53 protein-coding genes, 3 tRNA genes and 1 other RNA gene are annotated in these 51,682 nt (G+C 37.9%); 16 read left to right on the top strand and 41 right to left on the bottom strand.

The features are described from left to right. From fusA to N9Y32_05935, 4 genes are all read right to left on the bottom strand, one after another. Window positions 1-2,080 (bottom strand): elongation factor G (fusA, locus tag N9Y32_05950; protein ID MDB2590552.1); only part of this gene is annotated, 2,080 nt, incomplete at its 3' end. Window positions 2,081-2,110: 30 nt separating this feature from the next. After that, window positions 2,111-2,578: a 30S ribosomal protein S7 gene (gene rpsG / locus N9Y32_05945; protein ID MDB2590551.1), complete on the bottom strand. Its 468-nt coding sequence runs from the start codon at window positions 2,576-2,578 to the stop codon at window positions 2,111-2,113. Between the two features lie 28 nt (window positions 2,579-2,606). Beyond that, window positions 2,607-2,981, bottom strand: coding sequence for a 30S ribosomal protein S12 (rpsL, locus tag N9Y32_05940; protein MDB2590550.1), 375 nt, complete (start codon window positions 2,979-2,981; stop codon window positions 2,607-2,609). Window positions 2,982-3,096: 115 nt separating this feature from the next. Then, window positions 3,097-3,573, bottom strand: a complete 477-nt coding sequence (locus tag N9Y32_05935) for a low molecular weight phosphotyrosine protein phosphatase (GenBank protein ID MDB2590549.1) — start codon at window positions 3,571-3,573, stop codon at window positions 3,097-3,099. A gap of 147 nt (window positions 3,574-3,720) precedes the next feature. Between N9Y32_05935 and N9Y32_05930 the strand changes: the two genes are divergently transcribed. After that, window positions 3,721-4,668 carry a lysophospholipid acyltransferase family protein gene (locus tag N9Y32_05930; GenBank protein ID MDB2590548.1) on the top strand — a complete coding sequence of 316 codons (948 nt, stop codon included), beginning with the start codon at window positions 3,721-3,723 and terminating at the stop codon, window positions 4,666-4,668. 38 nt (window positions 4,669-4,706) lie between these two features. Here the strand turns inward: N9Y32_05930 and N9Y32_05925 are convergent, their stop codons facing one another. Beyond that, the gene (locus N9Y32_05925; protein ID MDB2590547.1) at window positions 4,707-5,117 is read right to left on the bottom strand and encodes a PaaI family thioesterase; all 411 of its coding nucleotides are present in this window, start codon (window positions 5,115-5,117) and stop codon (window positions 4,707-4,709) included. 180 nt (window positions 5,118-5,297) lie between these two features. Here N9Y32_05925 and N9Y32_05920 point away from each other — a divergent pair, with 180 nt between their 5' ends. After that, window positions 5,298-6,263 (top strand): KpsF/GutQ family sugar-phosphate isomerase, encoded by a 966-nt coding sequence (locus tag N9Y32_05920; GenBank protein MDB2590546.1) that lies wholly within the window; start codon window positions 5,298-5,300, stop codon window positions 6,261-6,263. A 127-nt stretch (window positions 6,264-6,390) separates the two neighbouring features. Here the strand turns inward: N9Y32_05920 and N9Y32_05915 are convergent, their stop codons facing one another. Further along, window positions 6,391-7,509: a HupE/UreJ family protein gene (locus tag N9Y32_05915; protein ID MDB2590545.1), complete on the bottom strand. Its 1,119-nt coding sequence runs from the start codon at window positions 7,507-7,509 to the stop codon at window positions 6,391-6,393. A gap of 62 nt (window positions 7,510-7,571) precedes the next feature. Beyond that, window positions 7,572-9,464, bottom strand: a complete 1,893-nt coding sequence (locus N9Y32_05910; GenBank protein ID MDB2590544.1) for a 5'-nucleotidase C-terminal domain-containing protein — start codon at window positions 9,462-9,464, stop codon at window positions 7,572-7,574. 223 nt (window positions 9,465-9,687) lie between these two features. Between N9Y32_05910 and N9Y32_05905 the strand changes: the two genes are divergently transcribed. From N9Y32_05905 to N9Y32_05880, 6 genes are all read left to right on the top strand, one after another. Continuing rightward, entirely contained in the window at window positions 9,688-11,070 is a 1,383-nt protein-coding gene (locus tag N9Y32_05905; protein ID MDB2590543.1) for a UDP-N-acetylmuramoyl-L-alanyl-D-glutamate--2,6-diaminopimelate ligase, read from the top strand. Then, window positions 11,063-12,352: a UDP-N-acetylmuramoyl-tripeptide--D-alanyl-D-alanine ligase gene (locus tag N9Y32_05900; protein MDB2590542.1), complete on the top strand. Its 1,290-nt coding sequence runs from the start codon at window positions 11,063-11,065 to the stop codon at window positions 12,350-12,352. The genes N9Y32_05905 and N9Y32_05900 overlap by 8 nt, the downstream gene beginning before the upstream one ends. A gap of 53 nt (window positions 12,353-12,405) precedes the next feature. After that, window positions 12,406-12,482 (top strand) — tRNA-Arg (locus tag N9Y32_05895). Between the two features lie 52 nt (window positions 12,483-12,534). Next, on the top strand, window positions 12,535-13,119 hold the full coding sequence (pgsA, locus tag N9Y32_05890; GenBank protein MDB2590541.1) for a CDP-diacylglycerol--glycerol-3-phosphate 3-phosphatidyltransferase: 585 nt from the start codon (window positions 12,535-12,537) through the stop codon (window positions 13,117-13,119). A 54-nt stretch (window positions 13,120-13,173) separates the two neighbouring features. Then, a tRNA-Gly gene (locus tag N9Y32_05885) sits at window positions 13,174-13,249 on the top strand. A 62-nt stretch (window positions 13,250-13,311) separates the two neighbouring features. Further along, window positions 13,312-13,385, top strand: a tRNA-Cys gene (locus N9Y32_05880). Between the two features lie 54 nt (window positions 13,386-13,439). Here N9Y32_05880 and N9Y32_05875 read toward each other — a convergent pair. From N9Y32_05875 to efp, 8 genes are all read right to left on the bottom strand, one after another. After that, a complete protein-coding gene (locus tag N9Y32_05875) occupies window positions 13,440-14,018 on the bottom strand; it encodes a rubrerythrin family protein (protein MDB2590540.1) in 579 nt (192 codons plus the stop codon). An 81-nt stretch (window positions 14,019-14,099) separates the two neighbouring features. Then, a complete protein-coding gene (locus N9Y32_05870) occupies window positions 14,100-14,711 on the bottom strand; it encodes a fumarylacetoacetate hydrolase family protein (protein MDB2590539.1) in 612 nt (203 codons plus the stop codon). A 210-nt stretch (window positions 14,712-14,921) separates the two neighbouring features. Further along, window positions 14,922-16,118, bottom strand: a complete 1,197-nt coding sequence (locus N9Y32_05865; protein MDB2590538.1) for an argininosuccinate synthase — start codon at window positions 16,116-16,118, stop codon at window positions 14,922-14,924. Then, window positions 16,111-16,533 carry a DUF2914 domain-containing protein gene (locus N9Y32_05860; GenBank protein MDB2590537.1) on the bottom strand — a complete coding sequence of 141 codons (423 nt, stop codon included), beginning with the start codon at window positions 16,531-16,533 and terminating at the stop codon, window positions 16,111-16,113. Before N9Y32_05860 ends, N9Y32_05865 begins: the two co-directional genes overlap by 8 nt. After that, window positions 16,530-16,979, bottom strand: coding sequence for a YcgN family cysteine cluster protein (locus N9Y32_05855; protein MDB2590536.1), 450 nt, complete (start codon window positions 16,977-16,979; stop codon window positions 16,530-16,532). Before N9Y32_05855 ends, N9Y32_05860 begins: the two co-directional genes overlap by 4 nt. Before the next feature lie 4 nt (window positions 16,980-16,983). Continuing rightward, the gene (locus N9Y32_05850; protein MDB2590535.1) at window positions 16,984-18,453 is read right to left on the bottom strand and encodes a sel1 repeat family protein; all 1,470 of its coding nucleotides are present in this window, start codon (window positions 18,451-18,453) and stop codon (window positions 16,984-16,986) included. Between the two features lie 15 nt (window positions 18,454-18,468). Further along, window positions 18,469-19,347, bottom strand: coding sequence for an EF-P lysine aminoacylase EpmA (epmA, locus tag N9Y32_05845; GenBank protein MDB2590534.1), 879 nt, complete (start codon window positions 19,345-19,347; stop codon window positions 18,469-18,471). A 57-nt stretch (window positions 19,348-19,404) separates the two neighbouring features. Beyond that, the gene (gene efp, locus N9Y32_05840; GenBank protein MDB2590533.1) at window positions 19,405-19,968 is read right to left on the bottom strand and encodes an elongation factor P; all 564 of its coding nucleotides are present in this window, start codon (window positions 19,966-19,968) and stop codon (window positions 19,405-19,407) included. 52 nt (window positions 19,969-20,020) lie between these two features. On the opposite strand from efp, the gene sucC reads away from it, so the two are divergent. The 3 genes from sucC to N9Y32_05825 are packed head-to-tail and all read left to right on the top strand — an operon-like array spanning window position 20,021 to window position 22,864. Next, a complete protein-coding gene (gene sucC, locus N9Y32_05835; GenBank protein ID MDB2590532.1) occupies window positions 20,021-21,190 on the top strand; it encodes an ADP-forming succinate--CoA ligase subunit beta in 1,170 nt (389 codons plus the stop codon). Further along, window positions 21,190-22,059: a succinate--CoA ligase subunit alpha gene (gene sucD / locus N9Y32_05830; protein ID MDB2590531.1), complete on the top strand. Its 870-nt coding sequence runs from the start codon at window positions 21,190-21,192 to the stop codon at window positions 22,057-22,059. The genes sucC and sucD overlap by 1 nt, the downstream gene beginning before the upstream one ends. Window positions 22,060-22,096: 37 nt before the next feature. Further along, window positions 22,097-22,864, top strand: coding sequence for a hypothetical protein (locus N9Y32_05825; GenBank protein ID MDB2590530.1), 768 nt, complete (start codon window positions 22,097-22,099; stop codon window positions 22,862-22,864). Here the strand turns inward: N9Y32_05825 and N9Y32_05820 are convergent. From N9Y32_05820 to ftsH, 12 genes are read right to left on the bottom strand one after another with little or no spacing between them, the layout of a single operon-like run. Continuing rightward, window positions 22,848-23,177 (bottom strand): thioredoxin family protein, encoded by a 330-nt coding sequence (locus tag N9Y32_05820; GenBank protein MDB2590529.1) that lies wholly within the window; start codon window positions 23,175-23,177, stop codon window positions 22,848-22,850. The genes N9Y32_05825 and N9Y32_05820 overlap by 17 nt on opposite strands. After that, window positions 23,174-23,530 (bottom strand): HIT family protein, encoded by a 357-nt coding sequence (locus N9Y32_05815; protein ID MDB2590528.1) that lies wholly within the window; start codon window positions 23,528-23,530, stop codon window positions 23,174-23,176. Before N9Y32_05815 ends, N9Y32_05820 begins: the two co-directional genes overlap by 4 nt. Window positions 23,531-23,553: 23 nt before the next feature. Further along, window positions 23,554-24,567 carry a tRNA preQ1(34) S-adenosylmethionine ribosyltransferase-isomerase QueA gene (queA, locus tag N9Y32_05810; GenBank protein MDB2590527.1) on the bottom strand — a complete coding sequence of 338 codons (1,014 nt, stop codon included), beginning with the start codon at window positions 24,565-24,567 and terminating at the stop codon, window positions 23,554-23,556. A gap of 3 nt (window positions 24,568-24,570) precedes the next feature. Next, complete coding sequence (gene rsxG / locus N9Y32_05805; GenBank protein MDB2590526.1) at window positions 24,571-25,173, bottom strand: electron transport complex subunit RsxG; 603 nt, start codon at window positions 25,171-25,173, stop codon at window positions 24,571-24,573. Next, a complete protein-coding gene (locus N9Y32_05800) occupies window positions 25,170-26,117 on the bottom strand; it encodes an RnfABCDGE type electron transport complex subunit D (protein MDB2590525.1) in 948 nt (315 codons plus the stop codon). The genes rsxG and N9Y32_05800 overlap by 4 nt, the downstream gene beginning before the upstream one ends. Further along, window positions 26,110-27,618 (bottom strand): electron transport complex subunit RsxC, encoded by a 1,509-nt coding sequence (gene rsxC / locus N9Y32_05795; GenBank protein MDB2590524.1) that lies wholly within the window; start codon window positions 27,616-27,618, stop codon window positions 26,110-26,112. Before rsxC ends, N9Y32_05800 begins: the two co-directional genes overlap by 8 nt. Then, window positions 27,611-28,153, bottom strand: coding sequence for an electron transport complex subunit RsxB (gene rsxB, locus N9Y32_05790; GenBank protein MDB2590523.1), 543 nt, complete (start codon window positions 28,151-28,153; stop codon window positions 27,611-27,613). The genes rsxC and rsxB overlap by 8 nt, the downstream gene beginning before the upstream one ends. Further along, a complete protein-coding gene (rsxA, locus tag N9Y32_05785; GenBank protein ID MDB2590522.1) occupies window positions 28,153-28,728 on the bottom strand; it encodes an electron transport complex subunit RsxA in 576 nt (191 codons plus the stop codon). Before rsxA ends, rsxB begins: the two co-directional genes overlap by 1 nt. Before the next feature lie 10 nt (window positions 28,729-28,738). Beyond that, entirely contained in the window at window positions 28,739-29,476 is a 738-nt protein-coding gene (locus N9Y32_05780; GenBank protein MDB2590521.1) for a TSUP family transporter, read from the bottom strand. After that, window positions 29,476-30,801 (bottom strand): phosphoglucosamine mutase, encoded by a 1,326-nt coding sequence (gene glmM / locus N9Y32_05775; protein MDB2590520.1) that lies wholly within the window; start codon window positions 30,799-30,801, stop codon window positions 29,476-29,478. Before glmM ends, N9Y32_05780 begins: the two co-directional genes overlap by 1 nt. 1 nt (window position 30,802) lies before the next feature. Then, a complete protein-coding gene (gene folP, locus N9Y32_05770) occupies window positions 30,803-31,612 on the bottom strand; it encodes a dihydropteroate synthase (GenBank protein MDB2590519.1) in 810 nt (269 codons plus the stop codon). Window positions 31,613-31,630: 18 nt separating this feature from the next. Continuing rightward, window positions 31,631-33,544 carry an ATP-dependent zinc metalloprotease FtsH gene (ftsH, locus tag N9Y32_05765; protein MDB2590518.1) on the bottom strand — a complete coding sequence of 638 codons (1,914 nt, stop codon included), beginning with the start codon at window positions 33,542-33,544 and terminating at the stop codon, window positions 31,631-31,633. A 148-nt stretch (window positions 33,545-33,692) separates the two neighbouring features. On the opposite strand from ftsH, the gene lptE reads away from it, so the two are divergent. The 5 genes from lptE (at window position 33,693) to ssrA (ending at window position 37,971) form a co-directional block, all read left to right on the top strand. After that, window positions 33,693-34,145: an LPS assembly lipoprotein LptE gene (lptE, locus tag N9Y32_05760; protein MDB2590517.1), complete on the top strand. Its 453-nt coding sequence runs from the start codon at window positions 33,693-33,695 to the stop codon at window positions 34,143-34,145. Next, window positions 34,135-35,154, top strand: coding sequence for a DNA polymerase III subunit delta (gene holA, locus N9Y32_05755; protein ID MDB2590516.1), 1,020 nt, complete (start codon window positions 34,135-34,137; stop codon window positions 35,152-35,154). The genes lptE and holA overlap by 11 nt, the downstream gene beginning before the upstream one ends. After that, window positions 35,142-36,401: a glutamate-5-semialdehyde dehydrogenase gene (locus tag N9Y32_05750; protein MDB2590515.1), complete on the top strand. Its 1,260-nt coding sequence runs from the start codon at window positions 35,142-35,144 to the stop codon at window positions 36,399-36,401. The genes holA and N9Y32_05750 overlap by 13 nt, the downstream gene beginning before the upstream one ends. A gap of 14 nt (window positions 36,402-36,415) precedes the next feature. Continuing rightward, the gene (gene tyrS, locus N9Y32_05745; GenBank protein MDB2590514.1) at window positions 36,416-37,600 is read left to right on the top strand and encodes a tyrosine--tRNA ligase; all 1,185 of its coding nucleotides are present in this window, start codon (window positions 36,416-36,418) and stop codon (window positions 37,598-37,600) included. Window positions 37,601-37,624: 24 nt separating this feature from the next. Beyond that, window positions 37,625-37,971: a transfer-messenger RNA gene (gene ssrA / locus N9Y32_05740) on the top strand. 46 nt (window positions 37,972-38,017) lie between these two features. Here ssrA and N9Y32_05735 read toward each other — a convergent pair. The 14 genes from N9Y32_05735 to N9Y32_05670 all read right to left on the bottom strand — a co-directional run bounded on the left by N9Y32_05735 (window position 38,018) and on the right by N9Y32_05670 (window position 51,601). Further along, window positions 38,018-38,398, bottom strand: coding sequence for a hypothetical protein (locus N9Y32_05735; protein MDB2590513.1), 381 nt, complete (start codon window positions 38,396-38,398; stop codon window positions 38,018-38,020). Window positions 38,399-38,448: 50 nt separating this feature from the next. Next, window positions 38,449-40,206: a sulfate permease gene (gene sulP, locus N9Y32_05730; GenBank protein ID MDB2590512.1), complete on the bottom strand. Its 1,758-nt coding sequence runs from the start codon at window positions 40,204-40,206 to the stop codon at window positions 38,449-38,451. A 160-nt stretch (window positions 40,207-40,366) separates the two neighbouring features. Next, window positions 40,367-41,686, bottom strand: a complete 1,320-nt coding sequence (locus N9Y32_05725) for a SulP family inorganic anion transporter (GenBank protein ID MDB2590511.1) — start codon at window positions 41,684-41,686, stop codon at window positions 40,367-40,369. A 47-nt stretch (window positions 41,687-41,733) separates the two neighbouring features. Next, the gene (locus N9Y32_05720) at window positions 41,734-42,537 is read right to left on the bottom strand and encodes a CbbQ/NirQ/NorQ/GpvN family protein (protein ID MDB2590510.1); all 804 of its coding nucleotides are present in this window, start codon (window positions 42,535-42,537) and stop codon (window positions 41,734-41,736) included. A 56-nt stretch (window positions 42,538-42,593) separates the two neighbouring features. Further along, the gene (locus N9Y32_05715; protein MDB2590509.1) at window positions 42,594-45,014 is read right to left on the bottom strand and encodes a VWA domain-containing protein; all 2,421 of its coding nucleotides are present in this window, start codon (window positions 45,012-45,014) and stop codon (window positions 42,594-42,596) included. Window positions 45,015-45,040: 26 nt separating this feature from the next. Continuing rightward, window positions 45,041-45,280, bottom strand: coding sequence for a hypothetical protein (locus tag N9Y32_05710; protein MDB2590508.1), 240 nt, complete (start codon window positions 45,278-45,280; stop codon window positions 45,041-45,043). A gap of 38 nt (window positions 45,281-45,318) precedes the next feature. Next, window positions 45,319-45,951, bottom strand: a complete 633-nt coding sequence (locus N9Y32_05705; protein ID MDB2590507.1) for a ParA family protein — start codon at window positions 45,949-45,951, stop codon at window positions 45,319-45,321. 1 nt (window position 45,952) lies between these two features. Beyond that, window positions 45,953-46,261 (bottom strand): 4a-hydroxytetrahydrobiopterin dehydratase, encoded by a 309-nt coding sequence (locus N9Y32_05700; protein ID MDB2590506.1) that lies wholly within the window; start codon window positions 46,259-46,261, stop codon window positions 45,953-45,955. 5 nt (window positions 46,262-46,266) lie between these two features. After that, entirely contained in the window at window positions 46,267-46,698 is a 432-nt protein-coding gene (locus N9Y32_05695) for a ferritin-like domain-containing protein (GenBank protein MDB2590505.1), read from the bottom strand. 4 nt (window positions 46,699-46,702) lie between these two features. Then, complete coding sequence (locus N9Y32_05690; GenBank protein ID MDB2590504.1) at window positions 46,703-47,005, bottom strand: BMC domain-containing protein; 303 nt, start codon at window positions 47,003-47,005, stop codon at window positions 46,703-46,705. Window positions 47,006-47,009: 4 nt separating this feature from the next. After that, complete coding sequence (locus N9Y32_05685; protein MDB2590503.1) at window positions 47,010-47,270, bottom strand: carboxysome peptide B; 261 nt, start codon at window positions 47,268-47,270, stop codon at window positions 47,010-47,012. A 9-nt stretch (window positions 47,271-47,279) separates the two neighbouring features. Continuing rightward, a complete protein-coding gene (locus tag N9Y32_05680) occupies window positions 47,280-47,540 on the bottom strand; it encodes a carboxysome peptide A (protein MDB2590502.1) in 261 nt (86 codons plus the stop codon). Further along, window positions 47,540-49,126, bottom strand: a complete 1,587-nt coding sequence (locus N9Y32_05675; protein ID MDB2590501.1) for a carboxysome shell carbonic anhydrase — start codon at window positions 49,124-49,126, stop codon at window positions 47,540-47,542. The genes N9Y32_05680 and N9Y32_05675 overlap by 1 nt, the downstream gene beginning before the upstream one ends. Before the next feature lie 9 nt (window positions 49,127-49,135). Beyond that, window positions 49,136-51,601, bottom strand: coding sequence for a CsoS2 family carboxysome shell protein (locus tag N9Y32_05670; protein ID MDB2590500.1), 2,466 nt, complete (start codon window positions 51,599-51,601; stop codon window positions 49,136-49,138). Between the last annotated feature and the right edge of the window lie 81 nt (window positions 51,602-51,682).

Raw genomic sequence — 51,682 nt, 5'->3', positions numbered from 1 at the left:
CGTCATCAGCAACATTTTTCGGTGCTGCCGTATACTTTGAGAATTCCATTGAATAACTAGCACGACCTTGAGTCGCTGAACGAAGGTCATTTGCATAACCAAACATTTCTGCTAATGGAACATCTGCTTTCAATTGCTTACCATTTGGAAGATCTTCCATAGCGCCAACCAAACCACGACGTCTATTAAGATCACCCATGACATCACCCATGTATTCTTCAGGAGTTATAATTTCTACAGACATCATTGGCTCAAGTAATTGAGGGTTAGCTAATCTAACACCTTCTGCTAAACATTTAGAAGCTGCAATCTTAAACGCCATCTCATTTGAGTCAACGTCATGATATGAACCATCATAAACAGTCACTTTTAGATCAACTAGAGGGAAGCCAGCTAAAACACCATTTTCCATTTGCTCTTGAACACCTTTATTAACTGCAGGAATGTATTCCTTAGGAATAACACCACCTTTAATTTCGTCAACAAACTCATAACCTGCACCAGGCTCTTGAGGTTCTATACGTAAATGAACATGTCCATATTGTCCACGACCACCAGACTGCTTAGCGAACTTATGTTGGTGCTCAACTAACGTTGTAATTGCTTCACGGTAAGATACTTGTGGTGCGCCAACGTTACATTCAACGTCGAATTCACGCTTCATACGATCTACAATAATATCTAAGTGAAGCTCACCCATACCAGCAATAATAGTCTGACCAGATTCTTCATCTGAAGAGACACGGAAAGAAGGATCTTCAGCTGCTAATTTACCTAAAGCAATGCCCATTTTTTCTTGGTCAGCTTTAGTTTTAGGCTCAACAGCAAGTGCAATAACCGGCTCAGGGAATTCCATTCTTTCTAAAACGATTTTATCATCCATGCTACACAACGTATCGCCCGTTGTTACGTCTTTAAGACCAATAGCGGCAGCGATATCACCAGCACGAACTTCTTTAATTTCATCACGTTCGTTAGAATGCATTTGCACCATACGACCAATACGTTCTTTTTTGCCTTTTGATGAGTTGTATACGAAATCACCAGCTCTAAGAACACCTGAATAAACACGGAAGAAAGTTAATGTACCTACGAATGGGTCAGTTGCAATTTTAAATGCTAATGCTGCAAACGGTTCGTCATCAGAAGCTGGACGAGGCGCTCTAGTTTCATCTTTATCATCTAAAATACCTTCAATCGGATCTACTTCCACTGGAGATGGCATATACATAATAATTGCATCTAATGCTGCTTGCACACCTTTGTTTTTAAAGGCTGAACCACAAAACATTGGAATAATTTGACTATTGATTGTTTGATGACGAATACCTTCTTTAATCTCATCATTAGTTAACTCACCTTCTTCAAGGTATTTTTCCATTAACACATCATTAGCTTCTGCAGCTGCTTCAACCATAGCTTCACGTTTTTCTTCAGCAAGATCTAGTAAATCTGCAGGAACATCTGTTGTTTCGTATGTAGCACCCTGGTCTTCTTCATTCCAGAAAATAGCCTTCATAGTGATTAAATCTACAACACCTTTAAAGTCCTCTTCAGCACCGATTGCAATCTGCATTGGCACTGGGTTGCCACCTAAACGAGTTCTGATTTGCTCACAAACACGCAAGAAATTTGCACCAGCACGGTCCATCTTATTAACGAAACCAATTCTTGGAACATTGTACTTATTAGCTTGACGCCATACAGTCTCAGACTGAGGCTCAACACCACCTACCGCACAAAATAAAGCCAATGCGCCGTCTAATACTTTAAGTGAACGTTCTACTTCAATGGTGAAGTCAACGTGTCCCGGAGTATCAATAATGTTGATACGGTGCTCTTCAAACTGTTCGTCCATGCCTTTCCACATACAAGTAGTTGCAGCAGAAGTAATGGTAATGCCACGTTCTTGCTCCTGCTCCATCCAGTCCATGGTTGCACCACCGTCATGTACTTCACCAATTTTGTGAGTACGTCCTGTGTACAAAAGTACGCGTTCAGTTGTAGTGGTTTTACCAGCATCAATATGCGCCATAACACCGACATTACGGTAGCGACTAAGTGGGTGATTTCTTGCCATTTTCTTAAATCCTTAAATCTAAATGTTCGATTACCAGCGGAAGTGTGCAAACGCTTTGTTTGCATCAGCCATTCTGTGTGTGTCTTCTTTTTTCTTAAATGCAGTTCCACGGTTTTGAACCGCGTCTAATACTTCGCCTGCTAATCTAAGCTTCATACCTTTCTCACCACGCTTACGTGAAGCCTCAATGATCCAACGCATTGCTAAAGCAATTTTACGTTCAGCTCTAACTTCGATCGGTACTTGGTAAGTTGAACCACCAACACGGCGAGATTTAATCTCAACCATTGGTCCAATGTTTTCTAGGGCTTGTTTGAATACTTCAATTGGCTCAGCATTACCTTTAGCTTCAATTGTATCTAACGCATCATAAACAATCTTCTCAGCTACTGATTTTTTACCATCTAACATTAAGATGTTTACAAACTTAGCCAATACTAAATCACCAAACTTTGGGTCTGGTAGGATTTCTCTTTTAGGAGCGGATCTTCTTCTCATAGGGTTTCTCTTGTTTTATATATTATTGTTATTTCTTAGGCTTCTTAGTACCGTACTTAGAGCGACCTTGCATTCTGCCATCAACACCAACGGTATCTAACGCTCCACGAACTGTGTGGTAACGAACACCAGGTAGATCTTTAACACGACCACCACGAATAAGAATCACTGAGTGTTCTTGTAAGTTATGACCTTCACCACCAATGTAAGTAGTAACTTCAGCTGAATTAGTAAGCCTTACACGAGCAACTTTACGTAATGCTGAGTTAGGTTTCTTAGGTGTAGTTGTATAAACACGAGTACATACTCCGCGTTTTTGAGGGCAGCTGTCTAATGCTGGCACGCCACTTTTAACAACCTTCTTTTTACGTGGATTACGTACCAATTGATTAACTGTTGACATATCGCTATTTCTCCAAATCTCTTTTAATTTAAGTAACTTACAGCCACCCGTTGTTTTTTCGGGGGCAATAAAGGGGTGAATTATACTGTGTTAGGGGCGCTTATGTCAATAAGTTTTAGGCCTTTTTCGTTAAGCTGTCTAATAAAAAATTACTAGCACGATTGAGCATTTCAAATACGTCATCAAATCGGCCTTCAAAATATGGATCAGGTACACTTTTTGTTTTATTGTTTGGAATGTTATCTAGCATCAAAGACAACTTATGTTGAAACTCCTTAGGGCACATATTTCTAATGTTGGACAAATTAGATTCATCCATAGCAAAGACATGATCATAATAATAAAAATCACTCTGATGAACTTGGCGTGCTCGCTGACTAGATAAATCTACCTGATGCTTAGCCGCCGCTATTTGTGATCTTGAATCTGGTTTTTCACCTACATGATAAGCATGTGTCCCTGCTGAATCAATTTCAAATAAATCCTCAAGACCGCGCCTATCTACTTGCGACCTAAAGGCGCCTTCAGCAGTTGGTGACCTACAAATATTACCCATACATACGAATAAAATTTTAACTTTTTCGTCACTCATTGACTTTCATAATTGATAAAATCAAACATTATATCTATTGTAAAGTTACTCATGTTTGACACATCATTGAAATTTGATACTCAATTTAAGTTACATCTTGATAAAATCTTTATTGATAGCTGTAATTTAATTCAAATGGTTTAAGTTGTGATTAATAACACGGATTCTAGTAGTAACAATGTTGAAGTAAACTTCAAATTTTCTTTTCTTCAGCCACGTTATTGGTTAACCTGGATTGGACTTTCTATTTTCTTCTTAGTATCATTACTGCCTCAATCTTTAAGACATCTTATTGGTCGGTTTATTGGCCGTCTTATCTATTTTAGGAATAAAAAACGCCGTCATATCGTTTTAACAAATATCAAAATTGTATTTCCAACATTAAATAGTGATGCCCAGCATCAGCTTGCAAGGCAACATTTACAATGGTATGGTTGTGCCTTATTAGACTATAGCTTATTATTCTTTGCCTCCAGAAGACGTCTAAATAAACTAGTATGCATCGAGGGTAAGGAATTTATAGATCGAGCGATTGAGAAAAATCAAAGCGTAATAATCTTACTTGCCCATAGTGTTATGCTGGAGTTTGCCCCTATAGCTCTAAGCTTTAATTATGATTGTTATGGCTCTTACAAACAGTCTGGCAACCCTGTTATAAATTGGCTTATTACTAAAAGTCGCTGTCGATATGTCAAGTTCGTTATTTCACGCGAACAAGGGTTGCGTAAAATAATTAGAGAATTAATCCCAAAACAACTCCTTATCTTTTTACCTGATGAGGATCTTGGTAAAAAGAATTCAGTTTTTGCACCTTTTTTTGGCAAAGAAAAAGCGACGTTAACTACTCCTGCTCGTATTGCCAAACTAGGAAAAGCTGTTAGCTTGCCTTGCTTCTCTTATTATGATGAAGAAATATCAAAATATAAGGTGGTTATTACTTCTCCTATTGAAGAATATCCCAGTAGTAGTTCAGAGGATGATGCTTATAAACTTAATCATCATTTAGAGCAATTAATTAAACGACACCCTTCGCAGTATATGTGGCTGATGAAGCTTTATCGAACTCGACCTGATGGTAAAAATTCTTTATATTAAAATAATTCACAATACCATTACTAGCTTTAAGTGTTTTGTTAACTTCTTTGTGGAGGTATTGAGTAGGTGCCAACAACATGGGCTATTGGCTCTACTTCACCATCAGAATACAAAGTAACTTCGCCAACAACTAAAGATCTTCCCACTTTTATTAATGAACACTCACCAAGAATGTCTTTTTTTGATGAAGGTTTACGAAGAAAATTAATAGTTAAGCTTGTAGTTGCGATGAGTGGCACGAGTCCAATTTCACCAAGAATTGCTATATATAAGGCCACATCGGCAGTGGCCATCATAACTGGACCAGAGACTGTACCGCCAGGACGTAATTCATCAATTCCAACTTTATGTCTAACGCTAGCACTCCGATTTCCAACTTTATCAATGTAGCATTTTGTTTGAGGGAATTCTAATGCTAAGAATTCAGTTAGTTTTTCTTTAGAAAGCATAATTTACCTTTTACTTTTTTTGAGTCGCAGACTGTCATTCGCCTATTATATTGAATAATTACAATACAAAATATACTTATCTATTATGAGTCAACTGGTTAGTTATCTTTAATTTTTTCGTTACTCATCGAGTCTTATAATTGATAAAATCAACAACAATATTTATTATCAAAGTTAATTATGTCTAACACTTTATTAGAAACTGCCAAACAAGTTATCTTGATTGAGGCCGGCGCCGTAACTCAATTAGCCAATCAACTTGATCAGGGTTTTATTGATGCTTGTCACCTCATTCAAAATTGTACAGGCAAGGTGGTTTTAATTGGTATGGGTAAATCTGGCCATATTGGTAATAAAATTGCTGCAACCTTTGCTTCTACTGGAACGCCTGCATTTGCCGTACATCCTGGTGAAGCTGGACATGGCGATCTTGGTATGATTGAACAAAATGATGTTGCTATCTGCATCTCTTATTCGGGTGAGTCTGATGAAATCATGACACTTGTTCCTGTTATTAAGCGTTTGGGTGTTTCTATTATTAGCATGACTGGTAATCAAAACTCTTCAATTGGGCAAATTAGTGATGTTCATTTAAACGTAGGTGTTGAAAAAGAGGCTTGTCCACATAACCTGGCACCTACCTCTTCAACAACTGTAGCTCTAGCCATGGGTGATGCATTAGCTGTAAGCATTCTCACCAATAAAGGCTTTAGTCCAGATGATTTCGCCAGGTCTCATCCATCAGGCGCTCTTGGTAGAAGGCTGTTGACATTTGTTCATAATATTATGAAAACTGGCGATGAGATTCCAATGGTTAGCGCAGATACAAAACTACTAGATGCATTACTAGTAATGAGTCAAAAGGCATTAGGCATGGTACTTATTACAGACAATAATTATTTAGAAGGCATCTTTACTGATGGTGATTTACGCCGTGTATTAGAAACACATGCTGACATTCAAAATTTGCGAATTAAAGAGGTAATGGTGCCAAATTGTAAAACAATTCTTGCAGATAAACCTGCAATGGCTGCTGTTCAGATAATGGATGAATTTAATTTAAATTCTTTACCTGTAGTTGATGAGAACAACCAAGTCTTAGGCGCGATTAATACACACACGCTAATGCAAGCCAAAATTATCTAAATTACGGCGTCTTTTTCCTTTTCGACTGCGTTAAATTTTAAAAATATTTAGTTGTGTAGATTAACTACACGCCTTGCATATTTTTAAAATTTGCCTTGCGAAAAGTAATAATACTTGTAATTATTAATCAACCCATCAACCTTTCCACACCCCACCAAAATCCAATAAGTGCAATTAAGACTGAAACAGGTATAACGACCAGCTGTCGATAATTCCATCCCAAGACTCGTAAACTTTGAAGTAGTAAAACCACAACAGCCACAATCATGACTTGTGCCAATTCAACGCCCACATTAAAACCTATGAGTGTTGATAAGAATGATTCAGGCGATAACTCAAATTCTTGAAGCATACTAGCAAAGCCCAATCCATGAACCAATCCAAATAAAAAGACAATCACAGTTTTACGATTAATTGACTGCTTAGTTACTAGATTTTCTATTGCTACATAGGCAATAGAAAAAGCAATTAGCGGCTCAACAAGCCTTGCTGATACTTCTAACACTCCTATCATTGCTAAACCAAGTGTTAGCGTATGTGCCAAAGTAAAAGCACTGACCAATAATAATAATCGACGCCATAACAAAGACGAAAGCGCCATACCAATAATAAATAAAATATGATCCCATCCCAATGGAACAACATGATTAAAGCCAATGTCAATAAATTGGAAAAAACGCTGTGTATCGCTTTGAGACTCTGGATGGTCAATATTAATTACCCCACTAGGATCGCCTCCACGTAGCCATTGCCACTGACTCCAATTGTATTCATTTGCTTGGTATATCTGCCAGCGTAATGCACTATCCCCATGAATTTTTCCGTACTGCCAAGAGAGCGCTTTAGGCCATTCAGTAAGCTTTACTGTATAAGTAAGACTGGTTTTTCTAGGCCGTTTTTTATACCCAACAATATCAATATCAACTTGGGTTAAACTTAGTGATTGTTGCTCACTATTAACTTTTAATTGAAGGCTATTTAAAAACTCAGTTTCAAATGTTTTAAATTTTTGCTGTAAATTATTTGGCTCAAGTGCTCGCAATTCATCATAGCGATCTGAATCTGGGGAGTCGGTGGTATTCTTATATTGTGTACCGATACCTGCCATTGCCGCTTCAAGGCTTAAATCAATTCTCACCTCAAGTGTTTTATCTTCAAATATAGAAATTTCCACCAAGGCAGGTTTAACAACATCTGCTTGCGCAACTAAATTGGCCAATAACAGTAATAAAAATAAAAATTTCATCAAGCTCTTCTCATAAAAAAACCCCGTCTAGCGAGGTTTTTTATAGCAATTTAAATCTAGATTTAGACCAACTTTCCAGAGTAATTTTCAATACCAGGATTAGTTTTCACACCTTTAATGGTTGGATGATTAACTTTCTTTAAATCCAATGTGCCTTGTTTACGTAAGTAATCTGCAGCAACATCCCACATTAAACGACCATTGCCCACTGAGCCAACTTGCGCCCAACCTGAAACCTTATAAGATTTATTCGGATCAATTAGTGTGCCTTCATCATCTTTCATCTCTGAAATCCGATTACCCAGACCGGCAGCAGGATCGATAGTGTAATCCATGCCACCCATACGAACCATATCACCGCCTGATTGTAGGTATGGATCTTGTACAAACAAGTTTTCAGCAATACCTTCTAATACTTCTTTAAGTTGTGCGCCTTTCATTTCAGACACATAAGTTTCACCATAAGTCATTGATGTATTGGTCATTAAATCTTCCATAGTAACATCATGGCCTGCTGGTACAGAAGTACCCCAACGCACACCTGCTGACATCGCAAAGTCTGCATCGTGCTCTTCACGTAAAGAGTTAACCAATACTTGATCCCAAGTGCCCATAAAGTTACCGCGACGGTACAAGGTTTGATTCGTTGAGCAAAGCTTTTCAGTTAAGATTTCATCATAAGTTTTACCTACACGATCCGGATTGTTTGACATAGTTGAGCTTCGCGCTTCAACAACATTTTTATCGTATTTAGTATTACGCATTTTAGTAATATAGGACACCATAGCTGCATCTGGCTTAATGAAGTTTGTCAAAATTGGTAGCATCTTGTAGTTATAGCCAACCATCTTATGGTCTTTAATTTCAAGATCCATGACGCCGATATATTTACCCGAACAACCTGCATTCGTTACCACTGTAATACCGCCTGCATTTTTAACTTCAATAGGTTTTGGCATACCATCATGCGTATGACCCCCAAAAATAGCATCAATACCAACAACACGTGATGCCATCTTAATGTCTACATCCATACCATTATGAGAAACCACGATTACCGCATCTGGTTTTTCATTTTCACGAATATCGGCAACTAATTCACTCATCTCGTCTTCACGAAGACCGAATGACCAGTCTGGGAAAAAGTATTTTTGTGGGTTAGCATTAGAGGTTCTTGGAAAAGCTTGACCAATCACTGCAATACGGTGGCCACCTACATTTTTAATCACATAAGGCTTGAATGGCATCGCATCGTCTTCACTATAAAGACCGTTACCATCAAATTTTTCAGTCATAGTAGCGTACTTATCACCCATCAAAGCGTCTTCTAGAATTCGCACATTTTGACCTAAGAAATCACCCTTAAAGAAGCCGATATTTTTCAGCGTTTCTTCTTCTTTATAAGTAAACTCCCAATGGCCAACCATCACGTCAACACCTAGCATATTACACGCTTCAACCATATCAGCGCCACGAGTCCAAAGTGATGTACCTGAACCCTGCCAAGTATCTCCACCATCAATAGTTAATGTATTTTTTACACCGCCTGCACTATCACGCAAAGAATCTAAAACCGTTTTAATTTGACCAAAGCCGCCTGTTTTTCCATATTTAGCAGAAAGCTCTTCAAAGTTATTGTAAGTAAATGCGTACGCTTCAGCTGAGCCTGGCTTAACACCAATTTGCTCAAGAAGTTTATTACCAACGACATGAGGTAGCTGACCATAGGTAGGACCAAAGCCAAGGTTTACGTTTGGCTCTCGGAAATAATTAGGTAATAAGTTACCATGTGTATCAGTGATATGCAAAATTCGTGCATTACCAGTTTTAGCCACTTCATACATATTATCTTGTGACGCAAGTTTGGCCGGCGCATCATTGCCGCAACCACTAATTAAACCTGCTGCTGAACCAGCGCCTAAAACTTTAATAAAATCTCTACGTGTTAATGACATACTACCTCCCAGGAAAACAATAATTTTTAAATGCTTATAGCTAAGATTTTATACAAAATTTAATCTAATATAGACCGTATTTAAAGGGGTGGTATTATTATATAAATGTTAGCTTGGGGATTAGTATAAAACAAAGACAAACACTTAGCTGTTTTTTTAAAAAAATATTGGTATATTTTCGATTCATCTTAGTATAAGTTGCAAAAAATCTTATAATATTGCCATGAAAATTAACCAACTACTCCAAGACATTACTACCACTGAATTTGATTTAACCGTCGAAGGATTATGTCTGAACTCGCATAAAATTCAACCTGGCGACGTTTTTATTGCCCTACAAGGGGAGAAAGATCATGGTATAGATTATATCGATCAAGCAATTGACAGAGGTTGTATTGCCGTATTGATAGATTCAAAAGAAAGCGTTTGTAGTGTTCCTACCATTCGAATAGATAATTTGTCAAAGTATCTACCTAGCCTTGCAAAAACTTTTTACTCAAATGCTTGTGACGTAGAAATAATAGGGGTAACTGGTACTAACGGCAAAACCTCAGTGGCGCACTTTATCTCGCAAACACTTAATCAATTAGGCGAAAAGAGTGGCTTAATTGGAACACTAGGTATTGCTAATAATTCACAAACATCCAGGCAAACTACGCCAGATATCATCACCCTATATCGCGCTTTAGATGAATATCATCAACAAAATATCAAAGTCGTTACATTAGAGGTTTCATCGCATGCTTTAGCTCAAAATCGTATTGCTGGTCTTAATATTACCCAAGCAGTGCTAACCAACTTCACACAAGATCATCTTGATTATCATTTAACACTCGAGCAATACAAAACTGAAAAATTAAAGCTTTTTCAACTCGACACCCTAAACAGCGTGACTCTAAATTCTGACGATCCTAGCTATACGGAGTTTAGCCACGCCGCTGGTAAAAAATCACAGTTTAATTACTCTATTGATGACTTTAACGACATTAAAACCACTGAGTATGGCTTCATTGCTCAACTTGATGGCTTTGTGTTTGAAGTTCCATTCTTAGGCGAGTTTAATCTGATGAATATTTTGGCCACCTATCAAGCATTAAAAGCACGCAATTTTAGCAGCGCGCAAATCATTCCATTATTGGATAAGCTGAGCCCACCAATGGGCCGTATGCACAAAATTAATAATCACTTTGCCTGGGTAGATTATGCGCACACACCTGATGCCATAGAAAAAGCTATTACCACTTTGAAAGCACATTATCCAGAGCATAATATTCGAGTTATATTTGGCTGTGGGGGAGATCGAGATCAAACAAAACGCGCACTAATGGGTAAGATCGCTTCTAAATTAGCCAGTACGATTATCCTAACGGATGACAATCCTCGCTCAGAGGATCCACTTAGTATCATTCATGACATTCTCAATGGTATTGATGATAGTTATGAAGTAGATATTATTCAAGATAGAATATTGGCTATTGAAACGGGCATTACCACACTTAAAGAAAATGAATGTCTGCTCATCGCTGGAAAAGGCCATGAATCTGAACAATATTATCAAGATAATACCATTGCAATGAATGATATAGACATTGCTAATAATGCTTAAATCAACCACTAAAATACTCACCGAAGTTCTGCAACTTGATCCGAGCAATATTCAAGACATTGCTTTTGAAGATATTTACACCGATACTCGTCAACGCATGGATGGTGGTATTTTTCTTGCGCTGATTGGTGAAAATTTTGATGCACATAATTTCATAAAAAAAGCTGAAGAAATGGGTGCTGTGGCTATTATTTCTAGTCAAAAAATAGTTAGTAATCTACCTGTTTTACTAGTTAAAGATACACAAAAAGCGCTCAGTGATATTGCCCAATATCACTTAAAAAACATTCAGCCAAAAATAGTTGCAATTACAGGTAGTAATGGCAAAACCACCACAAAAAATCTGCTTGCCAATATTTTAAATTTATCTGCGCCCACACTCAAAACTCAGGGCAATTTAAATAATCATTTAGGCGTACCGATGACACTCCTAAAACTTGAGCATCATCACCAATATGCTGTGATCGAAATGGGTGCTAATCATATAGGGGAAATTGAACACCTAAGATGTATTGTTAATCCTGATGTTGCTGTGATTACAAACACGGGTGACGCTCATATTGGTGAATTTGGTAGTAAGGCTAACTTGATTAAAGCCAAAGGCGAGATTTACTCAAAGCATTCTAAAAATATCGTCAACACACAAACAAAATTCAAAGGTGATATCAGTTTTACACCTGCCTCAGTTCAAGATTCGAATAACTCAAAAACAGGTGACGTATTTTCTAGTGATATTGAAAAATCTAGCTTTACATTAAACATTCACCAGCAACAAATTCATATTAATTTACAACTAATTGGCATGCATAATATTGACAATGCATTAGCTGCAAGTGCTTGTGCCTATGCTCTAGGTATTGATTTTAAAACCATTAAATCTGGATTAGAGTCTACCACGGCAGAAAATGGGCGTTTAAATATCATTCATACTAAACAATTCACCTTGATTGATGATAGCTACAACGCCAGTCCAAGTTCGATTACAGCTGCATTAGAAACCTTGAAAACATTTTCGGGCGAATTGGTTATTGTTCTAGGTGATATGGCAGAGTTGGGCACGCAGACTATCACTCTACACAAAAAAATTGGCTTGCAAGCACAACAGATTAGCCCTAATTTTTATACATTTGGTCCATTAGCTGAGCATTATCAAGCACAGCATTTTGACAGCCAACAAAGATTAGCAGAACATATCTTGCAACATCATCAGGGTGCAACTTTACTCATTAAAGGCTCTAGAGTTGTACAACTAGACAAACTGGTTAAACTTTTACAAAAATAAACCATTTTTCACTTGACCTTTTGTCAAAACCTAGCGATAATTACCGGCTTGATGGGCCCGTAGCTCAATTGGATAGAGTACTCGGCTACGAACCGAGCGGTTACAGGTTCGACTCCTGTCGGGCCCACCATCAAATTTCCATCGAGATTATTCTGCATAAACAGCTTCTGATAGAATACACCATGATGACAATCCCAAATATAATCACACTTTCTAGAATTTTCTTAATTCCAGTTTTTGTCGCTCTTTACTATTTCCAACCTGCTTTTACGCACACACCAATTTTTACTTGGATAAACTTTAGCTTAACAGGTGCGTATGCCTTTATCAGTACTACTGATTATTTAGATGGCTATCTTGCTAGAAAGCTCAATATGACTTCTCAACTAGGTGCTTTTTTAGACCCAGTTGCCGATAAGCTCATTGTATCTGTAGCCCTTATTATGCTGGTTGATTTCTATCCCTCAGACTCGCATTGGTATATTACTGTGGCAGCACTAATTATTATCTCTCGTGAAATTTTAGTCTCTGCATTAAGAGAATGGATGGGTACTATCGGGCAAAGATCAAGCGTGAATGTTTCTTCTATTGGCAAAGTCAAAACCTTTGTGCAAATTTTTGCTATTTTATTCTTACTTTATCAGCAACCATTCTTCGGATTGCCTAGTTTTGAAATCGGTGTGGTGCTACTTATTGCTGCGACATTTTTAACTCTTTGGTCTGGATTTATTTATTTAAGAGAAGGCGTTAAAACTTTTGACAATTAAAGTCAAAACTGCCTTGACTATTTTGAAAAAAACACTATAATTCTCTTTTGTATTGCGGGAATAGCTCAGCTGGTAGAGCATCACGTTGCCAACGTGAATGTCGCGAGTTCGAATCTCGTTTCCCGCTCCAGATTTTCTAAAAGACCTGTTTATCAGGTCTTTTTTTATATAGCCCTTTGCACTTATTACCTTGGCCGGATAGCAAAGCGGTTATGCAGTGGATTGCAAATCCATCTAGACCAGTTCGACTCTGGTTCCGGCCTCCATATACAAAAAGCCCGATTATTATCGGGCTTTTTTATGCATTCACTAAAATCAATCTAGTAATTTTCACCTAAGAGTTCAAAATAAGCTTGAGGATGTTTGCAAGCTGGACAAATGCTTGGTGCTTGTTTTGCTTCATGTAAGTATCCGCAATTTCGACAACGCCATGTGACCGTGTCATTACGCTTAAACACCCGACCTTCTTCAATATTTTTCGCCAAAGCTTTATAACGATGGTCATGCTGTTTTTCGGCAATGATAATCGACTCAAATGTTTGCGCTATGTCGTCAAATCCTTCCTCTTTGGCTATTTTTGCAAATGCTGGATATATCACTGACCATTCATGCTCTTCACCTTGTGCAGCGGATAATAGATTGTCAAAGGTGGTGCCGATAACACCGGCAGGAAATGAAGATGTAATTTCTAGATCGCCGCCTTCTAAATATTTAAAAAACTGCTCTGCATGTTCTTTTTCTTGATTGGCGGTTTCTAAAAATATTTCAGATATTTGCATCAAGCCTTCTTTCTTTGCTTTACTGGCAAAAAAAGTATATCGATTGCGCGCTTGCGATTCACCTGCAAATGCAATAAGTAAATTTTTCTCAGTTTGGGTGCCTTTAATGCTTTGAGTCATCAAATTATTTGTTGATTAAAAATCAGACAAAATTATAACCCCATACAAGGGATTATATTGAACTTCATATTTTTTTTATTACTATCGTACAGTCCACTGCTGCTCTAATAAAATCTCTTGTTCATTTCTTATTAAGGCCTGATAAACATCTCCGGATTTTAAAACACCAACGCCTTTTGGTGTGCCTGTCATGACTATATCTCCATCCTCTAAACTCATAAAAGTCTGAATTTCTTTTAAGATCTTTTCAGGAGAATGAATCATTAACTCTAAATTCCCTTGCTGCACAATCACACCATTAATACTCAATGAAAAAGACAAAGATGGATCGATATCTTTTATAGGAATGAACGAGCTAAAGACTGCTGATCCATCAAAAGATTTAGAGCGCTCCCAAGGTAGTGATTTACTCTTGAGCTGAGATTGAAGCTCTCTTTTAGTTAAATCAAATCCAAAGCCTAGTGCACAGAATTCTCCATTTTCAACCATAAAGGATAGTTCTGCTTCATAGTGAATATCCTGCTGATGATCTAGTGTTAGATTATCACTAATTGCTGAGTTTGATTTACAAAATATAACCATTTGATCTGGAATTTCATTACCTAGTTCACTAATATGTTGATAATAATTCCTACCAATGCAAACAATCTTTGAGGGGATAACGCTTTTTTTATTGATATTAACAATATTCATCATTGGCTATTTTTTGTCATTAATAATAATTTTACACCCTATATTTATCTAAATAAATTGACTATAAATTTAGGAAATAATGAATATCACCCACTTTTAACCCATATTTATGACAAAAAGTGGCAATTTACAGACAAAAATACCCACTAAATGGTGTTTTTAGCAGGTATTTTGTAAAATTTAAGAAATTTTAAGAATGGCTATTATTTCTTACTTTAAAGCCTTTAAACGTAAACGAAGTGCATTTAGTTTAATAAAACCTGCCGCATCTTTTTGATCGTAGGCACCACCGTCATCTTCAAAGGTTGCAATTTTTTCGCTAAATAGAGAGTCATCAGATTTACGTCCAACGACTGCAATACCACCTTTATAAAGTTTTAAGCGCACTGTACCATTAACACTTTCTTGAGTTTGATCAATCGCAGCTTGTAGCATTTCACGCTCAGGTGCAAACCAAAAGCCGTTATAAACCATCTCAGCGTATTTTGGCATAAGCTCGTCTTTAAGGTGCGCTGCTGCGCGATCCAATGTAAGACTCTCCATAGCACGATGAGCCTTAAGCATTACCGTACCAGCAGGAGTTTCATAACAACCACGTGATTTCATGCCAACAAATCGATTTTCAACAATATCATCACGGCCAATGCCATGTGCACCGGCACGCTCATTCAAAACTTCCATCACGGTCGCTGGGCTCATGGCTTGGTTATCAATGGCGACAATATCGCCTCGTTTATAAGTGAGCTCAATATATTCTGCTTTATCTGGTGCATTTTCTGGGGACACTGTCCAACGCCACATGTCTTCTTCTGGCTCAGCCCAAGGGTCCTCTAAAATATCGCCTTCATAAGAAATATGAAGTAGGTTTGCATCCATTGAATACGGAGACTTTTTGTCTTGCTTTTGATAATCGATTTTAATACCATGGCTTTCAGCATAATTCATTAATGATTCGCGTGACGATAAATTCCACTCACGCCATGGTGCGATTACCTGAATATCTGCATCTAGTGCGTAAGCGTTTAACTCAAAACGAACTTGGTCGTTACCCTTACCAGTCGCACCATGTGAAATAGCATCTGCACCCACTTCACGGGCAATTTCAACCAAGCGCTTCGAGATTAAAGGGCGAGCAATAGAAGTGCCTAATAAATATTCACCTTCATAAATAGCATTCGCTCTAAACATAGGGAAGACGAAATCACGAGCAAATTCTTCGCGTAAATCTTCAATATAGATTTCTTTAACGCCTGAAGCTTTGGCTTTAGCACGCGCTGGCTCTACCTCTTCACCCTGGCCAATATCAGCGGTAAAAGTCACCACTTCACATTGGTAAGTGTCTTGTAACCATTTAACAATAATGCTTGTATCTAATCCGCCTGAATAGGCTAGTACTACTTTATTCATTGTTCTTCCTTGCGCCCTCTTGAGCCATGTTTTTTTCAAAATTAATTATTTTTACCAGGAGTATTTCATGGTTTTGATTAACCACTTCGACACGCCATTCACCTACCCACGTGTGCCAAATATTTTTACTTGACCAAACACGCCAACGATCGCCTTTAATATCAAAGCTAATTTCAGCCTTAACTTTACCCTTATAAATCCAACGATGCGTGATCTTGTCGCCAGCTAGATGTCGAATATTGGTAAAGAAATAGATTTTACCTAAAGAATCATCTGCTTCAGTGATTATCTTAGCAGGCTGTCTGTCGACGATAGAAGTGGAAAAAACAGCCTGGGAAATATTTTTATGCGGCCATAAAGCCATCACTGATTGTGCCCAAACTACTATCAACAAAACCATTAATTTTTTTATCATTTCACCCAATCCACTATATGTAGTTCAATTTCATCTTCATTGATTTTATCATCTGAAAATGTTCGACCTCGTACTGAAATTCCTGCTAAATGAACCGACTCAGGATCTTTACTGATCAGAGGGTGCCAATCAAATAAAGGCTTTCCTTCATGTAATAAGCGGTAAGCACAAGTATTAGGTAACCAGTTAAACTTTTCACCCCAATCTGGGTAAATGGTTAAACAATCGGGTACAAATTTTTGTCGATCATCATAATGCGGGCATTGGCAAGTTTCTTCATCAATGTAATGACAAACCACATCCGTGAAATAAATATCACCTGACTCCTCATCTTCAAGTTTATGCAAACAGCAGCGTCCACAGCTGTCACATAAAGACTCCCACTGTGCTCGATTCATCTCATCTAAGCTGTGAGTTTCCCAAAATTTTAATTCTGTATCTGGCATAACTTTATAAAGACGCCCCAACAAGATATGTCAAAATTTTCTTACCCTCAGTATTGCCTTTGCGCGCTGATACGCTGGCCCAATAATAAGCCTTCTGGTAATCTGGATTAACCCCGATACCGTTAACATACATCATTGCTAAAGAATTTTGAGAGCGGGTAATATTTTGATTGGCAGACTGCTGCATAAGTAAAAAAGCCCTACGCTCATCTTTAGCCACCAGCTCACCAATACTATAAAGTATGCTTAGGTTATGCTGAGCAATCGGATTGCCCTGTTGTGCGCTAGTAACTAACTTCTCCACGTTGTTCATGGCATCTACATTGCTATTTAACGAATCTAAGATCTGTTGTTGATTGGGAATGATGATTGACAAATTCGGAGCCGGATTAATGACTAACTCACTTAATGCATTATCAGAAATAACGACAGGAATAGGCGCTGAGTCTATTTGAGAACTCTCAGCACTTAGCACTTCGGAGTTTGGCTCTTCTAACACTAAATTATCTCGCTTAGACTGTTCTAAAGTTGCTAAGTCTTCTAGCAAAATAGTTGCCGTACTCTCTTGCTGAGCACTAGCCTTAATTAGCCATTTTTTTGCTTTAATAATTTGATCATTCGCTAAAAATAATTGGCCAAGTTGCAATTGAGCTTTGGCATGTCCTGCTTGAGAAGCTTCTAATAACAATTGTTGCGCTTGGATTTCATCCTTAATAACACCAGTACCTGATATTAAACTCTTGGCTAGAGCATATTGAGCGCCAATATGGCCTTGGTCTGATGCTTTACGATAATAATAGACCGCTTGCGCATAATGACTACGCTTATGATAAAAATCAGCCAAATGAAATTGTGCTTCTGGGTCATATTGGTTGGCAGCTTTTAAATACCAGACTTGGGCTAAGCTGTCATCTTGTTCGGTGCCCACACCTTCTTCATATAATTTGGCCAATGTTAATTGTGCAACCCCATAGCCTAACTGTGCAGCTCTTTCACACCAATAAAAAGCAAGTTCATTATCAACTTCAGTACCTTCTCCACGACGATACATAACGGCTAAATTATATTGCGCATTAACAAAATCTTGTTCAGCGGCTTTCTCATACCAAATTTGGGCTTTTGTTAAATCTTGGGTAGTGCCAATACCGTGATAATAGCCGTTTGCAATATTAAACTGCGCACTTGCATAGCCTTGCTCTGCCACTTGCTTATACCAATAGAATGCAAGTTTTTCATCAGTCTTGACTCCGATACCATTGTGATAAACATTAGCTAGACTAAATTGCGCCCTAACATCACCACTTTTGGCGGACTTTTCTAGCTTCGTTAATAATAAATTATTTGATAACTGGCTAGACTCATCAAGCACTTTAGACTGCTGAACCACTACCTCATTGCCACTTTCAGGCTGCAAAATCTGCAAGGCCTGGGCTGGTGCATAAAGAAAAATAATAAGGTAGAAGAATTTAATCATTGCTCTATATTTTAATCAGGTTGCAAAGAGTTGAGAAGCTAATCGCTCTATCCCGATAGCAACGCCTGAACAAGCTGGCAAAGGCTTTTCCAAACTAGCTAAAAATTCTAAATCTAGCTCAAAAAAAGGTTTGTTAATTTGTTGGCGTTTGGCATTCTCACGCGTAAATACTTGCTGATACGATTTAGCGCTTTGCAATTCATCATAACCATTGCCCACCTCAACACCTGATAAATACAGCTCGAATCTATGGGCAATCTTGCCATCAACTCTTGCCAAAGCAGACTGCTCCGAAGGGTAATCATAAATAAAGCACACTGGAAAATCTTTTAAACAAGGCTCAACTAGATGCACGAATAACAGCATTTGTAGATCTTCAATCCATTCAAAATCAATATTGAGGTTATGTGTTAAAGCGATACACTTTAATGATTCAAAATCTGTATTCAATATATCAATTTTTCCAAATTGATTAAATGCTTGAGCATAAGACATCTTAACCACTTCATCATGTATGCCTAAATGGCGAAGTAGGGCTGATATATCGCCCATTAATTGGTGAATATCAAAATCAAGGCGGTAATATTCTAATAAAGTAAATTCATTAAAATTGCGCTCGCCTATTTCATTATCTCTAAAAACCTGGCAGATTTGATAGATATCACCACTACCCTTCGAGAGTAGTTTTTTCATTTCTAACTCTGGAGAAGTGTGCAGATACTTATGTGTTTTTTGGCCGATTCCTTGATTGGTTGCTACAGCAATGCTATCAATATAAATGTCAGTTGTTGGTGTGTTTAATAAAGATGGTGTTTGAACTTCAATCAAGCCTTGGGCGTCAAAAAATTCTCGAATTTTTTTAAACAGGGTTGCTTTTTCTTGTAATGCTGTCATGTTGCCAGATTGCAAATAAAGAAGTTTGATAACTCAAACTTCAAATTTAAATGATTGTTATGAGCGCCCAGCGTATTCATTAGTGCGTGTATCAACTTTTATAACTTCACCGATACCAATAAACAAAGGCACTTGAACGACCACACCTGTATTCATGGTTGCCGGTTTACCACCTGTTCCAGCAGAGTCTCCTTTAAGGCCAGGATCCGTATCAACAACTTCCAACATAACATGAATAGGTGGCGTAACTGAAATTGGATTATTATTCCAAAGAACTACAGTGCACATGTCCTGCTCAACCAAATATCCTCGTGCATCATCCATAGAGCTGTCATCAATGGCATGCTGTTCGAAAGACTCTGTGTCCATAAAGTTCCAAGTACTACCATCATTGTAAAGATACTGCATATCGAGTTCCATTACATCAGCACTTTCTAATGATTCACCGGATTTAAACGTTTTAATTAGGCTTTTTCCAGTAATTAAATCTTTAAATTTAACACGATTAAACGCTTGGCCTTTGCCTGGCTTTACAATTTCATTGTTCACAATAGAGCAAGGATTGCCATCAAGCATTAATTTCATGCCATTTTTAAACTGACTGGTAGAGTAATTTGCCATTTTTTAACCTAATAAGTGTAAAATTCAAGCATCTTATTTTACGCACTTTTTCATGCACATACACGAATACCAAGCGAAAGGCTTATTTAGACAACTCAACATTCGAACCCCTAAGGCCACTCTGATTAGCGCAGTTGAGCAAGTGAACAAGGCTTGTACTGAATTAGGCGGTAAGATTTGGGTAGTTAAAGCCCAAGTTCATGCAGGTGGTCGTGGTAAAGGCGGCGGCGTCATTTTATGTCGTTCAATAAAAGATGCTGAAGATGCTTGTGAAAAATTACTTGGATCAACATTAGTGACGCCACAAACAGATGCCAAAGGTTTGCCTGTTAATCAATTACTCATTGAAGGCGGGCAAAGTATTGAACGCGAGCTATACTTAGGTCTTTTAGTTGATCGACAAACTCAAAAAATCACTGTCCTCGCCTCTACTGAAGGTGGCATGGATATTGAAAAAGTAGCCAGCGAAACCCCTGAAAAAATCATTAAGTTTGGAGTTGATCCATTGGGCGCTTTAAACGCAAATGATTGTGCTTTAATTGCCTCACAGTTGAGTCTTGAAAATACTTTAGCAGATCAATTTATCACGACTCTAATGGGGCTGTACGAAATTTTTGTCACAAAAGATGTTAGCCTTATTGAAATAAACCCACTAATCACAACCTCAGATAATCAGTTGTTGGCACTTGATGGAAAAATTGACTTTGATGATAACGCCCTATATCGACATGAAGATATTGCCGAAATGCGTGATATCACACAAGAAGATGAAAAAGAGAATGAGGCGAGCAAGTATCAGCTTAACTATATTTCACTGAATGGCACAATTGGCTGCATGGTGAATGGTGCCGGATTAGCAATGGCAACGATGGATCTTATTGAACATCATGGCGGATCGCCCGCTAACTTTTTAGATGTTGGTGGTGGCACGACTGCTGAGCGTGTTGCTAAGGCTTTTGAGCTTATTCAAACTGAGATAAATGTTAAAGGTGTCCTGGTTAATATATTTGGTGGCATTGTGCGATGTGATTTAATCGCAGAAGGAATTTTACAAGCGATTGAAAAAGTTGGCCTTAATTTACCAATTGTTGTTCGTTTGGAAGGCACCAATGCTGCGCAAGGTTTAAAGCTACTTGATGAGTCAACTGCGGATATTTATACTGAAGCAGACCTTACTCAGGCGGCAATTAAAATTGTGTCGCTATCTAGAGGAGTTGCGTAATGAGCGTATTAATCAACAAAGATACTCGAGTCATTACTCAAGGTTTTACAGGTAAACAAGGTACTTTTCACTCTAAACAGTCTATCGCCTATGGAACGCAGTTTGTTGGTGGCGTTACACCTGGAAAAGGTGGGCAAACACATTTGGATTTACCGGTATTCAACTCTGTTAAGGAGTCAATGGAAGTAACGAATGCAACAGCTACCATGATTTATGTGCCGCCACGTTTTGCTTATGCTTCTATTATTGAAGCAATTGAAGCGCAAATGCCGGTTATTGCTTGTATTACTGAAGGTATACCCGTTCAAGATATGCTTAAAATTAAAGCAATATTAAAAGATTCAAATTCTGTTTTAGTGGGGCCTAATTGCCCTGGTTTAATCACGCCTGATGAATGTAAATTAGGTATTATGCCTGGCAACATTCATCAGACCGGTAGCGTTGGCGTGGTATCTAGATCTGGCACTTTAACTTATGAAGCGGTTCATCAAACTTCCATCGTAGGACTGGGCCAAAGCACTTGTATTGGCATTGGCGGTGATCCAATTCAAGGCATGAACTTCATTGATTGTCTGGCCTTATTCGAAGAAGATGAACAAACCAAATCGATTATTATGGTGGGTGAAATTGGTGGCTCAGCTGAAGAGGAAGCGGCAGAATTTATCCAATCTCACGTTTCCAAACCTGTTGTCTCTTACATTGCTGGCTTAAGTGCGCCTAAGGGTAAGCGCATGGGTCATGCTGGCGCTGTCATTAGTGGTGGAACTGGAAAAGCAGAAGATAAAATCAAAGCATTAGAAGCAGTTGGTGTTGCCATAGCGCCTACACCAGCAACGATGGGCTCAACTCTTTTAGAGATATTAAAATAATAAGTATTGAAAAAAGCAATATTATCTACAAATAAAAATGAAAAAACCCATTGTAATTTTAGGAATTGGCGAACTTGGGAGCGTCTTTGCGCGCGCCTTCTTAAAGAATAACTATCCCGTCTACCCAATTACCAGAAAAACTGATATTACAAAACTGGCTAGTAGTATTGATCCAGAACTTATTTTGGTCTGCACTGGAGAAGCTGACTTACAAACCGCACTAGCGCAAATTCCAGAATCATGGAAAAATCGAGTAGCCATGATGCAAAATGAGCTTTTGCCTCGTGATTGGATACCTTATCAATTTGTGGATCCAACAGTTATCTCAGTTTGGTTTGAGAAAAAGAAAGGCATGGACTCTAAAGTTCTAATCTCTTCACCGGTATTTGGAAGAAAAGCTCAAATACTAGTAGACTCACTAGCGCTGATTGACATTCCTGCTCATGTGCTTGATGATGAAACCCAGCTACTATTTGAATTAGTCTTAAAAAATCTGTATATTCTGACCACTAATATAGCTGGCATAGCCATTGAACCAGGTGCTAATGTTGAGAGATTGCGCACTCATCACCTACCATTAATGCGTGAAGTTTCCAATGATATTATAAAATTACAAGGCTCACTTACAGGCAAAAAATTTGATCAGATGGCGTTAGAAAAAAGCATGATAAAAGCCTTTGAAGGCGATCTAGGCCATGGCTGTATGGGTAGATCTGCCCCTGCAAGACTTAATAGAGCCTTGCAACTAGCCAAGGAGTTTGACTTAGATTTACCAGCATTGCAAAAAATTAAGCATTCATCTTAGCATAGACCTTGTCAATCTCTTGCTCTAATGCTAAGAGCGAAAAACCTCGAACTTCTTCAATAAATTTTTGCCCCATAAAAAATACTTGCACCACAGGTAATGAAAATACACCATGCTGAGCACAAACTTCTTGCAGTTGCTCGCAATCAATATAAACCATTGCCAAATCTGGAAATTTTTGGCAAAATTTTTCATCAATTTGTGGCTTAATAGTTTGGCAAACACCGCAATGAGCTCCACCAAAAAGAATTAAAACCGCCTCGTTTTCACGTTTGAGCGTATCTAGCTGCGCTTGACTTTCCAGCTGATTCATAAATCCTCTCCTAATTGCTTAAAGAACACATTAAAACTAGGTAAATTTAGCTGCGCTTGCCTTTGTTTTTCACCCCACATTGGTTGTGGAAAATAGCTATCAGTTTTAAAACGCGCCATAATATGCCAATGAACGCGAGGTAATAAGTTGCCAAATGACGCAATATTAATCTTGTCTGCTTTGAAATACTCTAGCATGCTTTTTTCAGTAATATCAATAATTCTAAAAATTTCTAACTTTTCATCATTTGTGCATTCGCTAAATTCTTTAATCTCTCTTTGAGTCAATACCTTAATCCAGGGAATTTCACTGGGTTCAATTTCGACTCTCACTAGCTCATTTTTATAAATCATATTGTCCACTTAAAGATAAATTATTACGCTTTACTCAGAAGCATCGCATCACCATAGGAGAAAAATCTATACTTTTCATGAATGGCATGTTGGTAAATTTCCATCATTTTTTCACACCCAATAAAAGCACTAACAAGCATCAACAAGGACGACTTTGGCAAGTGAAAATTTGTAATCATCATGTCAACTACTTTAAACTTATAACCTGGATAGATAAAAATATCCGTCTCTTCTTTTGTAGCAACTAACGCACCACTTTTAGCAGCAGACTCCATAGATCTTACCGCAGTTGTTCCTACAGCAATAATTCGCCCACCATTAGTCTTAGCTTGATTAATCTTATCCACAGTTTTTTGATCAATTTCAAAATACTCACTATGCATCTTATGGTCGATGATATTATCAGCCTTAACCGGTTGAAATGTGCCTGCACCGACATGAAGGGTTACGAAAGTATGATCAATACCTCTATCTTTTAAGTCTTTTAATAAGGCATCATCAAAATGAAGACCAGCCGTTGGCGCAGCAACCGCACCATCTTGCTTAGCAAATACTGTCTGATAGCGCTCTAAATCTGCCTTATCATCACTTCGCTCAATATAAGGTGGTAAAGGAATATGGCCCACATCATCTAATAAGCCTAGTAGCGAATCAGTTTCAAAATTTAAAGTATAAAAACCATGTTCTTTGCTAATTATTTGAGCTTTTTCACCATTTTCAAGAGTAATAAAGCTATCAATTTTTGGCGCCCTAGAGGCTTTTATCATCGCTAAAACATGGCTTTCGTCTAGTAAGCGCTCAATCATAATCTCAACTTTTCCACCCGAAGCCTTATAACCAAATAATCTTGCAGGAATAACGCGTGTGTTGTTCATCACCAATAAATCACCTGGCTTTATAAAGTCAGCTATTTGATAAAAATGAGAATCTATAATCGAATCATGGGGCACTAAAAGGCGAGAATCTGTTCTATTTTCTGGCGGGTTTTGCGCAATTAATGACTTGGGTAGGTCAAAATCAAATTCACTTAACAACATAATTTATTTAGCTTGGAATAAAAAGGCTTTTTTGTTAAATAATTCTAACACCTGATAACTAGCGCTTACAATAGCTCTAGGCGTAATTGTAGCACCCGTGAATGCTTCAAATACACCACCATCACGCTTTACTTTCCAATTATCTTGAGTGGGGCTTGATAAAGATAATCCAGCAAATTGCTTAATCCAGTCAGACTTTCTTGTTTCAATTTTATCCCCCAGTCCGGGTGTTTCTTTGTGGGCTACTACACGAACACCAAGTAGTGTTTCGTCAACAGAAACTCCTGTTAATAGGCGAATACTGCCATTGTATCCATTTGGATAAGTATGCTCTACCAAGTAAGCAAAAGTTTGCCCATTTCGCTTTGCAGGATAGATACCAATTTTTTGGTTAATACCATGTAGCATCAACATTTGATCATATTTTTCTTTCAAAATATCATTATCATAATTAGACACCAGTTCAGCTAAGCGTTTGATGAGTAACTGCTCTTCATTATATTGAATCTTTTCCTGGGTGGTGTCTTGCGTCAAGCTGACGAATAAAACACTAACCATAGTAAAGATCAAAAGTAGCATACCAGATTTTAAAATTGCCTTAATCATGATCTGCCGAACACCTTAGGTTGAGTGTAATGATCGATTAATGGCACCATCATATTTATTAATAAAACAGCAAATGCAACGCCATCTGGATATCCGCCATAGTTTCTAATAACAACAATTAGTACGCCAATCAAAAAGCCATAAATCAATCGTCCTTTAGGGGTTGTACTAGCTGAAACTGGATCAGTTGCAATAAAGAAAGCACCCAACATGGTACCACCTAGCATTAAATGATTTTGAACTGGAAGATGTGTTTGTGAATCAAAAATTAAAACCAGCAAGGCCATTACTACAATGCCTGATAAAAAAGCCACTGGAATATGCCAAAAGATAACTTTGCGTGCCAATAAATAAATACCACCTACTAAAAATCCAGCATTAATCCAGGCCTGTGAAGTAGAGTGTACCTGCATTGTTGCTAGATTATTACCCAAAGATAGCCCCGTTTTTACCTCATCTAATCTTGTTGCGCCGGATAAGCCATCAAAACTCAATGCATTAAAGATAACATTAATAGCCTGACTAAATGCTGAAAAATCAACAGGCCAAGTGGTCATTTGTAAAGGGTATGAAATTAGTAAAAAAGCATATCCTAGCATAGCAGGATTAAATGGGTTACTGCCTAGGCCGCCATATAATTGCTTACCAAAAATAATAGCGAAAGCAACACCCACTACAATAATCCACCATGGTGCAATTGATGGAATAGAAATAGCCAATAGAACTGCTGTTAAAACTGCTGACCCATCATTAATAGACTCTAATGCTGGACGACCTCGTATTACTAAAAAAGCCGCCTCGATAACTAATGCCGAAAAAACGCCAAGCAGTATTTGAATAATAATACCCCACCCAAAAAATATATAAGATGCACTCACGCCTAACACTAAGGCATAAATGACTTGTCGCATGATTTGATTGGTATTGAGTCCAGTACTATGCATTATCTTCCTTGTTTTTTTTAACGCGAGCCATCGCTTGGGCAATTTTATCTGTTTGTTCTAAGCCTTGTTCTTTGTCTTTGGCCATTTTTTCTTTCAGCGCTTGTTTTTTCTCAGCCATCATTTGTGAGCGCTCTTCTTTATTTCGATCCAATCTATACTCTCTAAACTCAAACCGATCTCTAGCAATATCGATTCTTTCTTGATCAGCTATTTGTTTTTTATCCAGCGCTTTAGCAAATGAAAAATAACTTACTAAATCAATATTACTAGGGCAAACATAAGAGCAACAGGCACACTCAATACAATCCGATAGATGATAATCTGTGCATTTTTCAATATTTTCACTTTTGGCATGCCAATAAAGTTGCTGAGGTAATAATCCAATCGGGCAAACAGTATTACAAGTATTACAACGAATACATTCTTTTGCGGGCTGCTTTAATGTTTTATTATTAATAAAAATACAATTAGTGATCTTGCAAATTGGCATTTGAGTTGTTTCAATATCAACCCCCATCATCATGCCGCCCATACGGTAATCATGCGCTTGATTATTGACATCCGTTAAGCTGATAACCTGTTCAAAAGAAGTGCCTAATCTAACTTCAACGTTAATCGGGGTTAGTGCATCTCCGGTAATGGTAACTATGCGAGAGACCAAAGGTCGTTGATCAATAACTGCATCAAAAATCGCTTTAACACTTGAAACATTTTGACATAAGATGCCTTTATCTGATGCAAATCCACCTGATGGAATTTCAACGCCTAACAACGCCTTAATTAATAGTTTTTCAGCGCCAGAAGTGTATTTAGCTGGTAGTTGGGCAAAGCTAATTCTATCATTATGATTAGACATTAATAAAGACTGATAAGCTTCTTGCTTATCGTTTTCAATGGCAATAATAGCTTTTTGAGCACCGGTAATATGCAATAAAATTTCTATACCACGAATCACCTCTCTAGGATGGTGCTGCATTAAGGCTTCATCACACATCACGCCCGGCTCGCATTCTGTGCCATTAATAATTAAAGTATGACAATCAATCGCTTTATTAAGCTTAGCATGTGATGGAAATCCAGCACCACCTAGGCCAACAATGCCTGAATGCTGAATATAATCAATTATTGTTTGTTTGTCACAATGTAGGAAGTCGCTGCCGCAACCTTGGTTTTTAATCCACTCATCCTGGCCATCAGACTCAATGCTAATGCAAGTAGATTTCAAGCCTGATTTGTGAGGAATGGCTTGTTTATCAATTGCTGTAATAATGCCCGAAATAGAGGCATGAATAGGGACACAAAACTGATCTTCTGTTTGCGCAATAACTTGTCCTGTCAATACTCTATCGCCTACTTCAACACAAGGCTTAGCCTCTTCACCAATTCTTTGCTGAAGAGGAAGTACGACTTTATCAGGTAAAGGCGAGTTAATAATCTTTATCTGATCAACTGGATAAGGATTAGCAATCACTACACCACCTGAATATGATTGACTAGACATGGGCCTCTCCAGGAATTGTTGGCACAAAAGTTAATAAAGTTGGATTAATTTCTCTAACATATATACAGTCGACTGGGCAAACTGGAATACATAAATCACAACCTGTACATTCCTCTTCGATCACTGTTGTCATTACTTTTGAAGCACCAACAAATGCATCTACAGGGCAAGCCTGAATACATAAGGTGCAGCCAATACATAACTTTTCATCTACATAGACAACATGTCTAGGTTTAGATTCTCCATGCTCCTCATTCAGCGCTAAAGTTTCTACATTTAGTAGTTCAGCCAATGCATCAGCACCCTCTTGTCCACCAGGCGGGCATTGATTAATTTGTGCCTCGCCTTTAGCCAAAGCCTCAGCATAAGGGCGACAACCTGCAAAATCACACTGGCCACATTGAGTTTGAGGCAAGATAGCGTCAATTTGATCGACTAAGGGATTCCCTTTAACCTTAAAACGAATAGCAGCATAACCTAAGATTAACCCTAGGATGAGTGTCAAGCCAGAAAAAATAACAACCGATTCTATCACTAAGCTAATCCAATAAAACCCATAAATGCCATAGACATTAAGCCTGCTGTAATCAATGCAATGGGCGCACCTTTAAAAGCAGCAGGCACGTCAGCTGTATCAATACGTTCGCGAATGGCTGAAAACAACACCAAAATAAAAGAAAAACCAATGGCCGCACCAAAGCCATAAACAGCTGATGCTATAAATCCATGGTCTTGGTTTACATTCAAAAGTGCTACACCTAAAACTGCACAGTTTGTTGTAATTAATGGCAAAAATACACCAAGAGATTGATGCAAGACAGGTGATGTTTTATTAACCACTAATTCCGTAAAGCCAACGACACCAGCAATAGTAACAATAAAGGCAATGGTTCTTAAATACTCCATATCGAATGGTAATAAAATATAAGTGTTAATTAGATAACTAGAGACGCTGGCCAACGTTAGCACAAAAGTTGTTGCAAAGCCCATTCCAATAGCTGTTTCAACTTTTTTTGAAACACCCATGAATGGGCATAATCCTAAGAATTTCACTAAGACGAAATTATTAACCAGGATTGTGCTAACTAAAATTAAAACATATTCATTCATATGACTGATTTTAACTCAAAATTACTTTCAATAACCCGAATGAACTAATTAGTAAAAGCATACTGCCTACCCATTTTTTAAAGACCTGATCATTTTCAATAATTTTTTGATGGGCCTTGATGCCAATCACATGTCCAATGGCTGCTATCGGAATTAAAGCAAGAGAAAACTCCCAGTCAATCATAACACCTACAACCATAAAAGCGACCATCTTAATGCTTACCAATATAAACCAAAGTACAAACAATGTATTGCGTAGATATTCTTTAGCAACATGGCGCATAAATACTGCTACGATTAATGGTGCACCAGTTAGTGAAGTACCTGCAACATAACCTCCAAGGACCAACAATAACTTATCCGCCCAAGATTTATGCGAGCTAATTTTTTGATTAAAAATCCAAGTAATTGCATAAAAAATAGTGATGGAATAAATAAAGACAATTATCACTTTGTCAGGCAAGCTAATTAATCCTGCCACACCCACTAAAGTCGGTGGAATAATCCATAATAATGAGTGCTTTAAATAACGCCAATCTACTTTTTTAATAGATTTAAATAAGGTGAGAGAGGAAAAAAATAGAAGATGTATACCGATAATTGGCAGCCAATAGACTGGACTACCGCCAATTAATAACATGAGTGGCAACCCAAGCGCCGCCCCACCAAAGCCTAAACCAGTTCGAACAAATCCTGCCCATAGGAAAATTAAACCAACCAGCACAAGACTGGTAGAGTCAAAGACCATTAACGGAGTGTATCGGCCAACTTTTCTGCAATTTGCTGGGTAAGCTTCATATCTTTTGCCTCTACCATGACACGGATAAGAGGCTCAGTGCCTGATGCACGAATTAACACCCTACCCTCATCACCTAATGATTTCTCAACCTCCAAAATAGTTTTATTTAGCACTTGATGACTATCTAAATCAATTGACTTATTAGTTCTAACATTGATTAATACTTGAGGATATTTAACCATTTCATTTTTTAACTGATTAAGATTAGAGCCGCTCTTAACCAAGACCTCTAATACCTGTATTGCAGATACAATGCCGTCACCGGATGTAGTTTTATCTAAACAAATCATATGTCCAGAGCCTTCACCACCTAAAACAGCGCCATGCTCTTTCATTTTTTCCATGACATAACGATCGCCCACATCTGCTTCAATAAAATCAATATTCAGGTCTCTTAAACCATGGCGCATTCCTAAATTAGTCATTTTTGTGCCGACTATAGTATTATTAGTCAGTCTATTTTGTGCCTGCCAAGCCTTTGCAACAATAAATACCAACTCATCACCATCAATCTGTTCGCCTTTATGGTCAACCATCATCAAGCGATCACCATCACCATCAAATGCAATGCCTAAATCAGCATTAGCCTCAAGGACAACTGTTTGTAAATGCCTGGTATTGGTTGCGCCACAATCTTTGTTTATATTAAAACCATCTGGCGTATTATTAATAACTGTAATGTTCGCACCTAATTCTGAAAAAACATCTTCAGCGATATGATAAGTAGCACCATTAGCGCAATCGATCACGATATTAAGCCCAGCCAAACTAATGTTTCGATCAAACGTTGATTTACAAAATTCAATATAACGACCTAATGGTTGCTCATGTCTGTGGGCCTTTCCGATCTTATCAGAGCTGACACTCTTCATAGGTTCGGCTAATTTTTTCTCAATTTTGATTTGATCTTCGCAACTTAATTTAAGACCTTTGTCAGAGAAAAATTTAACGCCATTATCTTGAAAATGATTATGTGAGGCACTAATAACCACACCTGCAGTTGCATTATAAGTTTGCGTTAAATAGGCAATAGCAGGAGTAGGCATTGGACCCAATAAACCCACATCGACGCCGGCTGATAAAAATCCAGCCTCTAACGCTGATTCAAATAAATAGCCTGATACGCGCGTATCTTTACCAATAACAACACTTGATTTACCTTTTTCAGATAAGACTGAACCTACAGCCCAACCAAGTTTTAAAAAGAAATCTGCAGTAATAGGCTCTATACCAACCTCACCTCTTATACCATCTGTTCCAAAATAATTTGCCAATTTACTCTCCATTTACCGCTTGTAATGTCAATAGTGCATCTTTTGTTGCTAAAACATCATGCACTCGCACAATGTCAGCACCATTTTGAACTGCTATTATAGCGCCTGCTACACTACCAATAGCACGACCTTTTACATCTCTGTCATTCAGTATAGCACCAATCATAGATTTTCTAGAGAGTCCTGCTAAAAGCCTACACCTTAGATTTTTAAATTCATCAAATCGACGTAGAATTTCTAAGTTGTGCGCTAGTGTTTTGCCAAAGCCAAAACCAGGATCTAAAATAATCTTATCTGCTTTAATACCTGCATGCTCACAGGCCTCAATCCTTTGGTCAAAAAATTGCTTGATATCTTCGACAACATTGCCATATATTGGATTCTCTTGCATAGTTCTAGGTAAGCCCTGTCTATGCATAAGACATACATCAACATTTAAAGAGGCAGCCATCTGTAAGGCACCATTAGCCTGCAAAGCATTGACATCATTGATCAGACTTGCGCCTGCCTCTACCGCTAGTTTCATCACTTGGGGCTTTGAGGTGTCAATTGAGATAAGTGTTTTAGTTTTAGATGATAGCGCCTTAATAACAGGTATGACACGCTCGATTTCATCAGCTTCACTCACTGATTTTGCACCAGGGCGCGTTGACTCACCACCAATATCGATAATATCTGCACCTTGTTCGATCAGATCTAAAGCATTAGCAATTGCATCCTTAGAATCAACGTATTTGCCGCCATCAAAAAAAGAATCAGGCGTTACATTGAGTATGCCCATGATTAAAGTTTGAGTTTTTTGAATAGCCATAATGACTAAAAACTATACTTATACGATTTTAAGGTTACCATCAAGAGGTTTCTCTTCAGAATCATTTGTATCATCCGGCTCAATGCCAGAACCTAATTCAGTAGAAACGATATCCGAATCAATAACGACTGCTGCTTCACGAATTGGCTTACGTTCCATAAGATCATCGATTTGATCTTTATCAATGGTCTCAAACTCCATTAGCGCCTTAGTCATTTCAATCAGAATATCTTTGTTATCTTCTAAAATTTTAGTAGCAATCGCATAATTATTATCAATAATAGCACGAATCTCATTATCAATCACTTTAAAAGTGTCTTCTGAGATATGCTTATGCTTGGTAACTTGCTTACCTAAGAATACTTCACCATCATCTTCACCATAAGCCATTGGACCAAGTTTATCTGACATGCCCCATTGCTTAACCATCTTATGTGCAATTTCTGTCGCACGCTCAATATCATTACTGGCACCAGTAGTAACGGAATCTTTACCATAAATTAATTCTTCGGCAATTCGTCCACCAAATAAAGAGGCTACTTGTGAATTCAACTTGCGCCTAGAAATACTATAGCTATCCTTTTCTGGTAGGAACATAGTTACACCCAATGCTCTACCTCTAGGAATGATACTCACTTTATAAACTGGGTCGTGTTCTGGCACTAGACGTCCAACAATCGCATGACCCGCCTCATGATAAGCGGTCATTTCTTTTTCAGCCTCATCCATTGCCATAGATTTACGCTCAGCACCCATCATAAGCTTATCTTTAGCTTTTTCAAACTCTTGCATTCCCACTAATTCTTTATTCTTACCTGCAGCAATAAGAGCAGCTTCATTACATAAATTAGCCAGATCTGCGCCTGAAAAACCAGGGGTGCCCTTAGCGATATTAGCAGACTTTACATTTTTAGCAATTGGAAGCTTACGCATATGCACTTTTAAAATTGCATCACGGCCATTAATATCTGGCAAACCTACCATAACTTGACGATCAAATCGTCCAGGGCGCAATAACGCTGGATCAAGAACATCAGGGCGGTTAGTTGCCGCAATAACAATAATACCTTCTGAACCTTCAAAGCCATCCATTTCCACAAGCATCTGGTTTAATGTTTGCTCACGCTCATCATGACCACCGCCCATACCAGCTCCACGCTGACGACCAACAGCATCGATTTCATCAATAAAAATAATACAGGGTGCACTTTTCTTAGCTTGTTCAAACATATCACGTACACGTGATGCGCCCACACCAACAAACATTTCAACAAAGTCAGAACCAGAAATAAAGAAGAATGGTACGTCTGCTTCGCCTGCAATAGCTTTAGCCAGAAGAGTTTTACCTGTTCCAGGAGGGCCAATTAGTAAAACACCTTTAGGAATTTTACCGCCTACTTTAGTAAATTTTCCTGGATTAGACAAGAAATCAACCAACTCTGCTACATCCTCTTTAGCCTCTTCTACACCTGCTACATCTTTAAACGTAGTATTAGATTCGTCTTTTGGAATTAAACGCGCTTTAGATTTACCGAAGCTCATTGGGTTTTTACCGCCCATAGCACCGCCAGCTCCTTTCATAGTGTAAAGAATAACTGCAATTAACAATAGAATAGGAGCTAATGAAATAATCAACTGCTTGAAAAACCCATCTTTTTCAGGTGGCTTAGCGACTACATTAACGCCATTATCAAGCAAATCTCCCATCAGGCCTAAATCACCAGGTGAGTAAGTAGAAAATTGGTTGCCGCCAGCGCCTACTCCAGAAATATTACTACCAGCTATAGTAACTTCGGAAACATCTCCTTGTTTAACACTTTGAATAAACTGAGAGTAAGTGACTTCACTTTTCTGCTCATTTGCTTCAAATTGACTAAAAATCGAAGTAAGAACACTACCTAAAACTAACCACAACAATAAATTTTTAAACATGACGAAAACTAAAATTATAAAAAAAGAAAGTTAAATATACCCTATCGATAATTTAAATATGGGTTGTTGGCGTTTTTTCAAGGTTCTTCAACAAAAAAAATTAAATTCTGTCATAATTATTCATCTATAAAGTCAATCACTTATTCCCATGTCAAAAATCAATTTATCAGTTCTTATTATTACAACTGCCTTATTAAGTTCTTGTGGTTTTCACACGCCTATTAAAAATACTCCATTAAACGCATCTATTATTAGTGAAAAATCTAACGTATTTGCCAGTGAACTGCAAACAAGATTTAACCAAAATGCAAATCAAAATCTGACGATCCAGATAGGCCCAGAAGTACAAAAGCAACAAACCTCTTCTTATACATCTGGCAATGTTGTCAATAGCTATACATTGAATTTAAGTGTTCCTGTTAAAGTTTATAACGCTAATCAAAAGCTTCTGCTAGCTCAGAATTTAAAAGCCAGCCTACATTTGAGCAAAATTACTTCATCACAAGCAGACAGACTGCAGATTGAAGAGTCATATACCCAATTACGAAATACACTGATCAAGAAATTAATTAGAAGACTTTCAAAACTCAATGCGAATTAAGCCAGAATCGCTTAATTCCCAACTATCTAATAAGCTTGAGTCGCTCTACTTTGTTTTTGGTGCAGAGTTTTTATTAATTGAACAAAGCCTAGATGCCATCTTGTCATCTGCGAAAAAAGCTGGCTTTGACGAAAAAGCCAGCTTTGAAATCGATGGTAATTTTGATTGGGGCCTTATCACTGCTGAAATTGCCAACACCTCTTTATTCTCACCTAAGCGCATTATTGAGTGCAAACTCAAAACAGGTAAAATTGGTGTTAAAGGCTCAAAAGCTTTAACTGAATTGGCTAGCAACATTCCGAGCGATATTCTGCTGGTTATTTCTACTGGAAAACTCGATATGGCACAGCAAAAAAGTAAATGGTTTAAAACCCTTGAGCAATTTGGTGGTGTCGTACAACACTGGGAAGTAACCAGTGATCATTTAGTTGGCTGGATCAGTAATCATATGGCCAGTATTGGGCTAGAAGCTAACAAGGAAGTGGCGCAAAGTATTGCATTTTTTACTGAAGGCAACTTATTAGCTTCAATGCAGGAAATTCAAAAACTAAAAATCACTTATCCAGATGGTCAAATAAATACACAAGAATTTCTCACGCAGGCGCAAGAGCAATCTCAATATACCATTTATGGGCTCATTGATGCAGCCTTACTTGGCAATGCCATTCAGGTAAATAAAATTTATAGTACATTACTTAATAATAGCGCTATGCCGATCCAATTAAGTAGCTCACTTTATCGAGAAATGAAATCTATCATCAACATGTCAATTGAGATACACCAAGGTAGTGACATTAACTCTATTTTACAAACTCACCGTATTTGGAATAAAAGAAAGCCTATTATTACCAATATATTAAAACGTCATCCATATCAGCGTCTCCAAAAACTATTATTATCACTAGGACGTATTGACCGCTCCATCAAAGGCATGGATAATCTCAATGTAGTGAATGAACTTCACACTCTTTTATTAAATTTGGCTGGAAAAAATCAATGGGCTCAATAGAAAACTTAATTACCACGCTAGGTTCAAATGCACGAATTGCCTCTAAAGCTTTACGTAAAGCGACTACTAAATCAAAAAATAGTGCGCTTATAAATATTGCCGAGCAAATTAATTTAAATAGAAAGAATATTCTTAAGGCTAATCAGCTTGATGTCAATGAAGGAAAAAACAATCAACTAGATGATGCTTTGCTTGACAGGCTCATACTCGACGACAAGCGTATTGATGGAATTATTGAAAGTCTTAGCCAGGTTGCAGCATTGGCTGATCCAGTAGGAGAGATCACTGATTTAAAATTTCGCCCAAGTGGCATCCAAGTTGGAAAGATGCGAGTGCCTTTAGGTGTTATGGGTATTATTTATGAATCCCGTCCAAACGTCACTATTGATGCAGCTGCTCTTTGTTTAAAATCTGGTAATGGTGTTATTTTACGCGGCGGATCAGAAGCCATTCACTCTAACCTGGCACTTTATCAATGTATTAAACAAGGTCTAGCTAATGCTAATTTAGATGAGCATTGTGTCCAATTGATTGACACAACAGACCGTGCAGCAGTGAATGCATTGACTCAAGCGTCTGAATATATTGATGCTATCATTCCACGAGGCGGAAAAGGCTTAGTCGAGGCTATTAGCGAAAGCGCTACAGTGCCAGTCATCAAACATCTTCATGGTATTTGCCATACCTATATTGATAAAGATGCAGATGCCGATAAAGCCATAAAAATTGCTTTTAACGCCAAAACTCGCCGTTATGGAGTTTGCAATGCTATGGAGACACTGCTAGTCCATGCATCAGCTGCTGGCAAAGTATTACCAGAACTTATTGCAGAATATGCTCTCAAGGGTGTTGAGCTTAGAGGTTGTGAACGTACAATGGAATTTTCAAAGCAAATTACCGCAGCAACTACTGAGGATTGGGATACAGAGTATTTAGATGCCATTCTTTCTATTCGTATTGTTAACTCCATGTCTGATGCTATTGATCACATCGAGAAGCATGGTTCAGGTCATACAGAATCTATCATTACAGAAAATTACACCTCAGGTCGTCGTTTTATTACCGAGGTTGATTCTGCATCCGTCATGATTAACGCTTCAACAGCTTTTGCTGATGGTTTTGAATACGGCTTTGGTGCTGAAATCGGTATCAGTACTGATAAGTTTCACGTTCGTGGCCCAGTTGGCCTTGAAGGTCTAACTTCGCAAAAATACATCGTCCTTGGTGACGGTCACATTAGACAATAAACCTAATTTAAAAAATGAATACAGAAAATACATTAGCTGTTTTTGAGCGTGGCACTGATGAAATATTGCCACTCGACGAATTAAAGAAAAAACTTACAAAAAATAAGCCTTTGCGCATTAAGGCAGGCTTTGATCCAACAGCACCAGATCTTCATCTGGGGCACACAGTTCTCATCAATAAACTAAAACAATTACAAGATCTAGGTCATGATATATTGTTCTTAATTGGCGATTTCACCGGCATGATTGGAGATCCTACTGGTAAAAGTGCCACTCGACCGCCACTCACCCAAGAACAGGTTATTGAAAATTCTCAAACTTATCAAGATCAGGTTTTTAAAATTCTCGACAAGGAAAAAACCACTGTCGTATTTAACTCTGAGTGGATGGGAAAAATGAGTTCTGCACAAATGATTCAGCTCGCTTCTCAACAAACAGTGGCAAGAATGCTAGAACGTGATGATTTTTCCAAGCGTTATAAATCTGGCAAGAGTATTTCTATCCATGAGTTTCTATATCCTTTAATACAAGGCTATGATTCCGTTGCATTAGAGTCAGATATTGAGCTCGGTGGCACAGATCAAAAGTTTAACCTCTTGATGGGGCGTGAACTGCAAAAACAAGCTGGCATGGAACCACAAGTTATTCTCACCATGCCAATTTTAGAAGGTTTAGATGGCGTTCAAAAAATGTCGAAATCACTTGATAACTACATTGGTATCGATGATGCGCCAGATGACATGTTTGGAAAACTCATGTCGATTTCCGATGATCTAATGTGGCGCTACCTTGAATTACTAAGCTTCGAGACACTTGAAACGATCGCTTCTTGGAAGGTTGAAATTGAGAATGGTGAAAACCCTAGAAACATAAAATTCCGCTTAGCAGAGGAAATTATCACAAGGTTTCATAGTAGTGAATCTGCAAAAAAAGCGCAACAAAATTTTATTAATCGTTTTGCTAAAAACAAAGTGCCTGATGAAATGCCAGAATTTAGCTTTGATGCTGGTATTAAAATTGCCAACCTTCTCAAAGAATCTGGGCTAGTCAACTCAACCTCTGATGCCTTTAGAATGATCAAAGAAGGTGCTGCCAAAATTGAAGGTGAAAAAATTATTGATAGAAATCTAGAGCCAAAAATAGGCACAGCGACCTATCAAGTTGGCAAACGTAAGTTTGCAAGAGTAACGATTACATAAAATACTGTTATAATACATTTTCCAGGGGATGACATGGCTTCGACGAGGAGTTGGATCTCAAGGACGCATGCCGAGGATAAAGATAACTCGTTAAAATATGCTTTAAAAACATAGTTGCAAACGAAAACAACTACGCTCTAGCTGCATAGCTAGCCGCTCCCTTGAGGTTGTCTGTACTTCTTGGGTAGCGGTCGCTCACAGACTCGCTAGGATTATTTGTTCCAAATGATTCGGTTAAAACTTTCGGAAATCGCTTCTTACATCCCTGATGGTCGGGTGGTAAGTGGCTAACTCAAGTTGACCAAGCTAAGCATGTAGACTCTTTGTTTGAAGGTTTTCGGACGCGGGTTCGATCCCCGCCATCTCCACCAAACTACTAAAACCAGCCTTTATCGGCTGGTTTTTTTTGAATTTGATTTATCCCAACAAATCTTCCATTTTTGACAGTGAGGTTGGAAGTTGCAATACACCATGCAATGGATAATCAACAGCCTCTAGAACATTGATAAACTTTATCTCTGATTTTTTAGACAAAACAATCACTTTAGTATTGGGTGAGTATTTACGAAGACTTACCAATAAAACCTCTATATTGGATTTATATATACCACTATAGTTGGTACTATAAGCATAGAAAAATTCCACCACAATATAAGCTGCAGGTTGTTTTTTGATTAAAGAGATCGCTTTACGAATGCTATCAACTCGAGATTCCAAAAGACCTTTATGATCATACAAATCACTAAAATCTGGGAAAAAAGGTGATTCTACAACAGTGACAACAATAGAGCTAGACATTATTCCAATAAATCATAATTTATCTCTTAATAAATTTAAATGAAGAAAGACTATGAAATTAAATGTTTTAAAGGGCTTTTTAATGCGGCATCTTCATCACCAAGCTCGCCCCAGGCAAAACGAAGTGCATCAGTTCGTCGATCATAAAAACGGTTTTCACCAAATCTGTCCATAAAGCCTGCTCGTTCCAGTACTTTTTCAATACCTTCAGTACGGGCAAATAAAATCTCAACACCAATAGAAGAACAACGACTCAGTAGTCTGGTCAACATATCTTCGCCACTTGCATCAATCCGATTAATTCCTGCCATATCAACAATAATATATTTCAAGCAATTTTGTTTTGATGCGATCAAACCAAGAATCTTATCTTCAAAATAGCCTGCATTTGCAAAATAAAGCGAGCCTGAATATTTAACAATAGAAACTACTTCACAACCTTCTAGTTTATTTTCTAATGCATTAACCAGCATACTAGAGCCATCATGAGCAGAAAGCTCTGTAAATCTTGGCTCCATCGTGCGATAAAGGAATAGCCCCAATGACAATATTATTCCAATCAGAATGCCGTCTTCTAAATGTGGTGCAGCTATTAATGTTAAGGCAAAAGTAGCAACCGCAACTAACGCGTCATGCTTTTCAACTTTCCAAGCCTGTATGATTGGTTCAATTTTAATCAAGTTAAGTACTGCTGTCATAATAACAGCAGCCAATGCCGCCTGAGGAATATGATATAACAATGGTGTAAGCCACACTAGTGTAAATCCAACTAATATCGCAGTAAAAACTGAAGAAAAACCTGTCACCGCACCTGCTGAAATATTTACTGCTGATCGCGAAAAAGAGCCTGAGATAGGGTAGCCTTGAAAAAATCCAGAAGCAAAATTAGCTAGGCCTTGACCCATTAATTCCTGATTAATATCCAAACGTTGTTTTGTTTTAGCTTGCATTACCTTGGCAATTGCAATCGCCTCCATAAATCCAATCAGAGCAATAGTAATGGCAACAACTATCATTCCACTCATCGCTGAGAAGTCAAATTCCGGCATAATAAAGCTAGGTAAGCCTTCTGGAATCTCTCCAATAATAGCAACACCATAACCACCTTCTTCAACCGATTTACCAAAATCCATCAAATAGGAAGTGTATGTCGTAATCGCAACGGCAATCAACACTCCTGGCAATTTAGGCTTATATTTTTTAATCAAAATAATAATACTGGCAGCAAATATGGCAATCGCTAATGTCAAAAGATGAGCATCATTAATTGCATTAACAACAGTTCCCCAAACTTGTTCGTAAGAATATTCTCCAAAGCCCTTTGAAACGCCAAATATTTTATCAAGTTGTGATGTTCCAATAATAATTGCAGCAGCATTAGTAAAGCCAACAACAACTGGATGAGATAAAAAATTAATAACAAATCCAAGCTTTAATGCGCCCATGGCAAATCGAAAGAAACCAACCATTAATGCCAGCAAAGAAGCATAAGCCGCATAAGTTACCATATCAGCCCCTTCTGGAATTACCATTGGTATTGCTGCTGCGGTTAATAATGAAACAATCGCAACAGGACCAGTACCTAATTGACGCGACGATCCCATTAATGCGGCTATCATGACTGGCAAGAATGAAGAATAGAGTCCGTATTGTGGCGACAATCCTGCTAGTTGGGCGTAAGCCATCGATTGGGGTACTAACACTAATGCAACTGTTAATCCAGCTACCATATCAGCCCTCAAAACATTAAAATCTTTAAGTTCATGCAGCCAATCTAAAAAAGGAAGAAACTTGGTAAATTTGTTCATTATTTTTGTTTAATCAGTCAGTGAGATAACGAGTTAATAGCAAATAAGCATTAATGCCGTTAGTTTTATTTATAAAAATATTATTATATACGAATACTCTAAAACCTAGAATTTTTGTAAGTAGAGGTATTAAGCAGTTACTATAAGAGTCAAAAATCTATCAATTAATGTCAGAATCCCTATCTTTAAAACGTTCAAAATAACGTTTAACAACACTTGAAGGTTGCATTTTCTCAATAACAGTAAAAATAACTAAATGGATCACAGCATGCAATGCCAAGGTCACTAACAGCCCCTCAAAAATTCCTATATAAAATACAAGAATTGCACATAATGAGCCCAATAAAAATGCGTACTCACCATGAACAGCAACGTGAATCAAGCCAAGAATCATTTTAATACCAACAAATACCATAATAATTGCTAATGAAAAATAAGGTAAGTATTGTAGATATTGAGAATTAAATATAAAGAAAGTAATTAGTACGCCAATTACCAAGACAGAAAGTTTAGTGTATGCGCCTGCTAAGCCGTTTGTTGAGCTTTTAGCAAGCCCATCTAAGTTTGTCATACCTCCAAAAAAACTGGCACCCATATTAGCCGCCCAGATAGACAGTAAACTATTATTGCTATTGCATGGACGTTTTAGAGGGTCTATTTTTTCAATAGCGGCATTACTCATCACCTGCTCAATGACATCAACAACTGCAAGAATAAATGCAAAAAATGCTGCATATACCCACATCGACCAAGAGTCAAAATCAGGAATAGGCAAAGCTAATTTCAAGTCTACATCTTCTACTATTAGCATATTAACCTCTACAAAAATCGCAGCAACAAGCCCAAAAGTAATCAAGGCAAAATATGGTATAGCAGGCTTTGTGCGTTTGAATTTGTAAAATAACACGCCAAATAAAACAATGCCAATGCCTGATAAAGTCATCACATTAATTCTATCTGCATTCCAAAACACCTCGCTAGCATCTGTTCCTGTAGGCAACATCCAAAGAAATGGCATAAATTTTAATGCGATCTTTAACCCTATTCCAGCCAATAAGCCTTCCACCAAATAGGTTGGGACAGCAACTAATAGATACCTTTGCCAATTAAACTTCCAGATAATAGCTTGGAAAGTGGAAGTTAAAAAGATAATAAATGCCATATTTTGTATGCCAAACTCTACAACACCTAAGGCAAGAATTGGTGCCAAACCTGCAGCAATTCCTGGCGCACCGATATAGTTTCCAGGACGAAACCAAGCAAATAAAAACCCAACTAGAGAAGCAAAGGCCACGGTAGCCAAGCCCACTTGAATTGGGTAGTCTGACATTAACGCAATACCGATCGAAAGCGGAATGGCCATAGTTGCAGTAACAACGCCAGCTTGTAGATCTGCCAAAGCATACTCTTTTCTGAATGCCGCAGATCCATGATTCTCTGGGGAGTGACTATCTGTTAATATTTTATTATTTTCATCCATAAAACTTATCCATTTTTCAAACTACCTATAATTTTGTATTATATTCACTAGGCAAAAAAAGTTCCCACAGCAGCATTGAGCGTATCTCTCATATCAATATCATCAGTTAAAGGCTCAACAAGTGCCATATGACAAGCATCAGCTGGCTTAATACCTTTAGAAATCAACTGACCTGCATAAATCAATAAACGAGTAGACATACCTTCATCAAGCCCATGGCCTTTTAAATTACGTGAACGTTGTGCCACCTGCACTAATTTTTCAGCTGTTTCTTTGTCAATTCCAGTTTCATGTGCAACAATAGAAACCTCCATTTCACTAGGCGGGTAATCAAAAGACATTCCACCAAAACGTTGTTTAGTAGATTGTTTTAAATCTTTCATCATTGATTGGTAGCCTGGATTGTATGAAATAACCATTTGAAAATCTGGATGCGCATCAACTTGCTCACCTTTTTTCTCAAGCGGTAATTGACGACGATGATCAGTCAAAGGGTGGATAACAACCGTTGTATCTTGGCGCGCTTCAACAATTTCATCAAGGTAACAAATAGCACCAATACGTGCCGCGATAGTTAATGGACCATCTTGCCACTGCGTACCATTAGCATCAAGAAGAAAACGCCCTACTAAATCTGATGCGGTCATATCTTCATTACATGCAACGCTGATCAAAGGTTTTTGCAGCTTCCAAGCCATATATTCAACAAATCTTGACTTACCACAACCTGTTGGACCCTTAATCAGAACAGGCATTCTGGCAGAATACGCCGCTTCATAACGCTCAACTTCTTGCCCAACTTTATGATAATAAGGCTCTTCGGTTATCATATATTTACTTATGTCTATCATTTCTCTTCCTTTAAATTAATTTATATTAAAAACCAGATATTTTTTTACTTAAATGTTTATTTTGTTAACGATAAATATAACTCTGGAAGCTTTTCTGGCAACCGAGCAACATCATCCAATATCAGAAAATTCTGTGCACCAAATATTCTTGAGACATATTCATCAGCATGTGGATCAAGCGTTAAGCAAAAGGTATTAACACCTTCTCTTGCCAGTTCTTCAACAGCACGCTTCGTATCAAAACGTAAATATTGAGGATCGTTTTCATCATTATCTGCTGGCTCACCATCAGTTAACAAAAACAATATTTTCTTACTGGTTCCGCGCTCATTCAATAAAGACCCTGCATGACGTATTGCCGCACCCATTCTGGTGGATAATTGGCCCGTCATTCCAGCTAGATGAGCTTTAGCCTTATCATCATAATCCTCATCAAAATCTTTGAAACGATAATATTCCACATCATGTCGTCCATTCGAATCAAAACCATGAATTGCAAACGGGTCTCCAATTTTATCCATAGCATCTGCCATCAAAGCTGCCGCTTCACGAGACAAGTCTAAAATTGTTGGCTGATTATCTTCTTTTAAATCCGATTCTGATTTTATTTTTTTATCAAGATTAACAGAAAAATTTGATTTAGCTGCTGGGAGTGGATCGTTAGTTGACTCAGACAGATCAACCAAAAGTATCACTGAAAGATCTCTAATTTGTAATGTTGTGCGGATTCCAATACGTGGATCTGGTTGCACTCCACGACGAATATCGATCATAGCATTGATTGCTTCGTTAAGATCGATTTCATCCCCATCTTCAACTTTTCTTTGTCTGACCAAACCTTGCGGCTGAACTGCCTCAATAAGTGCTTTAAGACGCCTAACAAGTGGCTTGTGGCGTTCTAAAATTTCATCAATAACTTCAGTATCTCCAGATTTAGGTCGTTTCTCTAACAATGTCACCCAACCTGGCCTTTCTAATTGTGTTTGATAATCCCACTCGTGATAATGAACAGGGGAAGAAATAGGCTCTTTACCCTCCATTTCATTCCAAGAGATGCCATTATCTTCATAAGGGAAAAATTCTGTATTCAGTACCCATATTTCTTGCGCATCATCGCCTGCATTAGGCACTTCGACCGCATTAACCATCTCCATTAAACTGACATATTTACGAACCTGTTGAACTTCGCCCGGTAAAAGCTCATGTCCTTCTTCAATATAATCTGGTGATTGCCATAAACAGCGATTATCATCACGATAGATATTACTGTATTTATCATTACTGGAATTAAGGACAATGTCTGAATTAAGAATCTGCTGAGATAAATTAAGACCTATTTCTCTAGATATTTCTGCATCTAATATTCGATCTTGAGCTGCAAAAAATTGCTTTCTTGCATCAACTACTAAAAAGTGATCATCTTTATACGAATCATCTAGTAGCGCTCTAGCCATTCGGTCCAAAATAGGCTGAAGTCCGTCATTCAAATTTACATCTGCCGGTAGAAGCTTAATCCACAACTGCTTCATTCCTGGGAACTTTTCAACAGATAACTGCTCTACGCGAGCATCTTCAATAACACCAATCATGAGTCTTTGTAAATTACTTAACTCTTCAGCACCATTTTCATCATAAGGTGAAAAAACAATATGCGCTGCTGCATGAGCAGAACTTGCCCGATACACATCCATACCGGGAACAATTGAGTCTTTATCGGCATCCTCTGATGGCTTGAAGTCATCAAAAGCATCAGGAAGGTGAATAAAATAATGTTCAATATATGGACGATAACCCTCACGAGTTTCATAATCACCAGAAGTTGGTCGGATAAAAAAATCACGGCCCCATAAAGATCTAAGATACATGTTCAACCTGCGTTGAATATTAACAAAAAGAACGCCTCTTTGCTCTTGCTTTAAAATCGCCTTGGCTTGCTCGCTTTCCAGACTAAAATATTCAATTTGAGCATCAAAATCATCACGATAGGCCGATACACCCCAAGTAGTCCAGCGCCTCAAACCCCCAAGAGTCAATTGTCCAAGTAAAACATCAAGGTTTTTTAAGAAAGGTCTGATGGCTCGTGGAGCCTTGGCGACCAAATTATTTAATAAGCCCAAATAAGCCTTAAATAAGTCGATTTCACCAAGTCGATTAGCAGCAATTGGAGCTGTAGAAAACACCAACGCGATAACTTCTGAGCTAGTTCTGGAATACATTTTAATGGCAACAGAGTGTAAATCTGGAACCGCCTGCTCGCCGATTTCTTTAGCTACAATAGGAGCACTTTCAATAAATGAAATAACTAAGTCAACTCCGCGACCTAGTGACTTTAATCCAACGGCGGCATCAAGATAAGATTGCAAACCTCGCGGAGTAAAAACCCGCGTTGCTTCGTGCCAATTAGCCTCCAATATCTCAGCTGACTGATCACCTAGCTCTTCTAAAAGGCCTTCAAAATCTGATAATTGAACTGACATATATAATAGGCTTGATTAAAGTTATATTAATCTGGCCAAACGCGTTGCGACTCACTCGCAAGTTTAACTGTAGGATTTTTGGCTACAGGTTTTTTAGCTGCAGGTTTTTTAGCTGCAGGTTTTTTAGCTGCAGGTTTTTTAGCTGCAGGTTTTTTAGCTGCAGGTTTTTTAGCTGCAGGTTTTTTAGCTGCAGGTTTTTTAGCTACATTAACAACCTTATCGGACTTATTAATACTTTCTAATAATTTATCTTCTAATGAACTCATAAAACACTCCTTATATTTAATAATAGTTAATTGAACTACTATTTTACTTTTACTACTTCTTTAATTACCGCTTCTATATCATCAACAGCTGTTGCACCACGAGCACCAAATTGATACACACTAATACCTTCTAAAGCAGCCCATCGATATGAGGCTCGCCTACTCAATGAACTTTTAAGTGCAGGTAATCCACAGAACTCTATCGCTTGCTTCATGGCTTTAGAAAGTGCACTTCTACTCTCAACCTGATTACGGACAAGATAGGATTTCAAATTAGTATTGTTTTTTTGCGCTTCTTTGACAGCATCAACCATATGCACACTACTCCAGAGATCTGGAGGGGATGGCAAAACTGGTATCAATAAAAGATCAACCATTTGTAACACTTTTTTAGTATGGCCGCTTTCTAGGCTTGGTGGACAATCTACAACAATAAAATCGAAATCATCTTCGGTATCTATTATTGCTTGTTCGACATCCTTAGAAGCGTTAAAAACATTAGGCATGCCATCATCTGAACTCTTTACCCAATGCTCTAATGTGCCCTGAGGATCAGCATCTAATAAAGCTGAACTACCTCTAGACATTAAACCAGAAGCTAAATTTAAAGATAGGGTTGATTTTCCACAACCTCCCTTAAGATTTGCTACTGCAATTTTTAATTTTGCCACCTTATCCCCCTTCGATAACTGTTATAGCTTTTTTGGCCAATAAATCTACTTTTTTAGGAAAGTCAAAATCAACTTCAGTAAACTTATCATCCTCCCTTGATTTGATCGAAACGTTCGCATGCGTCCGACTAAAAGTTAAATCTGGATAAAAACCATCTTTTTCTGAAAGTTCTTGCAAATCATCTAAAAAATCACGCATATCATCATAGTTAGCATAATCGTAACGTTTGGTCATAACCAAAGCACGCTTTTGAACTTTCCAGCCCGAACCAGAAATTTGATCTATTAATTGTTTGACTGAAGCTTCCATAATTATTATTTATTTAATTTAGTAATCCATTTTTCAATAGAATTTAAGTGACTTAATTCTTCTTGAAGCAATGCGTAAAACAACTCATACGCCTCTAGCAATCCTTGGTTTTGACAAAACACACTAGCGTCCTTATACAACTCAATCACTTCTTTTTCTAGATGCCAATCTACGATTAATATTTCTTTTAACGTCTTCGTCTTTGGTATTGATTTTAATTGCGTAGCAGATGCTGTCAAACCCAACTTAAGCATAAAATTAATAAGTCTAGACGCATGCTCAAATTCTTCTTTCGCTTCTTCCTCAAACTTTGATGCCGCAGATTCTAGCCCCCAAATTTTGCACAAATTAAATTGCGTTGTATAATACTGAATAGCTGACATTTCATGCTCTAACCCTCGCCTCAAATACCAACTAAGTTTTGAATTGGCCAGCATAGAATCAAAGAGCGTTAGGAGTTACCGCACTTAAAATAGTCTCAACTTCACCGTGAACACGCGCAATAATGTGGGCAGCTACCAGACCATCACCTACACGCTCACATGCGTCAGCACCAGCACGAACTGCTGCGTTTACCGCACCAGTTTCACCACGTACTAATACAGTTACATAACCACCACCAACGAACTGACGTCCAACTAAACGAACTTCAGCCGCTTTAGTCATAGCATCCGCTGCTTCAATAGCAGGTACAAGACCTCTAGTCTCGATCATACCTAATGCGATTCCTGTTACATTGCTCATAATATTACTCCTTTGGCTCCGGCCATTCCCATTGATCAATAATCCCAACAATTGTTAAATCTGTCGCTGAATCATAGCTCGGCATTGCCCATCTAGCAGCCGAACCACTTGTAGTTACGACCCACTTTCCTGCACCAACACCAACCGGGTCAGAGGCACACCAAGTCTTACCCTTAAGATCCTTCATTACTCTTAATGAAATACCTTCAAGCTGATTAACTGATCGAGTACAAACAAGATCTTCTTGGACTTGCATTATCTCCATGTTAGTCGTCTATCCTTGTTTGTCATTATCCCAATAATCGATAATACCGACTATTGTTAAATCACTTGGATATTCCTTGCTTCCTGCTGACTCTCGTGCTGCTGAGCTTCCAACACAAATTACCCAATCTCCTGGAATACAGCCAACAGCATCTACTGCCACTAATGGTATTCCATTAGGCTTGTCTCGTACAACAAGCAAAGGTCTTAAACCTAAATTTTGAATACGATTGGTTGAGACAAGAGTTTTTTCTACTTGCATTATTCTCATTACGCTTCCTCACTTATAATTTCAAGACTACTACCTAGTGGTAGATCTTGAATGCTAATTTGAAAATATAAATTATTATTTTCAGCCAATTGTTTGTATCTGTTTATTATTGCATTTTTTACACGATAACATTTCTCTATCATTCTTTTTCTTGACCCAGGTACTTTAGAATCATAACGATAATGAATTGCTATAGGCGCTGGCAATCCTTTATTGAGATTCAGACCTGTAAATATTTTAATACCGATATCTAAATCTGCTGAACCCTCTTCAACAGTGTCTAAATGCGCAAAATAGGCAATATTACGCAATTGAATTTCTTGAAAGCCATTACCCACGCTAATATAGCGTTCGGCATGGCCAATATCTGGATACATGCCGCCGTATAAATCAGCAACATATTCAATCTGAGATAAATTATATTCAAGCAAGTTAGCAACGACTTTTCTCATGCCTTCAGCTGGTCTTCCAGCCCCTTGCCCCCATCCTGTAATATCACTACAAATGTCAATAGCATTGTATAACTTGACTCTAGCCTGATCAATACTCATTGACAGTGTTTCGTTATACAGCTCAGATGTATCAACATACCTATGTACACTTATGTTGCCGGCTGAATCAGGCACATGTACACGAATCGAATCATTATCAGTATCAACGCCAATTAACAAGATATCAATAGCCGATCCACAACAATAAGTGTTTTCAATTGCTTCACGAAATTCTGTTAACTTTTCTAATCCTGCTTCAGCAGATACCTTATCGTTACTACCATGAGCGGCACATCCTTGATGCGAAGGATCAGAGCCACTCCTATGATATACAACAATCTTTAAATAAGCATTCCCATCGTCTAGAACTTTACCATTTCTTAACCTATCTAGTTCGATTTTTTCCCAATCACGCACATTGGATTCAACATTAAATAATGCACCAGCATAGGAATTACGAACAGTAATTGCCGATAAAGGCAAGCGCAAAATATATTTAGCAAGACCTTTGAGGCGACCATCAGAACAAGGTGTGATATCAACACTGTGATAGCCACAGTCTAAGAAGAAACTATTAGCATCTACTTTTAAGTCTACATTTCGACCTAAATCATCTGAAAACTGAGCAATTGAACTATTCAACGCATTAAAAACAGCTTTAGCGTATAAAGCCTTCATGTTTAAACCATCAACCCATGCAGACTCTAATAATTCAATAGGAAAATTAAAACCTAGTTCACTTGAGGTGATAGAGTCTGCCTTAGAAACAAAATCACTCTCATGTTGTAAATTCGCAAGTTTTTTTAGAACTGGTGTAATCGAATCAAAGCGAACTTTAATGGACTCCTCACATCTAGCTAAATGAGCATTCTGCCTCATATTAGTCAAAGGATGCCTACAAGAGCGTTCAGGAAGGGATTCACAAACAGAATTTAAATCCATTGGCGTCTTTGACCCAATACTATAATCCTGACTATTTAATTTCTCAGTTTTAGTATTAGTCTTAGAGCTAACTTGAGCCATTCCTATTGGCGCCTTTTTATAAGAATTAGAACCACGAGTGGCTCTAATTTTATAAGCATCTCTAGTATTCATGTTGCAAAATTAACCGCGTGCGCCACCAGATAAGGTTACTCTTGAAGAGCTACTATCTGAATCATTTCCAGCGCCGCTACCATTAGTAATTTTAGGGCCTTCAATAGCAACAACCTCTTTATCTCTTAATGCATGGGCACCAATTTTATGATCATTATTTGGATTGCCCTTTTGCGTATCATTTCTATTTGAAGAGAACATACCTTCAGTGCCAGTAATTTGACCACTACGCGACCAATTATCGCCAGTAACATCTGTTCCAGTTTCATTACCTTCGCCAGTTACCACTTTTGTAGGTTCAGTTGGAGAAAGGACAACTTGTTGCTGAACCTCTTCTAATGGATGTCTAAATTCTGGCGTACCAGTCATCACACCTTGTGATTTAGACATAGCACCTGTAATTCTTGAATTTACTCCAAATACACTATCATGAACTCGTTCAGAATTATTCTCAAAAGCAGATCTTGCTGGTGTCTGAACAGAGAAATTTGCATCAAACTGTTCAGATTTATTATGATCTTTCAAATAAGGGGTACCACTAATTGACTGTCCAAACCCTTTATTAAAGTTGCCTGAAAATCTCTTATCTTCAGAAGGTGTGTTTCCACTAATTGATTGCATTGTATGTGTTTTTCTCATTTTTTGCTCACTTGCAGCTACTGCTGACGTATCACAAAACTTGCTCATTTCTTCTCTAGACCTATAACTGCTTCCAGAGATTAGACTACAACTTCCAACTTCGTCACCCGTCACTATTTCAGATTGACTTAATTGGACGCCAGAAACTTGTTGATCATTCCAAGTATGACTCACTGTTTCTTTATACTTAGCTGCCATCGGAACAAAAGAACACCTTTGCTCAAAGCTTTCCTTGCTAACGTACTCATTACCGGTGACGCCCAGGCACATGCCATAGTCGTCACCTGTTAGCTTTGGGGAGCCACTAACCTCGCTACCAGAAACACGATTACCAGTAATAGTGTGCGTTTGATTTACTTTATCTGAACGCTGGTCACATACTCCTCTATTTGCAGAACTATCATACTGACTTCCAGATACACGCTGACATGTACCAGGTTCATTGCCTGTTACTTTCTCATCTCTATCCATCATATTGCCTGAAATAGCCATACCCTTTTGAGTATTGTCAACAGACACTTTACTTGGCGTCAATGGAGCCTGAGTACCACAATTAGATACAAATCTTTCATTGGATACATATTCAGTGCCAGTAACTCTTTCACATGAATCTTGAGCATCACCAGTAACCGCAAGTGGAGATGATAATTCACCGCCAGATATTACAGAGCCTTTATTTGTATGGTTAACATCAACTTTTGTAGCGCCAGCATTTGAGCGACTAAAAGGTGCTGTTGAATAATCAGAGCCTGTAATTGCATGACCAGCTCCTGATTCTGAACCGGTTGTTGAATTGGCTCTAGCTTCGTCTGCTCCAGTTATTGCTAAATTTTTTTTTGATGGTGTTGACATTACCTTATGGTGCGATGAAACAGCATTTGTATTATCGCATGCATTTGAATAATGATCATAACCTAGATACTCATTACCCGTGATTACTTTACATGAGCCCGATTCTGTACCTGTAATTTCAGAAGTAGCCTCAACTAAAGTACCAGTCATTGTCTGGCCTTTTGTAGTTTGAGTTTTACCAACCTTAGGCTCATTAGCTTTAGGTGTTGTTGAACATAATTGTGTAAATTGTTCAGTACCTATGTATTCAGTACCTGTAATTGCTCTACAACCACCTACTTCATTACCTGTAATTTTTTCTGTTTGCTCGACCTGTGTTCCACTAACAGATTGTCCTGCTAGTGTAGTACCTAGTTCGACCTTAGATGGTGCAGAACCTGGTCTAATTCTACCACTTGGGCGACAAGCTTCTTTATTACCACGACCAACTGTACACCTTTCTTCACGATTAATTTTAGCTAAATCACGGCCTGACATAGAGTTTTTATTATTGTTAACTCTAGATCTCCTTGCTTCTCTACCAATCTTACCTGGTAATGCTTGTTTTCCAGTTTTAGACATTTGTCTTCGTCTATCTCTACAAAAAGCTCTAACAGAAGTACTTGCATTTGATGTGCCGGAATCAACTAACTCACAAATCTCATCTATTTTAACATCGCCATCTTGTGCGGATTGTTTTTGATCGCAAGGAGAGCATGTTTCTTTTAAATCCTTTTCCTTGCAATCATCACAACAATACTCAAAATGACCATTTTCTAACACTTGAGTATTTATGTTATTAGATTCGTTATCTGTAGTATTTTCTGCAGCTGCATTTGACTGAATTGCTTGACCAGCATTCGGATTTATCACTACAGCTGATTGTCGTCCTCGAGGTTTCACTTGACCAGCTTTTTTCATACCGGCTGAACCTGTTTTAGACATTTGCTGACGTCTAAGAATCGACCTCTCACGTCCAGAAAGTTTCTCTGTTGAGTTTGTCATATTAAATACCTTTAATAATCAATATAATAATTTCTTAATATTTAAAATTAGATATTAAGATCTATGTTTTTTGTATTTTTA

Source organism: Candidatus Thioglobus sp. (genome assembly GCA_028228555.1).
Lineage (GTDB): Bacteria > Pseudomonadota > Gammaproteobacteria > PS1 > Pseudothioglobaceae > Thioglobus_A.
This window is presented reverse-complemented; position numbering and strand designations above follow the sequence as displayed.

What these genes read in the sequence shown, in the direction of transcription:
- N9Y32_05690 (MDB2590504.1), bottom strand. Translation starts at nt 47,005, where the DNA reads ATGAGCAATGTAACAGGAATCGCATTAGGTATGATCGAGACTAGAGGT.
- rsxC (MDB2590524.1), bottom strand. Translation starts at nt 27,618, where the DNA reads ATGTCTAGTCAATCATATTCAGGTGGTGTAGTGATTGCTAATCCTTAT.
- rpsL (MDB2590550.1), bottom strand. Translation starts at nt 2,981, where the DNA reads ATGTCAACAGTTAATCAATTGGTACGTAATCCACGTAAAAAGAAGGTT.
- N9Y32_05700 (MDB2590506.1), bottom strand. Translation starts at nt 46,261, where the DNA reads ATGGAAGCTTCAGTCAAACAATTAATAGATCAAATTTCTGGTTCGGGC.
- N9Y32_05860 (MDB2590537.1), bottom strand. Translation starts at nt 16,533, where the DNA reads ATGATAAAAAAATTAATGGTTTTGTTGATAGTAGTTTGGGCACAATCA.
- N9Y32_05675 (MDB2590501.1), bottom strand. Translation starts at nt 49,126, where the DNA reads ATGAATACTAGAGATGCTTATAAAATTAGAGCCACTCGTGGTTCTAAT.
- tyrS (MDB2590514.1), top strand. Translation starts at nt 36,416, where the DNA reads ATGAATACAGAAAATACATTAGCTGTTTTTGAGCGTGGCACTGATGAA.
- holA (MDB2590516.1), top strand. Translation starts at nt 34,135, where the DNA reads ATGCGAATTAAGCCAGAATCGCTTAATTCCCAACTATCTAATAAGCTT.
- N9Y32_05815 (MDB2590528.1), bottom strand. Translation starts at nt 23,530, where the DNA reads ATGATTTATAAAAATGAGCTAGTGAGAGTCGAAATTGAACCCAGTGAA.
- rpsG (MDB2590551.1), bottom strand. Translation starts at nt 2,578, where the DNA reads ATGAGAAGAAGATCCGCTCCTAAAAGAGAAATCCTACCAGACCCAAAG.
- N9Y32_05715 (MDB2590509.1), bottom strand. Translation starts at nt 45,014, where the DNA reads ATGTCAGTTCAATTATCAGATTTTGAAGGCCTTTTAGAAGAGCTAGGT.
- N9Y32_05850 (MDB2590535.1), bottom strand. Translation starts at nt 18,453, where the DNA reads ATGATTAAATTCTTCTACCTTATTATTTTTCTTTATGCACCAGCCCAG.
- N9Y32_05725 (MDB2590511.1), bottom strand. Translation starts at nt 41,686, where the DNA reads ATGGATGAAAATAATAAAATATTAACAGATAGTCACTCCCCAGAGAAT.
- rsxG (MDB2590526.1), bottom strand. Translation starts at nt 25,173, where the DNA reads ATGATTAAGGCAATTTTAAAATCTGGTATGCTACTTTTGATCTTTACT.
- epmA (MDB2590534.1), bottom strand. Translation starts at nt 19,347, where the DNA reads ATGACAGCATTACAAGAAAAAGCAACCCTGTTTAAAAAAATTCGAGAA.
- N9Y32_05905 (MDB2590543.1), top strand. Translation starts at nt 9,688, where the DNA reads ATGAAAATTAACCAACTACTCCAAGACATTACTACCACTGAATTTGAT.
- N9Y32_05750 (MDB2590515.1), top strand. Translation starts at nt 35,142, where the DNA reads ATGGGCTCAATAGAAAACTTAATTACCACGCTAGGTTCAAATGCACGA.
- sucC (MDB2590532.1), top strand. Translation starts at nt 20,021, where the DNA reads ATGCACATACACGAATACCAAGCGAAAGGCTTATTTAGACAACTCAAC.
- N9Y32_05925 (MDB2590547.1), bottom strand. Translation starts at nt 5,117, where the DNA reads ATGCTTTCTAAAGAAAAACTAACTGAATTCTTAGCATTAGAATTCCCT.
- N9Y32_05695 (MDB2590505.1), bottom strand. Translation starts at nt 46,698, where the DNA reads ATGCTGGCCAATTCAAAACTTAGTTGGTATTTGAGGCGAGGGTTAGAG.
- folP (MDB2590519.1), bottom strand. Translation starts at nt 31,612, where the DNA reads ATGGCTATTCAAAAAACTCAAACTTTAATCATGGGCATACTCAATGTA.
- N9Y32_05685 (MDB2590503.1), bottom strand. Translation starts at nt 47,270, where the DNA reads ATGGAGATAATGCAAGTCCAAGAAGATCTTGTTTGTACTCGATCAGTT.
- sulP (MDB2590512.1), bottom strand. Translation starts at nt 40,206, where the DNA reads ATGAACAAATTTACCAAGTTTCTTCCTTTTTTAGATTGGCTGCATGAA.
- N9Y32_05820 (MDB2590529.1), bottom strand. Translation starts at nt 23,177, where the DNA reads ATGAATCAGCTGGAAAGTCAAGCGCAGCTAGATACGCTCAAACGTGAA.
- N9Y32_05875 (MDB2590540.1), bottom strand. Translation starts at nt 14,018, where the DNA reads ATGACTCAAAGCATTAAAGGCACCCAAACTGAGAAAAATTTACTTATT.
- N9Y32_05710 (MDB2590508.1), bottom strand. Translation starts at nt 45,280, where the DNA reads ATGAGTTCATTAGAAGATAAATTATTAGAAAGTATTAATAAGTCCGAT.
- N9Y32_05920 (MDB2590546.1), top strand. Translation starts at nt 5,298, where the DNA reads ATGTCTAACACTTTATTAGAAACTGCCAAACAAGTTATCTTGATTGAG.
- efp (MDB2590533.1), bottom strand. Translation starts at nt 19,968, where the DNA reads ATGGCAAATTACTCTACCAGTCAGTTTAAAAATGGCATGAAATTAATG.
- queA (MDB2590527.1), bottom strand. Translation starts at nt 24,567, where the DNA reads ATGTTGTTAAGTGAATTTGATTTTGACCTACCCAAGTCATTAATTGCG.
- N9Y32_05900 (MDB2590542.1), top strand. Translation starts at nt 11,063, where the DNA reads ATGCTTAAATCAACCACTAAAATACTCACCGAAGTTCTGCAACTTGAT.
- ftsH (MDB2590518.1), bottom strand. Translation starts at nt 33,544, where the DNA reads ATGTTTAAAAATTTATTGTTGTGGTTAGTTTTAGGTAGTGTTCTTACT.
- sucD (MDB2590531.1), top strand. Translation starts at nt 21,190, where the DNA reads ATGAGCGTATTAATCAACAAAGATACTCGAGTCATTACTCAAGGTTTT.
- N9Y32_05935 (MDB2590549.1), bottom strand. Translation starts at nt 3,573, where the DNA reads ATGAGTGACGAAAAAGTTAAAATTTTATTCGTATGTATGGGTAATATT.
- rsxA (MDB2590522.1), bottom strand. Translation starts at nt 28,728, where the DNA reads ATGAATGAATATGTTTTAATTTTAGTTAGCACAATCCTGGTTAATAAT.
- N9Y32_05670 (MDB2590500.1), bottom strand. Translation starts at nt 51,601, where the DNA reads ATGACAAACTCAACAGAGAAACTTTCTGGACGTGAGAGGTCGATTCTT.
- N9Y32_05915 (MDB2590545.1), bottom strand. Translation starts at nt 7,509, where the DNA reads ATGAAATTTTTATTTTTATTACTGTTATTGGCCAATTTAGTTGCGCAA.
- N9Y32_05855 (MDB2590536.1), bottom strand. Translation starts at nt 16,979, where the DNA reads ATGCCAGATACAGAATTAAAATTTTGGGAAACTCACAGCTTAGATGAG.
- lptE (MDB2590517.1), top strand. Translation starts at nt 33,693, where the DNA reads ATGTCAAAAATCAATTTATCAGTTCTTATTATTACAACTGCCTTATTA.
- N9Y32_05910 (MDB2590544.1), bottom strand. Translation starts at nt 9,464, where the DNA reads ATGTCATTAACACGTAGAGATTTTATTAAAGTTTTAGGCGCTGGTTCA.
- N9Y32_05825 (MDB2590530.1), top strand. Translation starts at nt 22,097, where the DNA reads ATGAAAAAACCCATTGTAATTTTAGGAATTGGCGAACTTGGGAGCGTC.
- N9Y32_05780 (MDB2590521.1), bottom strand. Translation starts at nt 29,476, where the DNA reads ATGGTCTTTGACTCTACCAGTCTTGTGCTGGTTGGTTTAATTTTCCTA.
- N9Y32_05800 (MDB2590525.1), bottom strand. Translation starts at nt 26,117, where the DNA reads ATGCATAGTACTGGACTCAATACCAATCAAATCATGCGACAAGTCATT.
- N9Y32_05735 (MDB2590513.1), bottom strand. Translation starts at nt 38,398, where the DNA reads ATGTCTAGCTCTATTGTTGTCACTGTTGTAGAATCACCTTTTTTCCCA.
- N9Y32_05865 (MDB2590538.1), bottom strand. Translation starts at nt 16,118, where the DNA reads ATGAATAAAGTAGTACTAGCCTATTCAGGCGGATTAGATACAAGCATT.
- pgsA (MDB2590541.1), top strand. Translation starts at nt 12,535, where the DNA reads ATGATGACAATCCCAAATATAATCACACTTTCTAGAATTTTCTTAATT.
- N9Y32_05720 (MDB2590510.1), bottom strand. Translation starts at nt 42,537, where the DNA reads ATGATAGACATAAGTAAATATATGATAACCGAAGAGCCTTATTATCAT.
- N9Y32_05680 (MDB2590502.1), bottom strand. Translation starts at nt 47,540, where the DNA reads ATGAGAATAATGCAAGTAGAAAAAACTCTTGTCTCAACCAATCGTATT.
- N9Y32_05870 (MDB2590539.1), bottom strand. Translation starts at nt 14,711, where the DNA reads ATGAATATTGTTAATATCAATAAAAAAAGCGTTATCCCCTCAAAGATT.